We start from the raw sequence: 57,671 nt of genomic DNA on the forward strand, positions 1-57,671 counted from the left end.
ATGTCATCACCTGCCCAGCCCGACGTCCCCATCTGGACCACGGTGCAGGAGCTTCTGGTCGATGACGATCGTGTCACTCCCCAGCTGCAGGGATTTCTGAGTCTGGCCGTCCCGGCCGGCGTCATGTCCGCGACGCTCTATCTCGAGGTGCCGAACGATCTCACCGCCGCGCAGATCAACAAGCGCCTGCGGCTGCCGATCATGGAGGCGCTCTCGCACATCGGCGAGGAAGTGACCTCATATCGGGTCGTGGTCAATCACGAGCTGGCCGAGCAGCAGGCGGCGCCGATCGCGGTGGGCGATTTCGGGCGACACGAGCAGGTCCGTGTGGAGTCGCCGATGGAGCAGCCGACACAGTTGCGCCATGAATCACGGCTCAATCCGAAGTACACCTTCGACAACTTCGTGATCGGCCAGTCGAACCGCTTCGCCCACGCGGCCGCCGTCGCCGTGGCCGAAGCCCCCGCGAAGGCCTACAACCCGCTGTTCATCTACGGCGACTCCGGCCTCGGGAAGACGCACCTCCTCCATGCGATCGGTGACTACGCGCAGTCCCTCTACGCCGGGGTCAAGGTTCGCTACGTCTCGAGTGAGGAGTTCACCAACGACTTCATCAACTCGATCGCGAACAACCGTGGCGCCGCTTTCCAGGCCAGGTACCGCGACGTCGACATCCTCCTGATCGACGACATCCAGTTCCTGCAGGGGCGGGCCGAGACGCAGGAAGCCTTCTTCCACACCTTCAACACGCTGCACGATCACAACAAGCAGGTCGTCATCACCAGCGACGTCGCCCCGAAGCATCTCACCGGCTTCGAGGATCGGATGCGGAGCCGCTTCGAATGGGGTCTGATCACCGACGTGCAGGCTCCCGACCTGGAGACACGCATCGCGATCCTCCGGAAGAAGGCGCAGAGCGAGGCGCTGCACATCCCCGACGAGGTCCTCGAGTACATCGCGACCGTGGTCTCGTCGAACATCCGTGAGCTCGAAGGAGCCCTCATCCGGGTGTCCGCCTTCGCAAGCCTGAATCGATCGGCACTCGACATCTCGCTGGCCCAGACCGTGCTCCGCGACATCATCGACACGGCCGAGGACAACATCATCTCGCCGACGGACATCATCACGGCCACGGCGCAGTACTTCAAGCTCACGGTCGACGACCTCTACGGTTCCAGCAGATCGCAGCAGATCGCCACCGCCCGACAGATCGCCATGTACCTCTGTCGGGAACGCACCAGCCTGTCCCTCCCGAAGATCGGTCAGCTCTTCGGCAACCGTGACCACACGACCGTCATGTACGCGTACAAGAAGATCAGCGAGCTCATGAAGGAGCGACGTTCGATCTACAACCAGGTCACCGAGATCACCACGCAGCTCGGGCGTCGCTGACGCCGCGACACGCGGGTATGAGGGGGACTCGGCATCCGAAGGGGTGCTGGGTCCCCCTTTTCGCGTCCTGACAGGCATTCCCGGCGCCGGATAGATGCCTCTATGCACATGTGGATAACTTGTGGATGACTGTCAGTCTGATCGGGACGAATGTGGGTCAATCGATCAAACCTGTGGATAACTATGGGGGAGCCTCCCCACCCGTAGTCGGCCCCAGCCCGCGGATTCCTCAGGGATTCCACAACTGACAAGCGTGTAGTTCCTTACTCGCTCTTGCTATCCACCGAGTTATCCACAGTATCCACAGCTGTTAACACCGTTAAGGAGTTAAGTCTTTCAAGGCGCGATCCCATCACCAGACGGTGGGGAGAACCGTCGAACGAACGACAAGAACTCCGGCGTAGGGATCCGGGCGAACAGGGGGCTAGCATGGGAAGCCCTGCACCGGCAGGGCCGACGACAACGCGTCACAGTTCGACGACAAGGGAGCACCAGTGAGGTTTCAGGTCAACCGCGATGTCTTCAGCGAGGCTGTCTCGTTCGTCGTCAAGCTTCTGCCGCAGCGCAACCCGCAGCCGATCCTGGCCGGTGTGCTGATCGAGGCGGACGGTTCCGGACTCACACTTTCGGCTTTCGACTACGAGGCCTCCGCACGGACGACGATCGAAGCCACCGTCGAGACCCCGGGCACGATCCTCGTGCACGGTCGACTTCTCTCCGACATCGCCAGCCGGCTTCCGAACGCTCCGATCGAGATCGCTGTCGAAGAAGACGGTGGCATCACCGTCACCTGCGGCTCCGCCCGGTTCACCCTCGCGGCCATGCCCGTCGAGGAATACCCGTCGATCCCCGAGGTGAGCGGGTCTTCGGGTGTCGTTCCTGCCGATGACTTCGGTACGGCGATCTCGCAGGTCGGATTCGCGGCTTCCCGCGACGACGTGACCCCGGTGCTGACCGGCGTGCAGCTCGAGGTGTCGGGTCACAGCCTCAGCCTCGTCGCGACCGACCGTTACCGGGTCTCTCTCCGTGACGTTCCGTGGGACGGGGAATCCGTCGAGGCGACCGCACTGGTTCCGGCACGTACGCTGCTCGAGGTCGGAAAGACCTTCGGCCACGCCGGCACCATCCAGATCGCTTTCTCCGGAGCAGGGGACCGCGAGATCATCGCGTTCACCGCCGGCAACAAGACGGTCACATCGCTGCTGATCAAGGGCAACTTCCCGCCGGTCCGCCGCCTCTTCCCCGAGCAGACCGACCACTACGCGGTCGTGAACACCGCTGATCTCGTCGAGGCCGTCCGGCGTGTGTCGCTCGTGCTCGACCGTGCCGCGCCGCTTCGCTTCACGTTCTCGAACGACAGTGTGACGATGGATGCTTCGGGCAGCGAGCACGCCAGGGCTTCCGAGTCCGTCGACGCGATTCTCTCGGGCGGCGACGAAGTCACGCTCGGCCTGAACCCGCAGTATCTGATCGAGGCTCTCGGTGCGGTGAAGAGCGAGTTCGTCCGCGTGACCTTCACGTCGAGCGACAACGCCAACAAGCTCAGCCCGGTGCTCATCACGAGCCAGACTTCGGTCGATCAGGCCGGTCTCGATTCGTTCAAGTACCTTCTTCAGCCGAACCTCCTCCTGCGCTGATCCTGAGGTTTTCGACCGTTACCTGTCGGAAACAGCAACGCTCGGAACACGAAACACCAGGCTGCGAGAGTCAGCAGTGCCCCAGAGCACGGCTGCTCCGCATAGCCGTGCGGCCGCGCTCGTCTCTTCAGACGAAAGACGCTCCGCATGCCACCAAAAGCTCCCACCCGTTTCCGACGCCTGCGTGCTCACGGCTCGGGGGTCGCATTCGCCGCAGCGACCTTCCTGGCATTCGGTGTGGCATCGTCGGCCTCGGCCGCCACGATCCCGGTCGGATACGAGGCGGTCTCTCTGACGGCGGCACCGACTTCGGTCTCCGTCGGTGACACGGTCACGATCACCGCAGTCTTCACCGGCCTCGTCGATGCGTACGCCTATGAGCTCGACATCGCCTATGACGAGGATGCCCTCGCATTCGTCGACGACAGCGAGCAGTCGCCGTCCGGAGGATTCCACTCGGCGACGGACACGGGGAGCGAGGTCGCGATCGCCGCCACCCGCCTCGGTACCTCGCCCGGTCTGACCGGCACGCAGACTCTCGTGACGGTGAGATTTGCTGCGATCGCCGATGGGGATGCCGCCGTCGGCATCGCATCCGGTCGGATCATCGGTTCCGACGGGAATACCACCACGATCGATCCGAGTGCAGCTGGCGCGTCGACGGTCGTCGAGATCATCGCCGACGACGAAGGAACGGAGCCCGGTTCGGGCGGCGGTGGATCCCCGGGCGGGGATCCCGGTTCCGGTTCGCAACCCGGAACCGGATCGGACACCCCAGCGGACGGCTCGCTCGCCGTCACGGGAGCCGACGCCGCCCCCTGGCTCATCGTCGGCGCCGGAGCCCTGGCTCTCGTGGCAGCCGGCACCGTCCTCGCTCTCCGACGGAGGACACGATGACCCGGCGTGACGGCACGGCACAACGATCGAACAACGAGAGAGACAAGACCGTGAAGAAGACCATGCTCAGGGCCGTCGCCATCGTGTCGGTGGCAGGTACGGCGATCGTCGGCCTCGGCATGGCGAGCAGCTCGGCGACCGCAGCGGCGTTGCCGGCCGCTGTGAGCCTTCCGCCGTATTACAGCCAGCTCGATGTGACGGGTGATGCGATGGTCACCGCCGAAGACCTGGAGATCGCAGGGGATTCGCTCGGTCTGACGACAGCTTCGCCAGACTGGTCGAGCGTGTCCATCCTGGATACCGATGCCGACGGTGAGCTCACGATTCTCGATCTCGCAGATCTGTCGCAGCGCATCATCTACGACGACGGGCCCTTCGAGCTCGTCGAAGCGACGGTGATCGACATGCAGTCAGCCATGAATGCGGGAGTCGCGAGTTCGCAGAGCATCACGCAGGAGTACCTCGATCGGATCGAGGCATACGACCGTGCCGTCGTACCGGGCGGAAGTCGTCCGCTCAACTCGATCATCACGGTGAACCCGAAGGCGCTCGATGCGGCAGCGGAGGCCGATGAGATCCGTGCGTCCCAGGGTATGACGAGCATGTTGCTGGGTGTCCCGATCGCGCTGAAGGACAACTACGGCACGGTCGACATGGTGACGACCGGTGGATGCGCGTGCTGGAACGAGAACCAGACGACCACCGACGCCTCGATGGTCAGCGGTCTCCGCAGCGACGGTGCCGTGATCATGGCGAAGGCGAGCCTCGACGAGTTCGCCTACGGGTTCGTCTCCGAGTTCTCGTCGTTCCAGGAACCGGGTTCGACATCTCTCGTGGCGAGCCCGTACGACACCACGAAGACGGCCGGCGGGTCCAGCGGAGGGACGGGCGCCGCCGTCGCGGCCAATTTCGCCGCGCTCGGCTTCGGCACCGACACCGGCGGATCGATCAGGGTCCCGTCGTCGTACAACCAGCTCGTCGGAGTTCGTCCCACCGTCGGTCTGGCGAGCCGTGACGGCATCATCCCGCTGGCGCTTTCGCAGGACACGGGCGGACCGATGGCCCGATCGGTCATCGACGCGGCCATCGCACTCGACGCGGTGGTCGGAGTCGACGAAGCCGATCCTGTCACCGCACGGCAGCAGGGACTGGTCCCCGATTCGTACACCTCGTTCCTCGACCCGGATGCGCTGCAGGGTGCGCGCATCGCCTTCATCCCCTCGATGGTCGGGACCAATTCCGGCACCGTCCGCCTCTTCTCGGAGGCGACTGCGGCGCTGACCGCCCAGGGCGCGACCATCGTGCCCGTGACGCCGCCGGCAGGTTTCGCCGCCGTGCTCAACGAGGGATCCGGATCGACGAACGAGTTCCGACACGACCTCGACGAGTACATCGCCACCCATCTCGGTCCCGAGGTCGAGGCACGGACGCTCACGGACATCCTCGCGACGAACAGCTTCGTGACGTCTCGGCGATCGATCTACGAGGCACGCAACGCCGTCACCGACGCGACGTACGAGGCGTGGGCCGGCGACACCGGCTCGCACACGGTGCAGATCGCGGCGGGCAAGACCCTCGTGACCCAGATGATGGAGGATCTCGATCTCGACGCGATCGTCTATCCGAGCACGAACGCATATGGGACCCAGGGGACGAACATGAGATTGAGCCCGAACACCGGGATGCCGTCCGTGACCGTTCCGATGGGTCGGACGATCGAGGGTGAGTCTCTTCCCGGCAGCGGCGTGAACCTGGAGTTCCTCGGACGGGACTTCGACGAGGGCACCTTGCTGGGGCTCGCGTATGCGTTCGAGAAGACCACGGGCGCCCGCACCTCGCCGTCGCTCTACGGACCGCTTCCGTGATCAACGGCCGGCGGCTGCTCGACGGACTCGAGCGGCCGCCGGCTCGAATCCACCGGAGGGAGATGTCAGAGCCCGAAGGTAGGCTGACAGCGTGATCGTGGAACACCTGAGCTTGGTCGACTTCCGCAATTACGCGACCGCTGAACTCGCGCTCCACCCCGGCCCGAACGTGCTTGTCGGTCGAAACGGGCAGGGCAAGACGAATCTCGCCGAGGCGGTGGTCTTCCTCGCGACCCTCGGTTCGCACCGGGTGTCGTCGGATGCGCCCATGGTGCGCGACGGCCAGGAGTTCGCGGTCATCCGTGCGCGGCTCTCGCATGGCGAACGGCGGGTTCTCGCCGAGGTGCAGGTGAATCGGCAGGGGTCGAACAAGGCCCGCATCAACGGCTCGCCGTCGAAGCCGAACGAGCTTCCGCGCTACGCGCATGTGGTGCTCTTCGCCCCGGAAGATCTGCAGATCGTGCGTGGCGATCCTTCCGCGCGCCGCCGATTCATGGATCAGCTGCTCATTCAGCGTATCCCCCGCATCTCGGCCGTGCTCGCGGACTACGACCGCGTGCTCAAGCAGCGCAACGCCCTGCTCAAGTCGGCGCGAGCTCGCGGCATCCGCGGTGAGGGTCTGAGCACGCTCGATGTCTGGGATGACAAGCTCGTCGCACTCGGTTCCGAGATCATCACGGTGCGCCAGCGGTTGGCTGCGGATCTTCAGCAGCCGGTGGCCGACGCGTATGAGGCCATCGCCGGCGCCGATCATCGTCCGCAGTTGGAGTGGGCGCTGTCGGTCGGCGGTGGGGATCCCGAAGAGGGAGAGGACGGAGCGTCGGGCGCGGAGGAATCCCCTGCCAGCGGCAAGCTCAGTGATCCGCAGCACATCGCGGAACTCTTCCGTGCCTCGTTGGCAGCCAAGCGGTCGAGCGAGCTCGATCGCGGTCTCACACTCACAGGTCCGCATCGTGACGACCTGGTCCTGCGTGTGCGTGATCTCCCGGTGAAGGGTTACGCCTCACACGGCGAATCCTGGTCGGTCGCGCTCGCGCTCCGACTGGCGTCCGCCGAGTTGTTGCGCAGCGAGTCCCCCGCCGGAGATCCGGTGCTGATCCTCGACGATGTCTTCGCCGAACTCGATGCCGACCGACGACAGCGACTCGCGACCCTGACGGCGGGCTACGAGCAGGTGGTGGTCACGGCGGCGGTGGAGGAGGATATCCCCGAGGTGCTGCATGCCCACGTCGTGCGGATCAGTGCCGGGACGATCAGCGACGAGCGGGAGGCTACGGATGACTGACGCCGCGTCGACTCCGCCGGTCGAAGTGCCGGAGACGGTGGGCACGTACCTGCGCCTGCGCGGGCTGCAGCCGAGCTCGAAGAGCTGGAAGCGCAAGCGCCGCATCGTCACCGACGACGACAACGCGCCGTTCACCCCGGGTCGGGATCCGGGTGCACTCGGCGCGGTGCTCGACAAGCTGAGTCGGGACTCCGGCTGGCAGATCACGCTCGCCCGTGAGGACCTGGTCCGGCAGTGGGCCGATCTGGCGGGCGCCGATACCGCGAAGCACTCCGAACCGGTCTCTCTCGAGCGCGGATTGCTCACCGTGAAGTGCGACTCGACGGCCTGGGCGAAGAACCTCCAGTTCATGCGGGCGACCATCCTCACCGAGATCGGCCGTCGCTATCCCGACGCGGGTGTCGAGAACCTCCGCTTCATCGGACCGGACGTCCCCTCCTGGAAATGGGGTCCCAGAGTCGTTCCAGGGCGGGGCCCGCGCGACACCTACGGGTAGGACACCACGAATGGGGTCCACAACGCTCAGAGGGCCACACACGGCCGTTGAGCGGCATTTCCCGACGAAACCCCGCTAGAATGGGAGTTCGTGATATCGATGTGGAGAATGCCCTCTGATGACGCCTGAATCCCCTGCTGACGAGACGGAATCGAACACCGGGGGAACCTCCGACCCCATCGACGGCTCCGAGACCACGAGCAACACGATCTCTCCCAAGATCAAGCAGCCCGGCGAGTACGGAGCCGACTCGATCCAGATCCTCGAAGGCCTCGAGGCGGTGCGCAAGCGACCCGGTATGTACATCGGGTCCACGGGTCCGCGCGGTCTGCACCACCTGGTCTACGAGATCGTCGACAACTCGGTCGATGAAGCACTCGCCGGATACGCCGACACGATCTCGGTGACGATGCTCGCCGACGGCGGCGTCCGCGTGGTCGACAACGGTCGTGGCATCCCGGTCGACCCGCACTCCTCCGACCCGAACAAGTCCACGGTCGAGGTCGTGTTGACGATCCTGCACGCCGGTGGAAAGTTCGGCGGCGGCGCCTACGCCGTCTCCGGTGGTCTGCACGGTGTCGGCTCCTCGGTCGTGAACGCGCTGTCGACCCGCTTCGACGTCGAGGTCAAGCAGAAGGGCTTCGTCTGGCGCCACTCCTTCGCCGACGGCGGCATCCCGCAGCAGAAGCTCGAGAAGGGCGAGGCGACCGACGAGACCGGTACCAGCATCACGTTCTGGCCGGACGCGTCGATCTTCACCGAATCGATCGACTTCGACTACGACACACTGCGCACGCGGTTCCAGCAGATGGCGTTCCTCAACAAGGGATTGCGCATCGATCTGCGCGACGAGCGCGAGTCCTCGGCCTATGAGGTGGAGGAAGAGGGCGCGACGATCACGAAGCAGCCCGGCGATGTCTTCTTCTACGAGCGCGGACTCGTCGACTACGTCGAGTACCTCAACAAGGTGCGCCATGCCGAGGTCGTGAACGACGAGATCATCGCGTTCGAGTCGGAGGACACGCAGCGCAAGATCTCCCTCGAGGTCGCCATGCAGTGGACCACCTCGTACACCGAGAACGTCTTCACCTACGCCAACACGATCAACACCCACGAGGGCGGAACGCACGAGGAAGGCTTCCGCGCGGCGCTCACGACCCTGGTGAACAAGTACGCCCGTGCGAACAACATCCTCAAGGAGAAGGACGACAACCTCTCCGGCGACGACGTGCGCGAGGGACTCACGGCGGTCATCTCGATCAAGCTGGGCGAGCCGCAGTTCGAGGGTCAGACCAAGACCAAGCTCGGCAACACCGAGGCGAAGGCTTTCGTGCAGAAGGTCGTCGGCGATCAGCTCGGAGACTGGTTCGAACGCAACCCGGTCCAGGCCAAGAACATCATCCGCAAGGCTCTCGACGCGGCGACCGCTCGCCTCGCCGCCCGCAAGGCCCGCGAGACCGCACGTCGCAAGAGCGTCTTCGAGTCGGCGGCCATGCCGGACAAGCTCAAGGACTGCACGAGCAAGGATCCGTCGATCAGCGAGATCTTCCTCGTCGAGGGTGACTCGGCCGGTGGTTCCGCCGTGCAGGGTCGCGACCCGCACACCCAGGCGATCCTGGCGCTCCGCGGCAAGATCCTCAACGTCGAGCGCGCGCGTCTCGACAAGGCCCTGGGCAACAAGGAAGTCCAGGCGATGATCCAGGCCTTCGGCACGGGCATCGGCGAAGAGTTCGACATCGAGAAGGCGCGCTATCACAAGATCGTGTTGATGGCCGATGCCGACGTCGACGGCCAGCACATCACCACGCTGCTGCTCACGCTGCTGTTCCGCTACATGCGCGGACTCATCGAGGCCGGCTTCGTGTATCTCGCGATGCCGCCGCTGTACCGACTGAAGTGGTCGAACTCCCCGCACGAGTACGTGTTCAGCGATGCCGAGCGCGACGCCCTGCTCAAGCACGGCCTCGACAACGGCAAGCGGATCCCGAAGGACGCCGGCATCCAGCGCTACAAGGGTCTCGGTGAGATGAACCCGAAGGAGCTGTGGGAGACGACGATGGATCACACCACGCGCACCCTGCAGCAGATCACCATCGAGGATGCCGCCGCCGCCGACGAGATCTTCAGCGTGCTGATGGGTGAAGACGTCGAGTCCCGACGCAGCTTCATCCAGCGCAACGCCAAGGACGTCCGCTTCCTCGACATCTGACGCCCCGCGGGCTCAGACCAGATGTGTGACAGAGAGATTGATTGATGACTGACGAAGAACGCACCGAGCCGGAACACGACCACGGCAAGATCGACCAGGTCGACCTCCAGTTCGAGATGCAGCGCAGCTACCTCGACTACGCCATGGCGGTCATCGTCGGGCGTGCCCTCCCCGACGTGCGCGACGGCCTCAAGCCGGTTCACCGCCGTGTGATCTACGGCATGTACGACGGCGGCTTCCGCCCCGACAAGTCGTTCTCGAAGTGCGCCCGTGTGGTGGGCGAGGTCATGGGCCAGTACCACCCGCACGGCGACTCGGCGATCTACGACGCCCTCGTGCGTCTGGTGCAGCCGTGGTCTCTGCGGTATCCGCTGGCTCTCGGCCAGGGCAACTTCGGCTCTCCCGGCAACATGGGCGCCGCGGCTCCTCGATACACCGAGACCAAGATGGCCCCGCTCGCGCTCGAGATGGTGCGCGACATCGAAGAGGACACGGTCGACTTCACCGACAACTACGACGGTCAGACTCAGGAGCCGACGGTTCTGCCGGCCCGCTTCCCGAACCTGCTCGTCAACGGCTCGGTCGGTATCGCGGTCGGCATGGCCACGAACATCCCGCCGCATAACCTGCGCGAGGTATCGGCCGCGGCGCTGTGGGCACTCGACAACCCCGGCATCTCCCGCGAGGAGCTGCTCGACGGCCTGATCCAGCGCATCCCCGGTCCGGACTTCCCGACCGGCGCGCAGATCCTCGGCACCAAGGGCGTCCACGAGGCGTACCGCACGGGCCGCGGCTCCATCACGATGCGCGCCGTCGTCAACGTCGAAGAGATCCAGGGCCGCACCTGCCTCGTCATCACCGAGCTGCCCTACCAGGTCAACCCCGACAACGTCGCGGTGAAGATCGGCGACCTCGCCCGCGACGGCAAGATCACCGGCATCGCCGACATCCGCGACGAGTCTTCCGACCGTACGGGTCAGCGCCTGGTCGTCGTGCTCAAGCGCGACGCGGTCGCGAAGGTCGTGCTGAACAACCTGTACAAGCACACGCAGCTGCAGGAGAACTTCGGCGCGAACATGCTCGCGATCGTCGACGGCGTGCCGCGCACGCTCGCGATCGACGGTTTCATCACGCACTGGATCACGCACCAGATCGAGGTGATCGTCCGGCGCACGGAGTTCCGTCTGCGCGAGGCCGAGAAGCGCATGCACATCCTGCGCGGATACCTGAAGGCGCTCGACGCGCTCGACGAGGTCATCGCGCTCATCCGTCGGTCGCAGACCACGGCCGATGCGAATGAGGGACTCCAGGAGCTCCTCGACATCGACGAGATCCAGGCCGACGCGATCCTGCAGATGCAGCTGCGCCGTCTGGCTGCACTCGAGCGTCAGAAGATCATCGACCAGGCGAACGAGCTCGAAGCACAGATCACCGACTACAAGTCGATCCTCGCCGACGAGGGCCGTCAGCGCACGATCATCCGTGAAGAGCTGACCGGCATCGTCGACCGCTTCGGTGACGAGCGCCGCACGCACATCCTGCACGGCTTCGACGGCGATGTCTCGATGGAAGACCTCATCGCCGAGGAGGAGATGGTCGTCACCGTCACGCGCGAGGGCTACATCAAGCGCACGCGCAGCGACAACTACCGCTCCCAGCACCGTGGCGGCAAGGGGGTCAAGGGCGCGCAGCTTCGTGCGAACGACATCGTCGAGCACTTCTTCGTGACGACGACGCACCACTGGCTGCTCTTCTTCACCGACAAGGGTCGCGTCTACCGCGCGAAGACGTATGAGGTGCCGGAGGCCGGACGCGATGCCAAGGGCATGCACGTCGCGAACCTGCTGGCGCTGCAGCCCGACGAGAGCATCGCTCAGGTGCTCGACATCCGCGACTACGAGGTCGCCGACTACCTGGTGTTGGCCACGCGCGAGGGTCTGGTCAAGAAGACCCGCCTCGAGGCGTATGACACCAACCGCCAGGGCGGCGTCATCGCGATCCGTCTGAACGACGAGGACGAGCTCGTCAGCGCGCTCCTCGTGAACGCCGAGGACGACATCCTCCTCATCAGCCGTCGAGGCATGTCGGTGCGCTTCGAGGCGACCGATGAGGCGCTGCGTCCGATGGGTCGGGCGACGGCCGGTGTGAGGGGTATGAAGTTCAAGATCGACGAGGACTGCCTGCTGTCGGCGTCGGTCGCCGCCCCCGGGAAGTTCGTGTTCATCGTCACGGACGGCGGCTACGCGAAGCGCACCGCGGTCGAGGAATACCGGGTCCAGGGACGCGGTGGAACAGGCATCAAGGTCGCCAAGCTGAACGACGATCGGGGCACTCTCGCGGGTGGTCTGATCGTCGCCGAGGACGACGAGGTCTTGGTGGTTCTCTCCAGCGGCAAGGTGGTACGCTCTGCCGTGGCCGAGGTCCCCGCCAAGGGTCGAGACACCATGGGAGTGGTGTTCGCCCGGACGACGGAGGCCGACCGCATCCTCGCCATCGCCCGTAATGGCGAGCGTGGCCTCGCCGAAGACGAGGCCGATGCGGAGGATGCCGAGACCCAGGCACCTGAGACGACAGAGACCCCCGAGGATACAGACGCATGAGTACAGTGGCCGACAAGCTGGCGAAGAAGTCGACACGCAAGACCAGTGGCAAGCAGGTCCGCCTGCGTCTGGTCTACGTCGACTTCTGGTCGGCCGTGAAGCTCTCGTTCCTCGGAGCGGTCGCTCTCGCCGTGGTCACGATGGTGGCGTTCTTCCTGATCTTCCTGGTGCTCCAGGCGACCGGGATCATGAAGACCGCTGAGGGATTCCTGCTCGGCATCACCGGCAACGAGTTCGTGCTGTCGGAGGTCGTCGGTCTGCCGCAGGTCATGGCTTTCGCCGCGGTCGTGGCGATCCTGAACCTGATCGTCTTCACGGTGCTCGGCGCCGTCGTCGCCGGGATCTACAACCTCGCGGTGAAGGTGACGGGCGGACTGCTCGTCGGGTTCATGTCGAACTGATCCTCGAACCGGATTTCCGAAGGGCGGATGCTGCGGCATCCGCCCTTCGTCGTCCCCCGGTGTGCTCGGCGCTCAGACGACGCCGGTCGTGCCGAGGAGCGTGCCGATCAGCCAGGTCGCGGCGAGAGCGAGCGCTCCACCGATGACCAGTCGGATAGATGCCCTCAGGGGCGGGGACCCGCCGATCCGCGCCGATAGTGAACCGGTGATCGCGAGGGCGATCAGGACGGCGACGAAGGTGATCGGAACACGCCACTCGGGCGGCGGCAGCAGGATGGCGAGTAGCGGGAGCAGAGCTCCGAGCGTGAAGGCGACCGCCGAAGAGAGCGCCGCGTGCCACGGATTGACGAGATCGTCCTGGTCGATGCCGAGCTCGACCTCCAGGTGGGCGGAGAGCGCATCGTGTGCGGTGAGCTCCTCGGCGACCTGACGTGCGGTCTCCTCGGAGAGGCCCCGGTCGCGATAGAGCTCGGTGAGTTCGGCCAGCTCGGCGGCCGGCATGGTGCGCAGCTCCTCACTCTCCTTCGCGATCAGCGCGCGTTCACTGTCGCGCTGGCTGCTCACCGAGACGTACTCTCCGAGCGCCATCGAGATCGCCCCGCCGACCAGTCCGGCGATCCCCGCGGTGAGCAGGGCCGCGTTGTCGGTCGTCGCGCCCGCCACGCCCACGACCAGTGAGGCGACCGAGACGATGCCGTCGTTCGCGCCGAGCACTCCCGCGCGCAACCAGTTTAGTCGTTGGCCGAGACCTGCGCCGTGAGGTTCACCTTCGTGGGCTGCCATGCAGCCAGTGAAGCAGATGGACATCGCGCTCGATAGGGGCGGCGATATGCAGTCCATTCTGAGAGAGCTAGGAAAGCCAAAGGCACTCAACAATTTGGTTTTTCTAGCTTTGTTGATCGCCTAACTGAGCCAGTCGAGACGACAGATCGCTCGCCGGGTGCCACACGATCGGGTGCTTGGTCACTCCGCGGGTAAGGAGCCCAAACGACTCGAGGTACGACAGATCGTTTCTCGCCGTCTGGCTGGAAACGCGATAGCGGTTCGCGATCTCGATCGCAGTGATGCCGAGAGGAGATTCTCTCGTCAGCCATTCCAGGATCTGAGTCTGGCGCATATTGAAATCCCGGACAGCGCTGCGAAGCGCCGACTGCACCCGTTGTGACTCACGCTGGCGGCTCTGGATGTAGAGGTCGAGTTCATCGAGAGCCCGTGCGATCACATGGAGTTGGTGGAGGATGAAATACGTCAGGTCGTTGCCATCATCCTCTGTGTACTGATAGCTGTCGCCATATTTTCCTGGGGCGGCACGAAGGATCTTCGAGATCGCAAGGTACTCGGCGAGCCAGTAGCCGTTGTGAAGCATCGACCAGTAGAAGGCGGTTCGTGCGATTCTGCCGTTCCCGTCGGCGAAGTAATGGTCGTAGCCGAACATGAAATGGGTGATGATCGCGCGGACGATGGGCGGAATGTAGGGCGAGTCGGACGAGGATCCGTTCGCGAAAGCACTGAGTTCTCTCAGACGATCGGGAAGGTCCTCTGCCGGGGGCGGCACGTGAACTTGAATGTCCCCCGCCCATACGCTCACTCGCTCGTGTTCCGGTGTCTCGATTCGTCCGGCATCCGCTGGGTCGTCGAGGGTGTCTTCAGTCAGCACTCGATGCAGCTCCAGAATCCACCCCGGCGAGAGCGGGTCACTTGAGAGCTCGGTGACCTGGCGCATGGCGCGGTAGTTGTTGAGGATCATACGTTCTGACTTTGTCCGCGGATCTCGTCCGGTACTCAGCAGTTCCACGGCGACCCGCCGGGTGGTGGAAGCGCCTTCGAGTTGACTCGACGTGATCGCTTCTTCCACGAGAGATCGAACAATGAACTGGTCGCGGCCTCCTGGGGTCATGGCCGTTCCTCCTCCCGCAACACTGCCCCCAGCGCGCCGTCCGATTTCCTCGGTCAGTTGCAGAACCTCGTCGGTCATTGCAAAGGTGAAGGACGATCCATCCTTCGCCCGCAACGGCACCGTACGCATCTGGGCACTGCGCTGGAGCTTGAGGCGAAACCACCACTCATCGTGCGTGAGACCGTCCGGCGGAGTCCGACGAATGAGCTGCTCCCAGTGCAAGTACCGTGAGTCGTCGAGTGGGCGGCCGAACAGAAGACCGCTCACGTCGTCCGAGTCCTTGCTGAGTACGCGCGATTGAAGGTCAGCAAGGTTCGGAGACGGATGACGTAGCGGCATGAGTGGATGTCCTCCAGTTCAACAAAACAAGACAAAACAAAATGCAGAGCTAGATTTTGCTATCTCACTGTACCGCCGTGGGGTGTTCAACGGCGGAAAGCACCCGTCATCCGTTATGGAAAACCCGAAGTGGAGTGTCCGGCTGACTCGGTGTCATGCGTGTCTGCCCCGCCGTACCTTGGAACCATGACCACTCAGACTGCGACCCCGGCTCCCGCCACGGCGGTGAAGCCGCCGTTGCGCATCTTCCTCACGATCCTGCACCTCGCAGGCGTCGGCGCGCTCGGCGGCGCCATCTTCGGCATGCTCGGCGGACTCCTCGGCACCGGCCTCGGTCTGCTCTTCGCCGCCGGCATCGGCCTCGTGCTCCTCGTCGGGCTCGTGTACGCCCTGTACGGACTCGGGTGGTTCGAGGTCGCCCGTGTCGGTGCCCTCTACCGCACCCCGATCACCCCGTTGAGACTGCAGCAGCGCGACCGCCCCGGGTTCGTCGGCTGGCTGCGCTCCCTCGGACGACAGGCGATCGACCCCCGCATGTGGCGAGCGGTCGCGAACTTCGCCATCTCGGCCGTGCTCGGTTTCATCGTGCTGCGGCTCGCCTGGAGCCTGGTGTGGTCGATCATCATCTCCTTCGCCCCGCTCACCGCGGCGGACGCGGTCATGGGACCGTTCGGCGGCGGAGGCATCCCCGTCGCCTGGGCACCGCTGGTCGGTATCCTCGGCATCGCGGCCTCCGTGGTCGGGATGATCGGCCTGGCGCTGCTGCACCGCACGCTGTCACTGGCGATCGTCGTCCGCAGCAAGGAGACCGAGCTCACCGAACGCGTCCGCACCTCGACCGCCCAGCGGGAAGGAGCGGTCCGCGCCGCCGATCTGGAGCGCACGCGCATCGAGCGCGACCTGCACGACGGCGTCCAGCCGCGGCTCGTCTCCGTCGGCATGACGCTCGGCCTCGCTCAGCAGAAGATCGACAGCGATCCGGACACTGCCAAGGAACTCATCAACGAAGCACACACATCGACCAAGGCAGCCATCACGGAGCTGCGGCAGCTCGCCCGCGGCATCCACGCGTCCGTGCTCGACGACCGCGGCCTCGACGCCGCGCTGTCGGCCCTCGCCAGCCGATCGCACATCCCCGTGCACCTCGATGTGCGCATGGACGGACGATGCAGTCGCGAGGCCGAGGCCGCCGTGTACTTCTCGATCGCGGAATCACTGACCAACGCCGCGAAGCACTCGCGGGCCAGTGAAGCCCGAGTCATCGTGCGGCTCCGCGAGGGGAACACGCTCTGGGCGCGGGTCGAGGACAACGGCATCGGCGGCGCGCAGGTGCAGCCGGGTGGCGGCCTCGACGGCATCGCGAACCGTATCCTCGCCGCCGGCGGGACGTTCCGCCTCGACAGTCCGCAGGGCGGACCGACCAGCCTGGAGGTGAACGTACCGTGCGCATCCTGATCTGCGAGGACTCCGTCCTCCTCCGCGAAGGACTGGTCCGTCTGCTCGAGGACGCCGGCCACGAGGTTGTCGCCGCTCTCCCCGACATCGAGGGCCTCGACGAGGCCGTCGCCACCACGGCACCCGACCTGTGCATCCTGGACGTCCGGCTTCCCCCGACGTTCACCGACGAGGGGATCCGTGCGGCGCTCGGACTCCGGTCGACGCACTCGTCGCTCGCCATCCTCGTGCTCTCGCAGTACGTGGAGGAGCGCTACGCGTCCGACCTGATCGCGGCGCAGGGTGGTCCGCTCGGATACCTGCTCAAGGATCGCGTCGCCGACGTCTCGGAGTTCCTCGCCTCGGTGCAGCGCATCTCCGAGGGTGCCACGGTGCTCGACCCCGAAGTGGTGGCGCAGCTGCTCACGCGGCGCAACCGTGACGACAGGATGATGCGTCTCACGGAACGGGAGCGCACCGTGCTCGCGCTGATCGCGGAGGGGAAGTCGAACCAGGCGATCGCCGGTCTCCTCTTCCTCTCCGAGGCGAGTGTCGAGAAGCACATCACCGCCATCTTCCAGAAGCTGGGCTTCGAGCAGGACGAGTCGGGCAACCGCCGCGTGCTCGCCGCCCTCGCCCACATCGAGAACACCGGTGGCCCGACGCCGCCGACCGGCCAGACAGGAGTGGCACGATGACCACCGACAACAACGGCGCCCCGGGCGAGCACACCCCGCTCACCCCGCCGCCCGCTTCTCCCCCGCCCGCCTCCGCACCGCAGACGCAGGCACCCTCGACGCCCGCCCCGCAGGCGGCTCCGACGCCTCCCCCGCCCGGTGCTCCGGGCGGTCGCTCCTCGGGAACGACGGCGGTCATGGTCATCACGGCCGTGGTCGGCGGCATCGCCCTGCTCGGTGCCGGAGGAACGGCCGCTGCGGCTGCGGCCGGGAACATCGTGTCCTCGAGCCGTCCGGACTCGGTGCAGACCGTGGGCGTGGACGGCATCGAGGGGATCGACGTCGATGCGGATGCGAGCACCATGCGAGTCGAGTTCGGCGATGTCGATGAGGCACAGCTCTCCATCACCAACGGCCGCGGCACCGCGTGGACATTCGACCGCGACGGTGACGAACTGATCGTCCGGAGCCCCGACGGGGTGTTCGGCTGGTGGTTCGGCAACTGGTTCGGTGATGAGGAGATCGCCGTCCTCACGCTGCCGGAGAGCCTGCGCGGCGATGCGCTGGATGCCGATCTCAATCTGGACGCGGGCAGCCTGGACGTCGTGGGTGACTTCGGAGTGCTCGACGTGCGCGTCAACGCCGGTGCCCTCGACGTGGAAGGGTCGGCCAGAGAGCTCGACGCGGAGATGAACGCCGGTCGCGCCGACATCCTCCTCGACGGCGTCATCCGCGCCGACCTCGGCGTCTCTGCGGGCGATCTCACGGTCGAGCTGACCGGCACGGCACCCTCGGAGACGACGATCGAGGTCAATGCCGGAACGCTCGATCTGACCGTGCCGGACGTCGAGTACGCGATCACCCAGGACGTCAGTGCCGGCACATTGAACGCCAAGGTCGACGAGGGCTCCAGCGCGCGAAGGACCATCGACGTATCGCTCTCCGCGGGCACCGCGACCATCCGTCCCGGCCGCTGAACACCGTCGAGGGTGGGGACTCTCCGGGGTCCTCCCCCTCGATTCGGATTTTCCGTGTTTCTCCGGTAAAGTCTTGGAGGTTGACGGGGCTATAGCTCAGGCGGTTAGAGCGCTTCACTGATAATGAAGAGGTCCCAGGTTCAAGTCCTGGTAGCCCCACCCTTTAACTCAAGAAATTCCCTCACGGGGCCTTAGCTCAGTTGGTAGAGCGCCTGCTTTGCAAGCAGGATGTCAGGAGTTCGAATCTCCTAGGCTCCACAGGATCGAGAAGCCCCCGGCAGTTGCCGGGGGCTTCTCCGGTTTCCGGGTCGGAAAGGGAAGGCCACCGCAGCAGATCTCCGATGGTTATCGAGGCTAGTAGCGTCGAGACTGACGACATGAGAGGTGCCGGATGCCCGACACGCACAGAACCCTGCCAGGGCTCAGCTATGACGCATACGTTGAACTGCGCGAGCACGACATAACCAATGACAAGCTCGATCCGAATGAATGGCGTCTGGGGCAAGCTTCATCGTGGGCACACTGGGGACCCTGCGGTGCTGCCCCACGCATCACCGCAGAGAACCGGCATCTCTCCTCAGCAACGAGTGCCGCGGGGTTGAAAGCCACTATCGCCGACCTCACGCGAATCGCTCACACGGACCGGGCCGGTTTCGAGGCCTCACCTTATCCGCTCACTCCGAGCGTGGCGCTTCTGGGTCTCAACTTCGCCGGTAGCAGTCTGGATCCCACGTCCGCTGACTTCGCCCCTTTCCATCATCCAGGGCCGACGTCTACCGACCATTTCCTCCGAGCGAGCGTCGAGCTCGCGGCCTTCGACGCAGGGCTTCCAGCGGAGTACCCCGCGCCGTACATCACGGACGTGTTCAAGCTGGCGCCCACGCCCTATGGACCGGACCTCGCAAGAGCGTTCGACGGACGATCCCACCCTGCGATCGAAAACGGTCTGGCGGTGCTCAGCTTCGAGCTCGAAGTCCTGACGCGTGCGAACCATGGCCGTCCGCCATTGCTCATCGCTCTGGGGGATCATGCCCACAATTGGCTTTCCGGTACGGCCAAGCATCCAGATGCCGTCCGGTTTCGGGATCTGGTGGAGCAGACGGGGTCCCCTCTGCATAAGGCCGTTCACTATGCGAACGTCGGGCGCGTTTCCTTACGGGCATCACAGATCGAAGCTGTGCTTCGCAAAGCGATCCTCACGGGCTGAATGCTGGAGACGTAGCACGCACAGTGCTCGGCCCCCAGGAGCTTCTCCCGTCTTCGGGACGGACCCGACGATTGCGCGGGACGAGACCTCAGCGCTCACGCGCTTCGGCCTCACTCGACCGGACGCAGATCGCGCAGGATCGTCGCCTGCCGGACGAGGAACGTGCGCTCGTCGAGCTTCTTCCGGCGAAGCCAGCCGGTCACCTCGTCGTTGTGCTTGCTGGCGTTGCAGGATGCGCAGGCAGGGACGACATTCTCGAGCGTGTAGCGGCCGCCGCGCGAGATGGGCTGGATGCAGTCGCGCTGCAACGCGGCCCCCTCGCCGCCGCAGTAGGCGCATCCGCCCCAGGCATCCATGAGGTCGTGCCACTGGGCGTCGGTGAGATCGTTGTCGACCTTGGCGAGTCGGTTCGTCCGACGCTTGGCGTACCGCGCACGTGTCGCCGGCGACGCGTTGGCGGAGGAGACCTTGCGGGGGCGGCGCATGCGCTGATGCTACCGCGGTGGATGCGGGCTCAACGCCCGCCGCCGCCGAACTTCGAGAAGAAGCGGTCAGCCGCCGTGCGCTGCTCTGCGACGGAAGCGACGGTCGTCGGATCCACGGGGCTGAACGTGAACACGAGGTCCTGCGGACCAGCGGCGCCGAGCCGGTACGCGCTCAGACCACCACCCTGATCGCGCGCCATGCCACTGGGCCAGACGTCGGCCCGTGCACCGGCGACCCCCAACCGCCACCCGCGCGGGTCGAGGTCTTCCCGCAACAGGCACAGCGCCTCGAAAGCATCGTTCGCCTGCCGCTCGACAGCGCCGAGCTCCGGGGAGTTCACGACCACCACCCACTGCCAGTCATCGGTCTGCCACCAGCTGATCCTCACCTCGTGGATGAGACCGCCGTGGGTGGCGGAGATCTTCTGGGGACTCTGCGGCCGCGCCGGTACGTCGTCCATCAGGAGCCGATCGCGTGCGCACCCACCGACACGAGCTCGTGCGGCGCGACGTTCAGCCGCTCGCCGCCGTCGGCCGTGACGATCACGATGTCCTCGATGCGCGCGCCCCACGCGCCGGCGAAGTAGATGCCCGGCTCGATGCTGAACGCCATCCCTTCCCGCAGCACCAGGTCGTTGCCCGGCGCGATGTAGGGCTCCTCGTGCACCGAGACGCCGATGCCGTGGCCGGTGCGGTGCAGGAACGCCTCGCCGAGACCCGCTGCGGCGAGCACGTCCCGCGCGGCCGCGTCGACCTGTGCGGCCGTCGCGCCCGGACGGACGGCGTCCACTGCCGCCTGCTGCGCGCGCACGAGAACCGCGATGCGCTCGGCCGCTTCGGGGTCAGGGCTGCCGACGACGTAGGTCCTCGTGCTGTCGGAGTTGTAGCCGCTCGGCACCGCACCACCGATGTCGACCACGACGGTGTCGCCCTCTTCGATCATCCGGTCCGAGACCTCGTGGTGCGGGTCGGCACCGTTCGGGCCCGAGCCGACGATCACGAACTCGACCGTGCGGTGGCCCTCCGCCACGATGGCCTCGGCGATCTCGGCCGCGACCTCGCGTTCGGTGCGTCCGGCCCGAAGCCACTCCGGCACCCGGCGGTGCACCGCGTCGATCGCGTCCCCCGCTCGGCGCAGTTCGGCGATTTCCTCGGCATCCTTGATCATGCGTCCTTCGCGGAGCACGGGCGTCGCCAACTCGAGACGCACTCCGAGACGCTCGCCGATCGGCACGACGTGCAGCGCGGGCAACGCATCCGAGACGCCGACGCGGGAGACGGTATCCACGGCCTCGGTCACGAGCGCGTACGGGTCTTCGCCGTCGACCCAGTCGGCGACCGCGAGTCCGAGCTCACCGACAGCGGTGGTGCGAACCTTCGCGAGCTCCATCCGCGGCACGACGACCGTCGGAGCGATGTCGGGGCCGATCACCAGGGCCGTCAGCCGCTCGATCGTGTCGCCCTCGACACCCAGCAGATACTGCAGGTCGGGGCCCGGCCCGACGATGATCGCATCCAGCCCGGACTCGGCGGCGAGGGATGAGGCGCGGGCGAGGCGTGCGGCGTACACGGAGGCGGGGAAGGGCAGTGTGCTCACGGGTTCCACGCTACTGCGCGGGTGCTCGCAGCGGCATCCGGTTCCGTGAACGCGGGGTCAGCCGCCACGCACCGCGCGGGGCGGGACTCCGTACTGGGCGCGGAACACACGGCTGAAATGCGCCGCATCGACGAAGCCCGCACTCATCGCGATCTCGGCGATGGAGCGGTGCGCCTGATACGGGTCGGTCAGCGCGTCGTAGCAGCGCTGCAGTCGGCGTCGCCGGATGACCGTGGAGACCGAGGCCCCCTGCTCACTGAACATCGAGTGCAGATGCCGCACCGAGATGTAGTGCGCCGCCGCGATCTGGGACGGAGACAGCTCGCTGTCGGCGAGGTGCACGTCGATGTAAGTGAGGATGTGCGTCAGCGTCGTGGAGTGCGCGCTCACCGGCCCGTCGGTCGCGACGAGGTTCGCCTCCAGCACCGTGCTCAGCATGTCGACCGCGGTCCGCAGCATCCGTCGGGCGATGCGGCTGTCGAGGTGGTGTGCACCTTCCGCGAGCGAGCCGAGGTAGGGACCGACCATCGCACCCAGCGCTCCACCGGCATTGAGGCGCGTGGCGGTGATGCGGCTGGTGTCCTCCGCGGGGATGTCGAGGAGGACCTTCGGGAACATCACCACCGACATCTGCACGGCGTCATCGAAGAGCAGGGAGTACGGACGGTCGGTGTCGTAGAGCGCCATGTCGCCGCTGCCGAGTGCGGTCTCGCGTCCGTCCTGCACGATCATGCCGCTCCCGCGCTCGATGCGGGAGAACTTGAAGTACTGCTGCGGGGCACGGGAGATGAGGGAGGGAGTGCGATGCACGCCGTGCCCGTCGGCGTCGATCGCGAAGACGTGGATGTCGCCGGCAGCGGTGGCATCGATCGCCCCCCGGAAGCGATCCTGCTCCGGCGCTGTCACGTCGAGCGCGACGACGGCGCGGGAGACCGCATGGCGGTAGTCGAGGAACGACAGGCTCTGCATCAGGGCTCACCTCACTGTGGCCGATCATATACGATGCTGCATTTTAGCATTCGTGCGCTGTGCCCGCGTAGACAAGTGTTCTGCTCTCGCCGTCAATCGGCGACGGCTCCCCCTGGCGAGTATGAGGACTTACCCGAGCATCGAAGGAGCTGTGCCATGGTGACGTCCACTCCCACAACGTCGACGACGAGAACGGCCGAGCATCGGCGCCTCGGCGTCTTCGCGGTCGCATTCATGATCATCGCCGCCTCCGCGCCGCTCACCGTGCTCGCCGGCGGAGTGACCAGCGCCTACGCGGTCACGCACGTCGACGGCATCCCCTTCGGCTACATCGTGCTCGCGGTGGCACTCGGCATCTTCGCGATCGGCTACGCCGCCATGAGCCGGTTCGTCACGAATGCCGGCGCATTCTACGCGTACGTCGCGCAGGGGATCGGTCGCCCGACCGGCGTCGGGGCCTCGGTGCTCGCGTTCCTCTCCTACAACGCCATGCAGATCGGCATCTACGGGATGCTCGGGTTCCAGATCAGCTCGTTCATCGAGTCGAAGACCGGTTGGGCGAGCCCCTGGTGGGTCTGGGTCCTCCTCACGATCGTGCTCGTCGGCGTGCTCGGAGTCCACCGGGTGGATCTCTCGGCGAAGGTGCTGGGCGTGCTCGTCGCGCTGGAGTTCGTGGCGGTGATCGTGTTCGACCTGTTCGCCTTCGGGAACCCGGCCGAGGGATTCACGGCGGCACCCATCACCCCCTCGGCGCTGTTCGTCCCGGGAGTCGGGGCCGTCCTCGCGTTCGGCATCGCCGCGTTCATGGGCTTCGAGTCGGCCGCGATCTACGGCGAGGAGTCCAAGGACCCGAAGCGCACCATCCCGCGTGCGACGTTCCTCGCGGTCTGCGTCTCCGGCATCTTCTACGCCATCTCCTCGTGGGCGCTCGCGCTCGCCGTCGGCCCGAGCAAGATCACCGACCCCGCGGGCATCTCGCCGGAAGAGGCCGGCCCTCCGCTGTTCTTCAACTTCGTCGCCGAGGACCTGGGCGTGATCTGGGTCGATGTGATGTCGATCCTCTTCATCACGAGCCTGTTCGCCGCCCTCGTCAGCTTCCACAACGCGGTCGCCCGCTATGCCTTCTCGCTCGGCCGCGAGGGCGTGCTGCCCGGGTTCTGGGTACCGTCCGTATCAAGAGCGGTGCGCCGTGGGCCGGGTCGCTCCTGCAGTCCGCGATCGCGGTCATCGTGATCGTCGGTTTCGCGATCGGCGAGCAGGGCTGGAACCCCGAGAACGGACCGTACCCGGTGATCACGCTCTTCACCTGGCTCACCAACCTCGGCGCCTTCGGACTCGTGCTGCTCCTGGTGCTCGTCTCGGTCGCGGTGATCGGCTTCTTCCGCCGCGACAGCCGAGAGGTGGGCGCCGGCAGCCGGCTGGTCGCGCCGATCATCGCGTTCGTGGCGCTCGCGATCGTCTGGGTGCTGATCCTCCTGAACTGGGATGTGCTGCTCGGTCAGGCCGAGTCCACGCCGACGACCTTCATCCTTCCCGCTGTGCTGCTCGTGCCCTCGGCCCTGGCCGTCGTGTGGGCGCTGTGGCTGCGCAGGGCGCGGCCGGAGGTCTATCGCCAGATCGGCCACGGCACCGAGCTGCCGGAGGCTCCGCTCCTGGGCGAGCCCGAGCCGGTGGTCGACGCGACGAAAGGAAACCTGTGAGCACCACTGACACCAGACTGACCTTCCGGTATCTGTCCGAGCCGGACACGATCGCGGCGGGCGTCACTGACATGGAGCTGTGCGTCGACGTGATGGAGGAGACCCTGCGTCTCGTCGACGACGGCGATTATCGGATGGGCGGACCGGACGGGAACTCGCACGGTTCGATGGTCACCTTCCCCACCGAGGCCGCGCACGACGGTATGCCACTCGACGGACCCCATCGCCGGATGATGGCGATGCCGGCGTACCTCGGCGGCACCTTCCAGACGGCCGGCTGCAAGTGGTACGGGTCGAACATGGCCAACCGCGAGAGCGGTCTGCCGCGGTCGATCCTGATGCTCACGCTGAGCGACAAGGACACCGGCGCACCCCTCGCGCACATGTCGGCGAACCTGCTGAGTGCGTATCGCACGGGCGCCGTGCCGGGAGTCGGTGCCCGCCACCTCGCGAACCCCGATGCGCGGAGCGTGGGCATCGTGGCACCCGGCGTGATGAACCGCACGACGCTCGAAGCCTTCGTGGCCGTGCGCCCCGAGCTCGACACCCTGAAGGTCGCCGGACGCAGCCGATCGAGCATCGACTCCTTCGTGGAGTGGGTGCGGCGCGAGTACCCGCAGTTCACGACGGTCACGGTCGTCGACAGCGTGGAGGACGCCGTGCGCGACAGCGACCTGGTCACGATCGCCCCCACGACGCCGGCCGGTTCGGCGAACTACGTGCGGATCGAGAAGCGGTGGCTGAAGCCGGGTGCGCTGGTGAGCCTGCCCGCCGACATCATGATCGACGACGAACTGCTCCACGGAGCGCGACACGTCGCCGACTTCCGTGGGCTGTACGAGGCGTGGAGCGAAGAGGTGCCGCACCCGGCGCACGAGCACATCGGCCTCCACGGTATGTACCTGCTGGATCGCATCCGTTCGGGGGACGTGCGCGACGAGGCTCTCGAGAACCTCCCCGCGATCATGAGCGGGCAGGCAGAGGGGCGCCGAACGGAGGACGACATCTTCCTCTACTCCGTCGGCGGGATGCCGGTGGAAGACGTCGCGTGGGGGACCGTCGTCTACCGGCGTGCGATGGCCGAGGGCATCGGCACGGAACTGCTGCTCTGGGACACTCCGGCTCTCGCATGACCGGCGTCCGTCCCGCATCGATCATTCGTCAGGAGTTCACATGAGTGCCCAGGTCAGGAAGCGGATCGTCATCGTCGGGCTGGGGGCGGTGGGTGCGCTCGCCGCGTGGCGACTGTCGCAGCGTGACGACGTCGAGGTCGTCGGCATCGAGCAGTACGGCAAGGTGCACGACCGCGGCTCCTACGCCGGAGAGTCTCGGGTCTTCCGCACGGCCTATCACGAGGGCGGGCGCTACGTGCCGATGCTGCAGGAGTCACGGCGGCTGTGGCGTGAACTCGAGCAGCACTCGGGCCGGGAGCTCTACCTCGAGGTGGGCGCCCTGTCGATCGCCCAGCCCGACCGGATCGAGATGCGCACGACCCTCGACACCGTGCGCGAGTTCGACCTGCCGCACACCCTCTACGACACCGAGGAGCTGCGTCGCGCCCACCCGAAGCACAACGTGCACGACGGCGACGTCGGGGTTCTCGACCACCACGGCGGCGGCATCCGTACCGAGGTCTCGCTGATGGCTGCGCTCGATCTCGCCGAGGCGGCCGGTGCGCAGCTGCGCTTCCACACCCCGGTGCTCGCGATCGAGGAAGAACCGGGCGGCGTGGTGGTGCGCACCCCGACCGAGGCGATCCGCGCTGACACCGTGATCCTCGCCTCCGGCTCCTGGTCCACACGGCTGGACCCCCGGCTGCACGACCTGTTGCGGTTGCAGGTGCTCGGGCTCACCTGGTTCATGCCCACGGACATCGCCGACTTCCTCCCCGAGCGCTTCCCCGCGTTCCTGCGCGACGTGGGCCCCGTGCACTTCTTCGGAGCGCCGAGCCTCGACGGATACTCGATCAAGGCGAGCAGCAACCCGACCTGGCCGGTCGCCCGCGACGTCGACGAGGTTCCGCGGGAGTACACGCGACACGAACTCGCGAAGATCGGGCAGCAGGCGAAGGAGTTCTTCCCGTCGTTGAACCCCGAGCCCGTGCGCTCCAGCGTGCACCACTGTGCCTACACGCCCGATCGCACCCCGATCGTCGACGTGAGCGAGAGCGAGCGGGTCGTGACGGTGACCGGTCTCTCGGGCCACGGCTTCAAGTTCGCGCCCGTGCTCGGGGAATGGGCCGCTCGGCTCGCCACGCAGCCGGGCGGCGCCGGCATCGACCCGCACTTCTCGCTGGCCGCCCACCTCGACCGGTTGGCGACCGTCGGTCCGTACCGCGGCGGCGGTCACTGAGCCGCGTTCCGGGCTCCGCTGTTCGGTCACGGACCGACAAGCGCGCCGCACGGGCAGTCAAACCCCGCTCGGCCCCCGAGCACAGACTCGAACTGCGCGATGAACCTGTCGCGCACCCCATCGTGAGGAGACAGTGATGTCGGAGAACGCCCCGGTTCTGGACGAGGCCGCCCTGTTGGAGCGCGTCGGCGCCCCCGAAGGTCAGGGCCGCGAAGTGGTCGACGCGGCGACGCGCGAACCGATCGGCCGGGCGCCCGTGCATACGGTCGAGGAGCTCGACGCCGCGGTCGCGCGGGCGAAGGCGGCGCAGCCCGGGTGGGATGCACTTGGCCATGCGGAGCGCAGTGCGCTCCTGAACCGGGTGGCCGATGCGATCGACGCGAACGCCGAGCCGCTCGCCCGGCTGCTCTCGCGCGAGCAGGGCAAGCCGCTCAACGGGCCGAATGCCCGCTTCGAGGTGGGCGCGTGCTCCGCGTGGCTGCGCACCGCCGCCGCGACGCCCCTCGAGCCGGAGACCGTGGTGGACGACGGCGAGACCCATGCCGAGCTCCACTACCGCGCGATCGGCGTGGTCGGTGCGATCGGACCGTGGAACTGGCCCCTCATGATCGGCATCTGGCAGATCGCTCCGGCGTTGCGCATGGGCAACACGGTCGTCGTGAAGCCGAGCGGATACACGACGCTGAGTGTGCTGGCGCTGATCGAGGTCATGAACCGGGTGCTCCCCCGCGATGTGCTCATCGGTGTCGCCGGAGACCGCGAGGTGGGGGCGAGGATCGCCTCCCACCCCGACATCGGCAAGGTCATGTTCACGGGTTCGACGGCGACCGGGCGCAGCATCGTCGAGAGCTCGGCGCAGAACCTCGCCCGCCTCACGCTCGAGCTCGGTGGCAATGACGCGGGGATCGTGCTGCCGGGCGTCGACGCGACGGCGATCGCGCAGGACCTCTTCTGGGGCGCGTTCATCAATACGGGACAGACGTGTGCGGCGCTCAAGCGCCTCTACGTGCACGACTCCGTCTACGACGAGGTCGTCGACGCGCTGGCCGATGTCGCTCGGCAGACCCCGATGGGCAACGGCCTGGATGAGCAGAACGTGCTCGGTCCGCTGCAGAACCGCGCCCAGTTCGAGATCGTGCGCGACCTGGTCGACGACGCGGCGCGCAACGGCGGCCGGATCGTCACGGGTGGTGCACCGGCGACGGAGCTCGGGGCGCTCTTCTACCCGATCACGCTCGTCGCCGACGTGACCGACGGGGTGGCCCTCGTCGACGAGGAGCAGTTCGGTCCCGCGCTGCCGATCATCCGGTACACCGATGTGGACGAGGCGATCGCCAGCGCCAACGGCCTCGATGTCGGCCTCGGGGCGTCGGTCTGGGGTGAGCGCGAGGAGGCGCGGAAGGTCGCCGCGCGCATCCAGGCCGGAACCGTGTGGATCAACTCGCACGGCGGTGTGCATCCGATGATCCCGTTCGGCGGTCACAAGTCGTCGGGCTACGGCCTCGAGTTCGGGGTCGAGGGTCTCAAGTCGGTCGCCGTGCCGCAGGTCATCAACGGCTGAGTGACAGGGTGCGCGGCCCGTGGCCGCGCACCCTTCTCGGCAGGGGCGTCAGCTGATCGCGACGCGGATGCGGTCCGCGAGGAACTCCAGGTCGGCCTTCGTGAGATCCGTGACCGCGTAGGCGGTCGGCCAGACGGTGCCGTCGTCGAGGTTCGAGATGGGCTCGAAACCGAACGTGCCGTAGCGCACCTTGAACTTGCTCGCGGGCTGGAAGAAGCAGAGCACCTTGCCGTCGCGACCCCACGCCGGCATCCCGTAGTAGGTGCGGGGCACGAGCTCAGGGGCGACCTCGGAGACGAGGGCGTGCAGCTTGTTCGAGAGAGCCTGGTCTTCGGGCGTCAGCCTCTCGATCGCCTCCTTGATGTCGGCCTCACCCGCGGCGCGCAGCTCTTCGGGCGACTTCTTCGCCCGGGAACGACGGGTGCGGGCCTCCTTCGCGGCGGCCTGCATGGCTTCGCGTTCCTCGGCGCTGAAGTTCTTCTCTTTCTCGGCCATGGTCGGTCCTCTCGATGTGCTGCTGGTGTGGGATTCAGACTACGTACGCTCGGCCGCGGTGTGCTTCTCGATTCGTGATCGATCCTCGACGGCACCTCGACTGCCAGACTGACGCCATGACGACAGTCTTCACCGGCCGTATCCGTCCGCTCGTCCCGAGCGCCGACGCCGAAGTGGAGGCGATGGTCGTCCACGACGGCACGATCGTCGCCGTCGGGACGACGGACGACCTCCTCCGCCGCTTCCCGGATGCCGAGACCACAGCCCTCGACGGCTGGGTCATGCCCGGTCTGATCGAGCCGCACGGGCATCCGGGCTTCTCCGCGATCCTGCTCTCCGATCTCGTGGTCGACCTCCGTCCCGTCGTGATCCCCGAGGCGGAAGGCGTCCTCGCGGCGCTCCGAGCGGCGGTGGCGGATGCCGGCGGCGAAGCCGTCTTCGCGAACGGGTGGGATGCTCTGCTGCAGCGTGGACTGCCCGACCCCGACATCCGTTTCCTCGACGAGCTCGCGGGCAACGTGCCCCTCGTCGTCATCCACAACTCCGGTCATTCCGTGTACTTCAACACCGCGGCCGCGCTCGCCGCAGGCATCGATCGGGAAACCCCCGATCCGGTCGGCGCCTCGTTCGGCCGTGATGCCGCGGGGGAGCTCACGGGCGTCGCCCTCGAGGCCGCGGCGGTCGAGCAGGTCGTGGCGCCGATGCTCGCGAAGGCGCAGGAGCATCTCCCCCGGATCCTCCCCGCGCACCTGCACGACCTGGCATCCCGGGGCATCACGACGGTGTCGGACCTGTCGTGGAACCCCGACCTCAACCCGCTCATCGATGCTCTCCGGGCGCAGGGTGCGATGCCGGTGCGGCTGCGGTGGTACGAGATGTCCCGCCCCGGCGGAGTCGTGGCTCCGCCGAGTGACGGCGATCCCGTGTTCCGTCAGACAGGGGTGAAGACCTGGTCCGACGGCTCTCCGTGGGTGGGCAACATCGCCACCTCCTTCCCCTACCTCGACACCCCGGCGACCCGCTCCCTCGGGCTCGAACCGCATCACATCGGACACGCGAACTACACGGCCGAACAGCTGCGCGCGATCGCCGAACCCTATGCCGCCGCGGGCTGGCAGCTCGCCTGCCATGTGCACGGTGACCTCGCGATCGACGCGACGCTCGACGTGTATGAGCAGCTCATCCGGCAGCACGGGCTCACCGACCACCGCTTCCGCCTCGAGCACTGCGGGGCCATGACACCCGTGCAGTTCGAGCGCGCGGCGGCCCTCGGCGTCACCGTCAGTCTCTTCGTCGACCACATCACCTACTGGGGAGAGGTGCTGGTCGACGACCTCTTCGGCCCGGAGCACGGTGGTGCCTGGGCCGATGCCGGTGCCGCCTTCGCCGCCGGTCACCGGGCGACCTTCCACAACGACGGCTGGGTCACCCCCAACGAGCCCTTCCGCAACATGGCCGTCGCCGAGACCCGCACCACGCGCAACGGATATCGGATGCCCGGCGGCACGGCGGCCACCCGCGAGCAGGCCCTCCTCGCCCACACCACGAACGCGGCGTGGCAGCTCCTCAGCGAGCATGAGGTGGGTGCGCTGGCACCCGGACTCCTCGGCGACTTCATCGTGGTCGACCGCGATCCCCTCACGGTCTCGGCCGAAGACCTCGCCGCGACGCGGGTGATGGCGACCTACGTGGGCGGCGTCCGGGTCGTCTGACACGCGGTCATCCGGGGTCCCCGCTGCCGGATAGTGTGTGATCCATGGACCTGCGTGTCGCGGCGTACGCGGTCGTCACCGATGACGACGGGCGTCTGCTGTTGGCGCGGTGGACCGAGGGCCGTCGCGTCGCGTGGACCATGCCGGGCGGCGGACTCGAACCCGGTGAGTCGCCGGAGGATGCGGTGCGCCGCGAGCTCCGGGAGGAGACCGGCTACACCGTGAAGGTCGGCGAGCTCCTCGGCATCCACTCCCGGGTCATCCCCGCCGGACGCCGCGTGCAGAAGGCCGCGGATCCGCTGCACACGCTGCGCATCGTCTATCGCGCGCAGGTCACGGGCGGCAAGCTGCGCTTCGAGACCGACGGCTCGACCGACATGGCCGAGTGGTTTCCCCTGAAGTCCGTGGCCGAGCTGCAGCGCGTCAAGCTCGTCGACATCGCGATGCGCATGGCCGGAATCCTCTGAGCTCAGCGCTCCTCGGGAACCGAGATGTCGGCGACCGTCGCCCCGTACGCGGCGATGAGGTCGTCCGCCTCGACGAAGAGGCTGTACCCGTGAGCGCCGGCACCCATGGCGATGCGCTGACCCACGATGGACTCGTCGGCATAGATCGGCCAATCCGTGGTGCTGCCGATGGGAACGATGGTGCCCCGCTCGTAGCCGGTCGCCTGGAGCGCGAGCTCGGGCTCGGGCAGGCGCAGCTTGTTCACGCCGACCAGGGCGCGCAGCTTCGGCCACGAGATCGAGCGTCCGCCGGGCACGAGGGCGAACAGGAAGGTGTCGTCCGAGCGCTTGACGACGAGAGTCTTGACGATGCCGGACGGCGGGATGCCGAGCAGCTCGGCCGCCTCGAACAGGCTGCCGGCAGCGGGGCGTTCGCGGATCTCGATGTCGAGCCCGCGAGCAGCGGCCGCATCCCGCACCCGCGCATGCCGATCGCCTCCGTCACCAGAGGCGACGGAGGCGAGATCAGACGGGGTCACGCGTCGGGCGCGGCGAGCGGGTCGTCCGCGACCCAGAGCTCGTCATCGGCACGCAGCGCCTGCCAGGCGGCGTAGAGCACACCGACGGCGGCAGCAGCACCGAGGATGATCGCGATGACCGAGCCGAGACCCGGGCCCGACTTCTGCTTCTTGCCGAAATCGCCCCGACGAGCCGGTGCGGCCACACCGTGGCGCTTGGCGTTCGCGACGTCCCACGCGGTGAGAGCCGAACCGACGACTCCGCCCACGATCGGGACGAACTTGTCGTCGACGACGTGCTTGCCGAGCTTCACGCCACGGTCGACGACCGGGGCGACACGGCGGTTGTACGTGTCCTGGATGACCGGCACGACCTGCTCACGATTGATGTTTCCGAGCTGACGTCCGGCCTCGCGGGCGACATCGGCGGCGTGACCGACGAGCACCTGCTGGTTCTCCCAGAGCTGGTTCGCGTCGTTCTGAAGACGACGCAGTTCCTTCTTCCGCTTGCGGCTGAGGCTCACGATGCTCTCCTGTCCATTGGAGTACGGGTTCCCCATCTTGCCACGGGAGGCTGGATACCGGGCGGGAATCGCCCGGCCCTTGCGCTGTCGGCGGATCCGGGGTACGCCGGGCGAACTCACCGAAAGCTCTGCGAGAATGAAGGCATGGCTCACGCTTCCCACGTCGCAACCCTGCACACCAACCACGGTGACATCGTCATCAACCTCTTCGGCGATCACGCACCGAAGACGGTCAAGAACTTCGTCGGCCTCGCCGACGGCACCCAGGAGTGGACCGATCCCGCCACCGGCAAGCCGGGCGAGGGTCCTCTCTACAAGGACGTCATCTTCCACCGCATCATCCCGAACTTCATGATCCAGGGCGGCGACCCGCTCGGACAGGGCGTCGGCGGCCCCGGCTACAACTTCGACGACGAGATCAACATGGAGCTCGACTTCAACAAGCCGTACATCCTCGCGATGGCGAACGCCGGCCTCCGCCGCAACGCCATCACCGGCAAGCCCGAGGGCACCAACGGCTCGCAGTTCTTCATCACGACCGACCCGACCCCGTGGCTCCAGGGCAAGCACACCATCTTCGGCGAGGTCGCCGACGACGCCTCGCGCGCTGTCGTCGACAAGATCGGCGCCGTTCCGACCAGCGGCGGAGACCGTCCGGTCGAGCCCGTCGTGCTGCAGTCGATCGACATCGTCGCGGCCTGACGACAGCTGCGGCCGATCCGGATGACCACGCCTGAGTTCACGAGCAATCGCGACAACTTCTGCTACCGGCATCCGGATCGGCAGAGCTTCGTGCTCTGCCAGCGGTGCATGCGCACCATCTGCCCCGAGTGCCAGACTCAGGCACCCGTCGGCGTCATCTGCCCGGAGTGCATGAACGCCGAGCGCAAGAACCGCACCCCCGCGCAGAAGAAAGCCCAGCGTCGGTGGGGTGCTCGCAGCGGCGGGACCATGGCGATCGCCCGCAGCGGCAAGCCGATCGTCACCTACGTACTGCTCGCCGTCACGTCGTTCATCGGCCTGGTGCAGCTGATCCCCGGGATGAACGGGCCGATCACGCAGGCACTCGCCTTCTACGCGCCGTATCTCTACCCGAACGTCTTCGGTGCGGGCTTCGAGCCCTGGCGCCTCCTCTCCGTGCTGTTCGTGCACGGCAGCTTCATCCATCTCGCGCTGAACATGCTCGCCCTGTGGATGCTGGGGCAGAGCCTCGAGCCCATGCTCGGCCGCGCCCGCTTCCTAGCCCTGTATCTGATCAGCGGCCTCGGCGGATCGGTGGCGGTCGCCCTCCTCGCCCCCCTGGACCCGACGGTCGGCGCATCCGGCGCGATCTTCGGAATGCTGGCCTCGCTGTTGATCATCGGCCGCCACATCGGCGCGAACGTGACCGGGATCCTCGTGATCCTCGGCATCAACTTCGCCTTCGGCTTCTTCGCCGGCGGCATCTCCTGGCAGGCGCACCTCGGCGGTGCGATCGTCGGCGCCCTGGTCGCCCTCATCTATACCCGGACGAGGCGTCGAGACCAGCGCACCTGGCAGATCGTTCTCCTCTCGGCGCTCGTCGTCCTGTTGATCGTCGTCGTCGCCTTCATCCCGCCGCTGCTGATTTTGTCCTGATCCCAAGTTGTTAACAGGGTTGTTAACCCCTGTGAATAACACCGGTGTAATTCTCCCCAGGCTGTGGAGAAGGTTGTGGATAACTTCCGCTCGGTTCAGCTTGTGGGTCGGGCGCGGGGTCGTTCCCTTCGCTCGCAGAGCGGGTCCCTCCCGCTTCGCGGGGCCCTCCCGATGCTCGCTCCGGGAACAACCCCGCGCCCTGGCCTGAGCCGTCCCTCACTCGGAGTATGAAGAAAGGCCCCTCGCTGTGCGAGGGGCCTTTCGGGAAGAAGGAGTGGCGTCAGCGCCAACGAGTGGTCATCAGGAAGCCGATCAGAGCGATGCCGAGACCGATGGCCAGGTTCCAGTTGTCGAGACCCGGGATCGGGAACTGCATGCCCGAGATGTAGAAGACCAGGATCCACGCGAGACCGAGCAGCATGAAGCCGATCATCACCGGCTTGAACCACACCGCGTTGGGAGCGGCCTCGCCTTCGGCGCGCTCGACGACGGGTTCTTCACTCTTACGGTCACGTGCCATGCCGTCATTGTACCCATCAGACCCATGAGCCGCCGAGTCCGCAGCGTGCGAGAGACGGCGGGCTCACCGACATCCGTTCAGCGTCCCGGGATATGATCGCGCCATGACTGCATCCGTCGTGCCTGGGGGGCGACGCCCGCGGCGAGAGCGACCACGCTCTCGCGCCACCTTCGCGAGCGTGCTCGGCGAGCTCCTCCTCACCGCCGGAGTGCTCGTCCTGCTCTTCGTCGCCTGGCAGATGTGGATCGGCGACATCATCATCAGCGCCCAGAAGAACGACGAGGGCGCAGCCATCTCGCAGGAGCTCGCACAGGGCGAGGCGCCGGAGCTGCCGCCGGTCGTAGAAGAGGACGACGGCACCACCACCTACGTGCCCCCGGTGCCCGCAGCACCGGCAGACGCCACATGGTTCGGGCAGATGCACATCCCCCGTTTCGGAGCCGACTACAACTTCGGCATCTACGGCGGAACGAGCCGTGCGCGAACCCTGGATCAGAAGGGGATCGGCGTCTACAAGGACTCCAAGATGCCCGGCGAGGTCGGCAACTTCTCGATGGCGGGACACCGCACCACCTGGGGCAAGCCTTTCAACCAGCTCGACAAGCTGCAGCTGAACGACGCGATCGTCGTCGAGACTCCCGACGGCTGGTACACCTACCGCTTCCGCACGCTCGAGTACGTCAAGCCGACACAGACCGATGTGCTCGCCGACGTGCCGCAGATGCCGGAGCAGCAGACCGGAGAGCAGTACATCACGCTCACCGCCTGCTCTCCGCTCTACTCCCTCGCCGAGCGCATCGTCGCCTACGGGGTGTTCGAGAGCTTCCAGCCCCGCGCCGAGGGGCTCCCCACCGCGCTGACCGACCCGCCGCCGCCTCCGGCCGCACCATCGGTGTGACCGTGGACGCTCACGAGGGAGAAGACTGATGTACGCCGCACTCTGGCGCCTGCTGCCCGGCCCGTGGTGGCTGCGCGTCCTCATCCTGGTCGTCGTCATCGCCGCCGTGTTGTACGGGCTGTTCTGGTACGTGTTCCCCTGGATCAGCCCGATCATCGCCCCCGGCGAGGTCGACGTCGAATGACCCGAGTTCTCGTGGTGGACAACCACGACAGCTTCGTGCACACGCTCGTCGGCTACCTCCACGAGCTCGGCGCCGAGACCACCATGGTCGAATCCGACGCGCTGGACGCCGCCGAGTTCGAGCGGATGCTCACCGGCCACGACGCCCTGTTGCTCTCCCCCGGCCCCGGACGTCCCGCGGACGCGGGAGTGTCGCTCGACGCGGTGCGGATCGCCGTTCGACGGCGGATGCCGACGCTCGGCGTCTGCCTCGGACACCAGACCATCGGCGAAGCGCTCGGCACCGCGGTGAGCGAGGCGCCCGAGTTGATGCACGGCATGGTCTCCGCGGTCACGCACGACGGATCAGCGCTGTTCGCGGGGATCCCGTCGCCGTTCGACGTCGGCCGATATCACTCCCTGGCGCTCGCGGCAGCGGACCTCCCGCCCGAGATCGTCGTCACTGCCTGGACGGAGAGCGGAACGGTCATGGCGCTGTCGCACCGAGAGCTGCCGCTGCACGGCGTGCAGTTCCACCCGGAGAGCGTGCTCACCGAAGGCGGGTACCGGCTTCTCGCGAACTGGCTGGAACTCTGCGGCGACGCGGATGCCGTGGCGCGATCCGAGAGCCTGCATCCGCTCTCGCGCTGACATCGCGACGCGCGAGTCGCGTCACGAGAGACTCAGGGCGCGGCGCAGTAGCGAAGCTCGACCGGTGATCCGATCGGCACGTCACCCGGTGCGACCGACATCGAGTGCACGGTCGGGGGTTCCGTGGGAGCGCAATCCGCCTCTTCCACCGGCTCCGGGGTCAGACCGAGGTCGGTGAGGTTCGTCGTCGCGGCCTCGACGGTCCACCCGACGAGGTCGGTCAGCGTCACCTTGCCGCTGGCGACGACGAGATTGACGACGGTGTCGGGGGCGACCTCGGTCTCTGCCGCTTCGCTGGCGGAGATCACGGTGCCGGCGGCCAGACCCTTGTCGTTGCGCTGGATGACGGTCCCGAGTTCGAGGCCGGCGGCCTTCAGTGCCTTGGTGGCATCCTCGAGGCCCATGCCTTCGATCTTCGGCACCACCACGGTCTCCACGCCCGAGGAGACGTGAACGGTGACCGTCGAGCCCTCCTCCACCGAGACCCCTGCCTCGGGGTCGGTGCGGATGACGTTGCCCTCGGTGATCTCGGAACTCGACTCGATCACGATCTTCGCGGTCAGATCGAGCTTGGCGAGGTCGTCCTGCGCGCGCTCGGATGACACGTTCACGAGATTGGGGATGATGCGCGAGGTGCTCGGCACCTCGGGCGGACGCATGCTGATCGTGACCACCCAGAACAGCACGGACGCCAACAGCACCGCGAGCAGCGCGACACCGGCCCAGATCCAGGCGACCGGAGGGCCGGACTGGGTGCGGGTCATGGTGGTGTCGGAGCTGAGCTGGCGCAGCGAACGTGCCGTCTCCTGCGCCTGACGCGGGCTCGGACCGTACAGCTCGCTCGTCAGCGCACCGAGCTGCTTGCGGGTCGGCGCGCTCCCGGTGACGGCGGCATCGAGGGCGGCGCGGAAGTGCGCGGCATCCGGGTACCGCTGATAGGGGTCTTTCGCGAGGGCCCGCAGGACGATCGGGTCGAGCGCGCCCGGCGCGTCCTCGTTCACCTCGGTCGGCGGGATCGGGGTTTCGCTGACGTGCTGGTAGGCGACGGCCACCGGCGACTCGCCACGGAACGGCTGGCGGCCGGTGAGCAGCTCGTACAGCACGACACCGGTCGAGTACAGGTCGGCGCGGGCATCCACGGGCTCGCCCTTGGCCTGCTCCGGTGAGAAGTAGGCGGCCGTGCCGATGATCTGGGTGGTCTCCGCCACGGTCGACGAGGAGTCGGAGACGGCTCGGGCGATGCCGAAGTCCATCACCTTGACCTGGCCCTTGTCGGTCACCATGACGTTGCCGGGCTTGATGTCGCGGTGGACGACACCCGCGCGGTGCGAGTAGTCGAGCGCCTCGAGGATGCCGTCGACGTAGCGCACCGCGTCTTCGACAGGCACCGGGCCGTCGGCGATGATCTTCTTCAGCAGCGTGCCCTTGACGAGCTCCATCACGATGTACGGCGGCTCGTCGGACGACGGGTCGTTCGACGACGGGTCGCCGGCGTCGAACACGCGGACGATCGAGGGGTGCGACATGCGGGACGCCGCCTGCGCCTCCAGCCGGAACCGGGTGCGGAAGGCGGTGTCGCGAGCGAGGTCGGGATCGAGGATCTTGATCGCGACCTCACGGCCGAGCGTCAGGTCGAATCCGCGATAGACCTTGGCCATTCCGCCATGCCCGATGAGCTCGTCGACGCGGTATCGACCCGCGATGACTCGTGGCTCTGTGGACACGTACTACCCCCTGGAAAACGACTGCGGCTGAGCTGGATTAAAGGCTACCCTTCGGTGCCGCCGCCTCCGTCACCCTCGCCGGGGTCGGTCGCGGCGACGATCGGAACCGAGAGCGGCGGCGACGCGGACGACGTGCGCTGGTCGCCACCCGAGCACATGCCCTGGTACGTGACGATGAGCTGCTGGCCCGCGGCATCAGCCACCTGAATCTGCGTGTTCCGCTGCGTCGGCTGGAAGTTCGGCCCGCCCGACACGAACGTGCCGTTCTGGAGCGAGACGACGTATCCGGAGAGCGTCGTGCCGCTCGGGCACGTGAACCCGGTGCCCCAGGAGATGGTGACCGTGCTGCCGGCGATCGGGTCACCCGTGATGGTCGGGGTGTCGGTCGGGGTCGGCAGGGCTGCGCGCGCGGCGTAGATCGTGAGGGTCATCGGCTGCGTCGTCTCGACGTTGCCCGAGGGGACGACACGGTACACCTTGCCGACGTCGCCGTCGGTCGGGGCCGGGTCGCCCTCGGGGCAGGTGATCTCGCCCGTGAAACCGGCCTCCTTGAGCGTGGATGTGGCCGTGCCGCAGTCCATGTTCACCAGGCCCAACGCGGTCACGTCGACGCGGACCACCTCGGGCGGCGGGGTGGTCGCCGGCGGCGGTGTCTGCGACTGTGACTGCGACGGAGAGGGCGAATCCGACGGCTTGGCGTCAGGGTCGCCCTGGTTCATCAGCATCGCCCACACGGCTCCGCCGAGCACGATCACCAGCAGGGCGATCAGCGCGATCAGCGGCCAGGTCCACGGGCTCTTCTTCTTCTTCTTCTCGTCCGCCGCCGCGTCCTCCGTCGGGAGCTGAGCGGTGGTGGGAAGGATGCGGGTGGTGCCGTCGTCTCCGGACGCCGTGAGCATGCGCGTCGCATCGTCATCGCCGGCGATACCCCCGGTCGCGATCGCGGGAACGGCGATGGCCGCGGAGTTCAGGTCGCCGCGACGAAGAGCCTGCGCTGCGCGGGCCACCGTCGCGGACGACGAGGGGCGGTCGCTGGGCTTCTTGGCGATCATCGCCATGACGAGGTTCTGCACCGGGATCGGCACGGTCGGCGGCAGCGGCGGCGGCTGCTCGTTGATCTGTGCCATCGCGATCGCCACCTGCGACTCGCCCGTGAACGGACGCTTGCCTGCCAGGCACTCGTACGCGACGATGCCGAGCGAATAGGTGTCGGTGGCGGGAGACGCCGGGTGACCCGATGCCTGCTCGGGAGACAGGTACTGCACGGTGCCCATGACCTGGCCGGTCGCCGTCAGCGGAACCTGATCGGCGATGCGGGCGATGCCGAAGTCGGTGATCTTGACGCGGCCGTCGGGCGTGATCAGCAGGTTTCCCGGCTTGATGTCGCGGTGCACGAGACCGGCCGCGTGTGCGGCCTGCAGAGCGGATGCCGTCTGGGCCACGATGTCGAGCGTCTTGTCGGCGCTGAGTGCACCGTCGCGCTCGAGCACGGTCGAGAGAGCCTCGCCGGGCACGAGTTCCATGACGAGGTAGGCGCTGCCGTTCTCCTCGCCGTAGTCGAAGACGCTGGCGATGCCCTCATGGTTCACGAGAGCAGCGTGCCGCGCTTCTGCACGGAACCGCTCGAGGAACCCGGGGTCCCCCATGTACTCGTCCTTGAGGATCTTGATCGCGACGGTACGTCCGATGACGTGATCCGTCGCTTCCCACACCTCGCCCATGCCACCGATCGCGATACGCGACTGCAGCTCGTAACGACCACCGAACGACACACCCTGCGTCGGCCTCATCTGCCCAGCACCGCCTCTATGACCTTCTTCGCAATCGGAGCGGCGATAGTGTCGCCACTGCCTGATTGTCCCTGTCCGCCGCCGTCTTCGACGACGACCGCTACTGCGACCGCGGGGTCGTCCGCCGGCGCGAAGCCGGTGAACCACAACGTGTGCGGCCTGTTTCCGTTCTCTGCGGTGCCCGTCTTACCGGCCACGTCGATCCCGTCTATTCTTGCACCCTGGGCCGCGCCCGTAGCGACGCTGGCCACCATCGACGCGGTCACGTCGTCGGCGACATCGGCTTCCATCGCACGGCCGAACTCGCTGTCCTGGAAGGCCTCGATCACCGACAGGTCGTTCCCGATCACGGCATCCACCATCCGGGGATTCATCACGACGCCGTCGTTCGCGAGACCGGCCGACACCATCGCCATCTGCAGGGGGGTCGCGGTGACCTTGCCCTGGCCGAATCCGGTGAGTGCGGTCTGCGCGTCGTCGAGGGCGCGGGGGTAGCTGGAGGGGGTCGATTCCAGCGGAGTCTCGAAGGACTTGTTGAAACCGAGCTTCTCGGCCATCTCGCGGATCGTGTCGTCGCCGAGTTCGACGGCGAGCTCCGCCATCGGGATGTTGCAGCTGAGCCGGATGGCCTCGGCGATCGTGACCGTGGCGCCCGGCCCGCACTTGCCGCCCCAGGCGTTCGACACCCGATTGGAGGAGCCGGGGAGCGTGTACGAGATGGGGTTGGGCAGCGTCGACTGCGGGGTCCAGTTCCCGCTGGCGTACGCCGCCGCCGCGACGACGACCTTGAACGTCGATCCCGGCGGGTTGAGGTCGCCGGCGATCGCGCGGTTGGACAGCGGCTTGCCGGGGTCGGCGGCGAGCTGGTCGTAGGTGGCGTTCGCGGCGTCCGCGTCGTGCGTCGCCATCTGGTTCGTGTCGAAACCCGGGGTGGAGACCATGGCGAGGATGCGTCCGGTCTTCGGTTCCATCGCGACGACGGCACCCTGCAGCCCGCCGAGTGCTTCATAGGCGGCGCGCTGAGCCGCCGTGTTCAGCGACAGCTCCACGCTGTACCCGCGCTGGGGCTGGCCGGAGATGATGCGCTCGACCTCGGCGAGCAGGGCGTTGGCGCCCGTGCCGGAGAGTTCGGCGTTCATGGCGCGTTCGATACCCGTGCGCGAATCGAGTGCCGCGTTGAAGTAGCCGGTCACCGGTTCCCACATCGCGGCATCCGTGTAGACGCGCTGGAACTGGTACCTGTCGTCGCTGGGCACCGAGTTGGCGATGGTGGCGCCGTCGACGATGATCGCGCCGCGCTGGATCTCGTAGCTGTCGAGGCGGGTGCGCTTGTTGTTGCTGTTCTGGGCGAGGGCATCGGCCTCGACCACCTGGATCCAGCTGGTCGCGGCGAAGAGCGCGATGAACATGAACAGCATCACGATGCTGAGGCGGCGGAGCTCTCTGGTCATCCGATCACGACCCTCGGTTGGCGGCGGACGCCGTCGGAGATGCGCAGCAGCAGCGCCACGATGAGCCAGTTGGCCACGAGCGACGATCCGCCGGCGGCGAGGAACGGGGTGGTCAGGCCGGTCAGCGGGATCAGCCGGGTGACGCCGCCGACCATGATGAACACCTGCAGCGCGATGGTGAACGAGAGGCCGGTGGCGAGCAGCTTGCCGAAGTCGTCCTGACCCGCGAGACCGATGCGCATGCCGCGGCTGACGAAGACCATGTAGAGGCACAGGATCGCGAACAGCCCGATCAGGCCGAGCTCTTCGCCGAGGCTGGTGATGATGTAGTCGCTGTGCGCGAGCGGCGTGACCTCCGGGCGTCCCTGACCCCAGCCGGTGCCGATGAGTCCGCCGCGGGCGAGCCCGAACAGGCCCTGCATGGGCTGATACCCCGCGCCGTCGGGATCGACCTGGTTCGCGTCGAACAGGAACAGCCAGTTGATGAAGCGACCCTGCACGTAGCTGAGGATCTGCGTCGCGAGTGCCACGCCGGCGACGACGAGTCCGAGGCCGATGAGGACCCAGCTGGTCTTCCCGGTGGCGACGTAGAGCATCGCGACGAACATGCCGAAGATCAGGGTTCCGGTACCGAGATCGCGCTGGAAGACGATGATCCCGAGCGAGATGAGCCAGACCACGAGGACAGGTCCCAGTTCCCGCATGCGGGGCCAAGTGATGCCGAGAACCCTCTTGCCGACCGACGTGAGGCTTTCGCGGGTGCGTACGAGGTAGCCGGCGAAGAAGATCGCGAGACAGATCTTCGCGAGCTCGCCCGGCTGGAAGGCGAAGACGCCACCCAGCGACACCCAGACGGCCGCGTTCGCGTCGTCGATGCGCAGACCGGGGACGAACGGCAGCAGCAGGAGCAGGATTCCGGCGAGACCGAAGATGTAGGTGTACCGGAACAGGATCCGATAGTTGCGCAGCAGAATCACGACCGCGATGGCGCCGGCGAGGGAGATCGCGGTCCAGGCCAGCTGCTTCGTGGAGTAGGCGTCCCAGCCGGTGTTCTTGAAGGCGATGTCGATGCGGTAGATCATCGCGATGCCGAGGCCGGTCAACAGCGTCGCGATGGGCACGACGAACGGATCCGCATCGGCGGCGACGAAACGCAGCACGATGTGCAGCGCGAAGGCGAGGGCCGCGAGACCGCCGCCGATCGCGAGGATCATCGGGTCGATCACGCCGAGTGCGCCCAGCTGGACGAGAGTGAGCGCGGCGCCGCTCATCGCACAAGCGAACAGCAGCAACCAGAACTCGCGGTTGCGCTGCGTCTGCGGCATCCGGAGTCGCTTGAGGGCCTTGATGACGGTGGTGTCCGCCTGCACGTCGGTGCTCATCCCTCACCCCCCGCGGGGGTCGCGCTCGGCGTCGGCAGCGGGGTGGGAAGCGGTGTCTGCTCGATCACGTTCGCGTCGGCGCCCGCCCGCAGACGGTCGACGATGGCCATCGCGTCGGCCAGCGAGCGTGCATTGATCGTGCGCTCGACGGATGCCCGCTGATACTGCGGCAGGTTCGCGAGGAGGATGTCGGTGTCCTCGATCGGGGTGGACAGCGTGATCGGGCCGATGTTCTGCTGCACGCCCTGGAAGATCACCACGCTGTCGTCATCGGCGCCGATGAAGTAGCGGGTCTGGGTCCAGCTGTAGGCGGCGAAGGCAGCCACGACGAGCATCGCGACGACCAGGAGCGCCCCGGCGATCCAGCCCGCCCGGCGGCGCTTCGCTCGACGCCGATCCTCTTCGATGAGCTCCTCGAGGTACTCGGGGGCGGGCTCGAAGTGGCTGGGCTCGTTCGCGGCCTGCCGCACCGGGTGCAGCCAGTTTCCGCGCGGCGGGCGCACCGGCGGGACGTAGACGCCGTCGGGGTTCGACGCCGAGCCCACGATCGTGGGGGTGCCGGAGTGGATCGGATGCTGTCCGCCGACGTCGACCAGCACGATCGTGACGTTGTCGGGAGCGCCGCCGTCGAGCGCCTGCTTGAGGAGGTAGTCCGCGGTGCGGCCGGGTGCGACACCGAGCTGCATCGCCTTGAGGATGCGCGTCTCGTCGACCACGCCGGAGAGCCCGTCGGAGCAGAGCAGCCACCGGTCGCCGGGCTGCGTGTGCATGACGAACATGTCGAGCTCGGGGTCGGCGTCCATGTCGCTGAGGACGCGCATGAGCACGGAGCGGCGCGGGTGGTAGCGCGCCTCCTCCGGGGTGATCCGACCGGAGTCGACCAGGCGCTGCACGAAGGTGTGGTCGGCCGTGATCTGGGTCAGCGCGTCGTCGCGGTACAGGTAGATGCGCGAGTCGCCGATGTGGCCGATGACCGCATACTCGTCGACCATGATGATCGCGCTGACCGTCGTGCCGAGACCGGCGAGTTCGGGACGCTCCTTCGCGGCGCGGATGAGGTCGCCCGCGGCGGTCGTCGCGGCGGCCTGCAGCGAGGCCTGCGCGTCTTCGACCGAGGAGTAGCCCTGGTCGAGGGGCTGCAGCCGCTGGATCGCGATGCTCGAGGCGACGTCTCCACCGGCGTGGCCGCCCATGCCGTCGGCGACGGCGAACAGGTTCGCTCCGGAATAGCCGGAGTCCTGGTTGTTGGAGCGGATCTTCCCGGTGTGGGAGATCGCGACGCTCGAGCCTTCGAAGACCATGCCGGGGTCAGGCTCGCAGCTCGAAGGTCGTGGCGCCCACCTTGATGGGGGTGCCGAGCGAGAGGGCGACCGGTGAGGCCGACACGCGCTGGCCGGCGACGAAGGTCCCGTTGGTCGAGTCGAGGTCCTGGATCGCCCAGCTGTCGCCGCGCAGCATCAGGCGGGCGTGGTGGCTGGACGTGTAGTCGTCACGGATCACGAGAGCCGACTCGCTGGAGCGGCCGATCGTGAGCGAATCGGCACTGAGCGGCAGCTCGAGGCCGGCCTTGGGCCCCGACGTGATGACCAGGCGCTTGGCGGTGGCGACGGTCGCCGGTCTGGTCGAGGAGCGTGCGGATGACGGCTTCGCCGCGGGGGCCGCTGCCGGTGCTGCTGCGGGAGCGGGTGCGCCGGCGGTCGCCTCGGCGGGGAGCTTGCGCACACGGACGCCGAACAGGTCGGCGCGGAGCGAATACACGACGCCGAACACGAAGAACCACATCAGGACGAGGAACCCGATGCGGAGCAGGAGGAGGATCAGTTCACTCAACCGAGGGCTCCGAACGCTCGGGTGGCGTCGTCGCCGCGGGGCGCAGGGCGCGACGGGCTGGCCACGGGGACGATCCGGAACACCAGGTCGGTACGTCCGATGGTGATGGTCGTGTCGGTGGGGAGGGCGGCCTCGCGGAGCTTCTGGCCGTTGACCTTGGTGCCGTTCGTGGAGCCCAGGTCGCGCATCATGGCGCGCTCGCCGTCCCACAGGATCTCGGCGTGCTTGCGGCTGGATCCGGCGTCCGCGATCGTGATGTCGGCATCCGTCCCCCGGCCGATGACCGTACGGGCGCGGTTGATCGCGTGACGACGGCCGTCGACGTCGACCACGGCCTGCCAGCTCACGCGGCCCTCGACCGTGCCCGAGTTCACGCGCACGGTTCCCGTGGCGACCTTTTCGTCGGCCTCGAGGTTGATCGACAGGGGGCCGGAGAAGCTGTACCCCTGCGCCTTGGCGTGCTTGGTCAGCAGCGCGAGCAGCTCATCGGTGAGGGCGCCGCCGAGTCCCCGCATCCGCTCCGCGTCGTCCGGGCTGAGGCGCACGACGAAACTGTTCGGCGCGATGATGCGGTCGCGGCTCACGACCGCCGCCTTCGTGTCGGCCTCGCGGCGGAGCGCAGAAGCGATCTCCACCGGCTGAATGCCGCTGCGGAAGGTCTTCGCGAACGCGCTGTTGACTGCGCGCTCGAGACCCTTCTCAAAGCTGTCAAGTAGTCCCACTGGGCTCCTCTGGCATGCCGACCGGTAGACACATCGTAGCCAGGTGACCTGGGGGAACGCCGCCGATCGGGGTCTGAGGCGTGCATCAGGGGGTGAAATCGCGTGATATCTTTGGGAAGTTGAGTTCTTCGGAACGAGACACTCGCGCGAGTGGCGGAATGGTAGACGCGCTGGCTTCAGGTGCCAGTGTCCGTAAGGACGTGGGGGTTCAAGTCCCCCCTCGCGCACAGCGAATGACACAAGGCCGGGCCCACAGGGCTCGGCCTTCTGTCATTCTGAAGAAGGCCCGGTTCCGTTGAGGACACCGGGCCTTCTCCTTCTCCGGGCGCCGCTCAGGCCACAGGAAGATACCGGCTCAGGTGTTCGAACGGGGGCTGGGACGACAGGTGCGACACCGCCGCGGATCCCACCGCACAGGCGGCGGCCAGCGCATCGGCCGGCGCGTGCCCGGCACGCAGCGCGAGTACGAGCGCCGCGCAGAAGGCGTCGCCCGCCCCGACGGTGTTGACGGCCTCGGCGGGGACGCCGTCGGCTCGGGCGATCTCCTCGCCACGGCGATACAGCGCAGCGCCGGCCGCGCCGTAGGTGACCGCGACGAGTTCTGCCTCTGCCAGCTCGGGCATGAGCTCGCGCTCGGTCTCGTTCACGATGAACAGGTCGACCCGGCGCAGCAGAGCCTCGGGCAACGGCTGGGCGGGAGCGGCATTGAGCGCGATGAAGCCCTCCGCCGAGGCGACGACATCCTCGACCACCGCGAGCGCGATCTCCAGCTGCATGAGCACGGCCTCGTCCGCGCCGAAGGTCACACCGTCCAGGGAGACGTGGTCGTTGGCGCCGGGGCAGACCGCGATCTGGTTCTCGGCATCCGCGTCGACGACGATGAGCGCGGTGCCGGTGGCGTCATCCACGGTGCGCAGATCGGCGACATCGACGCCGGCGCGCTTCATCTCCTCGCGGGTCCAGGAACCGTCGGCATCGTCACCGACGGCACCGACCATCCGGACCTTTCCGCCCAACTTCGCGGCGGCGACGGCCTGATTCGCGCCCTTCCCGCCCAGGTCACGGGAGAGTCGCCCGCCGGCCACGGTCTCCCCGGCAGTGGGGAGTCGTTCGACGAACGCGGTGACGTCGACGTTCGCGCTGCCGACGACGACGAGGGATGGAAGAGCAGGAGAGGTCATGGCAGCAGCTTTCGGATCGAGCGGAGGCATCGGAACGCGGAAATCGCGGCCGGCTTGACGTTCATGATAGAAAGTGTAAACGTTTACGCACGCACATCTGCAAAGGAGCACCATGACAATTCCCGTCCTTCTCGACTGCGATCCCGGCCACGACGACGTCTTCGCCATCTGGCTCGCGGCCGGAAACGACGCCATCGACCTCCGCGGTGTGACGACGGTGGGCGGCAACGGCTACCTCGAGCACACCACCCGGAACGCGCGGATCGCACTCACCGTCGCCGGCGTGACGGACGTGCCGGTCGCCGCCGGTGCCGACAAGCCCCTCGTCCGTGAACTCACCCCCGGCGCATGGATCCACGGCGAGAACGCGCTCGGCGGACCGGTGCTCCCCGAGCCGACCGTGCCACTCGACCCGCGCCACGCCGTGCAGTTCCTCGCCGACACCCTCGCCGCCTCGCCGGAGCCGATCACCGTGATCCCCACCGGCCCGCTCACCAACATCGCGCTCCTCCTGCAGCAGCATCCGGAGGTCGTGCCCCAGATCAAGGAGATCATCTGGATGGGCGGCTCGACCGGCCGCGGCAATGTCGGCGCGTATCCGGAGTTCAACGCCTGGGCAGATCCCGAGGCCGCGGCCGTGGTGTTCGCATCCGGCGTTCCGCTCACCATGGTCGGGCTCAACATCTCCCACCAGGCACTGATCACCGAAGAGGTGATTCAGCGGATCGGTGCGGTCGGCAACGCAACCTCGGCATTCGGAGTGGAGCTGCTGCGCTTCTTCTGCAGCACCTACGAGAAGGCCGAGGGCATGCCGGAGGGACCTCTGCACGATCCCATCACCGTCGCCATCGCGATCGATCGGGCCGTCGCCACGGTCCAGCGCTGCCACGTCGACATCGAGACGACCGGCGAGTTCACGGCCGGTGCGACCTGCGTCGACCTGCACGACATGCTGGGCAAGGAGCCGAACACCGACGTCGCGATCACCCTCGACGCGCCGAAGTTCTGGGACCTGGTGACGGATGCTGTCGGCGCATTGGCCTGATGCTCAGCGCGGCGCGGCGGGCGTCGTGGACTCGGCCACGCGCAGACTCGGCGCGAGACGGCTGAGCACGTACGGGGCTTCGGGATCTTCCATCCGCCGCACGAGTGCCTCCGTCGCCTCACGCGCCAGCTCGTCGAACGGCTGCACCACGGTCGTCAACCGAGGCTCGCAGACATCCGCGAGCATCGTGCCGTCGAACCCGGTGACCTGCACGTCAGAGGGGACGCTCCGCCCCGCATGCTTCAGTGCGGCGATGGCACCGGCCGCGACGAGGTCGTCTCCGGCGATGATCGCATCGGGAAGCGGGCCGCGGGCCAGCAGCGCCTCCGCGGCGCTCTCGCCGAACGACAGCAGGTACTCGCCGAAGATGCTCTCCTCGTGCGGCAACCCGCGGGTGCGCACCGTCGCCTCGAAGGCGGCCCGCCGCTCGCGACCCACCGAGGTCACGTCGTTGCCGGAGACGAGGACGACACGCTTCGCGCCGCGGGAGGTGACGTGCTCGACGGCGAGGTCGATGCCGGCGTCGTTGTCGACCCCGACGAAGTCCGCCGGAAGATCGAGCACTCGCCGGTCGAGCTGCACCAGCGGAACCCTGCGCGCGGTGTCGGCGACCGCCTCGAACGAGAGCTCGGCATCGGAGGGCACCACGAAGATGCCCTCCACGCGCCGTTCGACCAGCATGCGCAGACGATCGCGTTCCCGGTCGACGTCTCCGTGCGAATCCGCGATGACGAGGTCGAACCCGCGGCGCTGCAGATGGTCCTCGAGGCGGTGTATGAGCTCACCGTAGAAGGGGTTGCTGATGACGGGGACGACCACGCCGATGGTGGCGCCCGTGCCTGCGCGCAGACCGCGGCCGATGAGGTTGACCCGGTAGCCCAGCTGCTCGGCCACCTGCGCGACATGCTCGGCCGTGCGTCCCGATACGCGGTCCTTGCCGTTGAGGGCCCGGGAGACCGTCGCGATGGACACACCGGCGGCGGCTGCGACCTCATGCAGCGTGACGGACGCCTTCTTCATCACGACTCTCATCCCCGGTGCCGGTGGCACCACGACTCAAAGATATGACGTGCGTAAAGGATTACGCACGCGAACAGCCAACGATCGACACGAAGAAGTGAGCAATGACCAACCAGACAGATGCGGTTCGTACCCGTTCCAGCGTGGTTTCGCTGATGATCGCGCTCCTCGCGGCGTGCCTCGCGTTCCAACTCAACGCCAGCATGCTGAGCCCGGCTCTGGTGACGATGGAGCGTGAGCTCGACGCGACCGCCTCCGAGATCGCGTCGACCCAGACCGTCTTCTTCACGGCTGCCGCGCTGTTCACCCTCTTTCTCCCCCGCCTCGGCGACCTGATCGGTCGCCGACGGGTTCTCGTCGGGATGCTCGTCGTGATGGCGGTCGGCTGCGTCGTCGCGGCGCTCGCCACCAACGTCCCGATGCTCTTCATCGGTCGCCTCATCCAGGGAGTGTCGGGACCGGTGGTTCCGCTGTGCCTGATCATGCTGCGCGCGGCCGTCGTGGATCCGAAGGTCTACGGCACGCTGCTCGGTGTCGTCACCGCGGTCAACGGAGGGATCGCCGGGGGCGACGCTCTGCTCGGCGGGTATCTGGCGACCAACCACGGCTTCGCCTCGATCTTCTGGACCATGGGCGGTGTCGCCGTCGGTGCGGCTCTCGTCGTGCGCTTCCTCGCCCCCGAGACGATGGCCGAAGACCGTCCGCGGATGGACTGGTGGGGCTCGCTGCTGCTGGTCATCTCCGTCGGCTCGATGCTCGTCGCCCTGAACGAGCTCGGGAAGCTCGCCGATGCGGACCTGATCCTCGTGATCGTCCTCGCCGTGGTCGCCGTCGTCTCTTTCGTCTCCTTCTGGAAGCTCGAGGGCAGGCTCGATCATCCGCTCGTCTCGATTCCCCAGCTGAAGCAGCGCGCCACCTGGGCGTTGAGCGCCACCTCACTCCTGACACTCTCCGGGATCTTCGCGATCATGAACGGCGTGGTGCCGGCCCTCGCGCAGGACTCCTCGATGAACCTCGGGATGAGCGCCGAAGAGGTGTCGCTGTGGATCCTCATGCCCTACGCCCTCGCCGGTCTGCTGATGGGTCCGCTCAGTGGCAGGCTCGCCGCCACGGTCGGGTACCGGACGATGCTGCGGATCGGCCTCGGCGGCACCATCGTGGTGCTCGGCCTCATGGTCGCCAACGTCGAGACCGCCTCACGCCTCGTTCTGCTGCTGCTCTCCGTCGCCGTCGGCATCACCTACGCCGGCATCGGGAACATCATGCTCAACGGTCTGGGGGTCGTGCTCTCACCGAAGGAGCGCCCCGGGTCGCTTCCCGGGCTGAACACCGGTGCCATCAACCTCGGCGCCGGGCTGAGCTTCGTCGTCATCTACGCCGCCCAGACCTCGTTCGCGTCGGAGTCGGCGGGAGCGGGGGCCGGATACGTCGCCGCCTTGGTCACCGGAGCCGTCGTGCTGGTCGGTGCGCTGATCTTCTCGATGTTCATCCCGAAGCCGGTGCATGCCGAACTGAGGTGACGCGTCGCCCGGGGTGATTTTTCCCGGATCAGGTGCGGAAAAAGCGGAGGCGTGGTTGAATATGCGCAGCCTCTCGGGGGAGGGAGCGGGTCCATAGGGGCGCGCCCCGCGAGTCCGCACGGACCTCGCCCGACACGAAGAGGTTCTGATGACCGACAAGTCCCGCAGCAGGCGCGCCCGGCAGAACCCGCACTCTCTGAGGAGCCGCTTCGCCGCCGCGGCCGTCGCCCTCACCGTCGGTGTGCTGGGAGCGCTGGCGCCGCTCGGTGCCACACCAGCGCAGGCCGAGTCGAATGCACCGAACACGGTGCTCATCGGAGAGAACACCTTCTACGTCTACGCCGCCGCTGGCGAGACCGTGACGGGGGAGTTCATCCTCAACCTCTTCGACGCCGCGCGAGGCCAGACGTTCAGTCTCACGGACCCCTCCGGCGCCGTGCGCTGGACGTGTGACCTTGCTCCGGCTGCTCCGACCGGAACGACCTGCACCGTTCCGGCCGGGATGACCGGACCGACGGGGGTGTGGCTCCTCGAGACGGAGGGTCTCGGCGCCGTGACCGCCAACTGGCCTCCGGGCTCGGGAAACGAATCGCGGTGGGACATCACCGTGCTCTCCAGCGGCGGCGCGCCGATTGAAGGTCGGGTGTGGTCCAAGCAGTACCGCGCGTACAGCTCCCTCACACCGGGGTCGGGCACCGTCTTCGCCAATTCCGACCTCGGCTTCTGGGTCGTGTCGGAGAACGGCACGCAGTACACGGTGGAGATGCCCGTCTTCAACGGTGGTGGATGGAGCTTCAACAGCGATGCCTTCGGGAACGTGCTCGATCCCGCGCTCTGCACGCCCGCCTACCGATCGCTCGCGCAGACGAGCAACTCGCCGGAACATCAGGGTCCTGGGCCGGAGTGCGGCCCCGGTTACAACCTCTTCTTCGAGCCGCCGGCAGCCGATCTTCCCGGATTCGCCACGTCGGCCGACGGCGAAGAGTTCGTCAATCCCGACTACTCCCCTCCGAGCTTCGGAGGCACCGCCTACTCGCGGACCAACGCCCTCTCGCACGCCGGAGCGCTCGAGTACGAGCTGAACAACTTCACGGGCAACTATGTCGTCCGGGTCGATGTCGACGGCAACGGGTCGTACACGGATCCTTTGGACATCGCTCTCCCCCAGTCGGGAACGGACGGCACCGTGAGCGCTCCGTGGGATGGCCGTGATTCCGCCGGCACGCTCGTCGACGTCTGCACGACGGTGAACTTCGAGGTCGCCATCGAGAAGACGGACGAGATCCACTTCGTGCTCGGTGACGTCGAGGTTCTGCCCGGCGGCATCCGCATCACGCAGATCGTCGGTTCGAGTGTCGGAAACGACACCATCTATTGGGATGACACGGAGGTGCCCCTGTCGGGTACCGGCCCCAAGTCGAGCACGAGCCCTCCCCTCGTCAATCTCGCCGGTCTGAGCAGCGCCGGCTTCGTCCATGGGTGGGCGTCCACCGGCGCGAACCAGTGGGGAAACTTCGCAGCCATCGACAACTGGACCTACAGCGACATCGACGTGAGCGCGCAGGCGTCTTCCCTCGGCAACTGCCTGACGCTGACGAAGACCTCCGACGCGACCGTCGACACCCGCCCGGGCGACGATGTGGAATACACCATCACCGCGACCAACACCGGCGAGGAACCGTACACCGCGGCGAACCCGGCCGTCGTCACCGATGATCTGACCGCTGTCCTCGACGACGCCGCCTACAACGACGACGCCACCGCGACGATGCCGGGGACCATCGCCTACGCGGCTCCCGATCTGACCTGGACCGGCCCGCTCGCGGTGGGTCAGAGCGTGGAGCTCACCTACACGGCGACGGTCGCAGCCGGAGGCGACGGCCTCGCGCGGAACGTGGTGTTCAGCGGTACGCCTGACACTCCGACCCCGGCGTGCAACCCTCCGAACGGCGATGGCGTCGACCCGGCCACGGGGATCGCCTGCGCCGAGGCGGAGTTCCTGCTGCCGAAGCTGGCGGTCACCAAGGCTACCGACACCACCGAACTGCCGGCGGACGGCGGGGTGGTCGAATACACGATCACGGCCACGAACACGGGACCCGGCGCCTACACGGCCGCCGAGCCGGCCCGCGTGACCGACGATCTCAGTGCCGTTCTCGACGACGCGACGTTCGGCGGGATCACCTCGCCGACCGACGGCTCCGCGGAGCTGGTCGGAGACGAACTCACCTGGGTCGGCCCCCTCGCCGCCGGCGAGAGTGTCACCATCACGTACACGGCGACGTACGACTCCGCCGCGGGCGACAACGTCCTCTACAACCTCGTCTGCATCCCGACGGACGAGACGGCAGCAGGACAGGACGACTGCGCGAGCGTGCGCATCCCGGCGGCAGAACTCGTGATCGACAAGACGGTGGACCCGGAGTCGGGCACCGCGGTCGACGCGGGGCAGGTGGTGACCTACACGCTGTCGTTCGAGAGCGTCGGCGAGGCCGCGGCGGCGGTGGACAAGGTCGACGACCTGTCCGACGTGCTCGACGACGCGGAGCTGGTGGCGGGGTCGATCACAACGTCGAACCCCGGGCTGACGGCGGAACTCCAGGGCACCGACCTGATCGTCACGGGCTCCGTCGCGGTCGGGGAGACGTACACCGTGTCGTATTCGGTGACGGTGGATGCGTTCGCGGATCAGGAGAACCACCTTCTTGCGAACATCGTGCAGAATCCGGATGGCTCCTGCGATGTCGAAGGCTGTCCGGAGACGTCGAACCCGATCCGTCATTTCGTCGTCGAGAAGGACGCGGATGCGACCACGGCTGTGCAGACCGATGATGTCGTGACGTACACGGTCACGGTCACGAACGACGGTGAGGGTGACTACACGGCGACCGAACCGGCGGGTTTCACGGATGACCTGACCGATGTGCTCGACGACGCGTCCTACAACGGCGATGCGGTCGCGGTGGCGTCGGACGGTTCGACGGTGCCGACTCCCACGGTGACCGGTGCGGTTCTCGCGTGGTCGGGGCCGATCGTGGCGGGCGAATCCGTATCGGTCACGTACTCGGTGACCGTGACGAACGCCGGCGACGCCGACCTGGTCAATGCGGCGACGCCCGTGTGCGCACCGGGCGTGATCTGCGACCCGGTGACGCCGCCGGTGGACATCGACCTGCCGCGGATCACCCCCGAGAAGTCATCCGATCCCGTTTCGGGCTCGGGTGTGGTCGCCGGTGACGTGATCACGTACTCGCTGACGTTCACCAACAGCGGCCAGGCCGCGGGTGACGTCGCCTCGACCGATGATGTGTCGGAGGTGCTCGACGACGCGGAGGTCACGACCGGCCCGACGGCCGATCTCGCGGGCATTACGGCCACGTTCGACGCGGGCACGGGCGAGATCCGCATCGAGGGGTCGCTCCCGCCGCGGCGACGGTGACCGTGACGTATCAGGTGACCGTGCTGGCGGACGGTGAGCGCGGCGACAACATCCTCACCAACGTCGTCACCCCGGATGTGCCGCCGTACGTATGCGATGACAGCGACCCGGACTGCGACCCGTTCGTACCGCCGAGTACGGAGCACCCCGTCGGTCAGCTCTCGGTGGACAAGACGGTAGACCCGGAGTCGGGCACTTCGGTCGACGCGGGACAGGTGGTGACCTACACCCTGTCGTTCGCGAGTGTCGGTGCCGCGGCATCGGCGGTCGACAAGATCGACGACCTGTCCGACGTGCTGGACGACGCGGAGTTGCTCGCCGGTTCGATCACGACGTCGAATGCGGCGCTGACCGCAGAGCTCCAGGGCACGGATCTGGTGGTCACCGGGTCGGTGCCCGCCGGCGCGACGTACACGGTCACCTATTCCGTGACCGTGAGCGCGTTCGAGGACCAGGAGAACCACCTCCTTGCGAATATCGTGCAGAATCCGGATGGATCGTGTGGCGTCGAGGACTGCCCGGAGACGTCGAACCCGATCCGTCATTTCGTCGTCGAGAAGGACGCGGATGCGACCACGGGCGTGCAGACCGGTGATGTGGTGACGTACACGGTCACCGTGACGAACGACGGTGAGGGTGCCTACACGGCAACGGAGCCGGCCGGGTTCACGGACGATCTCACCGATGTGCTCGACGACGCGTCCTACAACGGCGATGCGGTCGCGGTGGCGTCGGACGGTTCGACGGTGCCGACTCCCACGGTGACCGGTGCGGTTCTCGCGTGGTCGGGGCCGATCGTGGCGGGCGAATCCGTATCGGTCACGTACTCGGTGACCGTGACGAACGCCGGTGACGCCGACCTGGTCAATGCGGCGACGCCCGTGTGCGCACCGGGCGTCATCTGCGACCCGGTGACGCCGCCGGTGGACATCGACCTGCCGCGCATCACCCCGGAGAAGTCTTCCGATCCGGTCTCGGGCTCGGGTGTGGTCGCCGGTGACGTGATCACGTACTCGCTGACGTTCACCAACAGCGGCCAGGCCGCGGGTGACGTCGCCTCGACCGATGATGTGTCGGAGGTGCTCGACGACGCGGAGGTCACGACGGACCCGATCGCGGACGTCGCCGGCATCACGGCGACGCTCGACGCGGGTGCCGAGCAGATCCGCATCGGGGGGTCGCTCCCTGCGGGCGCGGTCGTCACGGTGACGTACCAGGTGACGGTGCTGCCCGACGGGGAACGGGGGGACAACGTCCTCACCAATGTGTTGACCCCGGATGTGCCGCCCTACGTGTGCGGCGACACCGACCCGGACTGCGACCCGTTCGTGCCGCCGAGCACGGAGCACCCGGTCGGCCAGCTCGCGGTGGACAAGACCGTGGACCCGGAGTCCGGCACAGCTGTGGATGTCGGGCAGGTCGTGACCTACACCCTGACGTTCGAGAGTGTGGGGGCTGCGGCATCGACGGTGGACAAGGTCGACGACCTGTCCGACGTGCTGGACGACGCGGCGCTGGTCGCGGGCTCGATCACGCCATCGAACGCGGCGCTGACCGCAGAACTGCAGGGAACCGATCTGGTGGTCACCGGATCGATCCCCGCCGGCGCGACGTACACGGTCACCTATTCCGTGACCGTGAGCACGTTCGCCGATCAAGAGAACCATGTCCTCGCGAACGTCCTGCAGAACCCGGACGGTTCGTGCGGCGCGGAAGAATGCCCGGACACATCGAATCCGATCCGCCACTTCTCGGTAGAGAAGGATGCGGATGCGACGGCGGGCGTGCGGACCGGTGATGTCGTGACGTACACGGTCACCGTGACCAACGACGGGGAGAGCGCGTACACGTCGTTCGTCCCCGCGGGCTTCACGGACGATCTGATCGATGTGATCGACGACGCCTCGTACAACGGCGACGCCGCAGCGGTGGCGTCAGATGGGTCGCTGGTGCCGGCTCCGACCCTGGAGGGTTCGGTGCTCGCCTGGTCGGGTCCGGTCGCCGTCGGCGAATCGGTGTCGATCTCCTACTCCGTGACCGTGACGAACGCGGGAGATACGGATCTGGTCAACACGGCCACGCCGGTGTGCGCGCCGGATGTGGCCTGCGACCCGGTGACCCCGCCGGTGGACATCGATCTGCCACGGATCACTCCCGAGAAGTCATCGGACCCGGTCGCCGGGACGACCGTGGAGGCGGGCCAGGTCGTCACCTACACGCTGACGTTCACCAACAGCGGCCAGGGCGCCGGTGACGTGGCATCGTCGGATGACATGTCGCAGGTGCTCGACGATGCCGAGCTCACAGCAGGCCCGACCGCGGATGTCGCCGGCATCACGCCGATATTCGATGCGGACGCGGAGCAGATCCGCATCGAGGGCTCGCTTCCCGCCGGCACCGTCGTCACGGTGACCTACCAGGTGGCGGTGCTGCCGGACGGCGACCGCGGCGACAACATCCTCGCCAATGTCCTCACCCCGGACGCCCCGCCGTACGTGTGCGCCGACGGCGACCCCGACTGCGACCCGTTCGTGCCGCCCGGCACCGACCACTTCATCGGCGAGCTGCGCGATTGGAAGACGGTCGACCCGGCCTCCGGAGGCACGGTCGTGCCCGGGCAGGTCGTGACCTACACGCTGCACTTCGAGAGCGTGGGCACCGGGCCCGTCACGGTCGACCGCGAGGACGATCTCACGACCGTCCTCGATGATGCGACCGTCACGTCGGATCCGGTGAGCTCGGATGCCGCGCTCGCCGTCTCCGGGATCGTCGACGGGCGTTTCGGGATCACCGGCTCGCTCGAACCCGGAGATGCCGTGACCGTCACCTACCAGGCGACGGTCAACCCGGACGGTGAGCGCGGCGACGACCGCCTGTCGAACTACCTCCTCGACCCCGACGCGGCCCCACCGGCCGAGTGCGTCGTCGCCGAGGGCGAGGAGTTCCCCGACTGCACCGTGGATCACGTCAGCAGCGTGGTGGTCGTGAAGTCGGCCGACCCCGCGTCGGGGACCGAGGTGGAGGAAGGGCAGCAGGTGGAGTACACCGTGACGTTCCGCAACGTCTCGACCGACCCGGATGCGGCGGGTGCAGACGTGGACTACACCGATCACCTGACCGATGTCCTCGACGATGCGACACTGACCCGCGGACCCCAGGCGTCGACGGAGGCGCTGGCCACGGCGGTCGAGGGGCGGACCATCCGCATCACGGGCTCGGTCGCATCCGGAAGCACGGCCACCGTGACATACGTGGTCACGGTGCAGCCGTGGGCCGATCAGGGGAACCACAGCCTCGGCAACGTGATCGCGGTGACCGGCGAGGAACCGATCTGCGTCGAGGGGAACGGCCTGTGCACCACGCATCCGCTGGGTGAGCCGGATCCACTCGCGGTGACCGGTGGCCAGGTGGCCGTCGGTGCGCTGGCTGCCGGTGTCGTTCTGCTCCTCGCGGGCGGGCTCCTGGTGGCGATCCGCCGCCGACGTCAGGCGATCGAGTAGGTCAGCGCCGCGAACCCGGGTGCCCGCCTTCCGGCCGACACCCGGGTTTGCGTGTGCCCGGGGGGGTGCCCCCGTGTCCGCGGCCCGGCCGACGACCCACCGTTGCGCTCCCCCGACACCGAGCTATACTGAACAATAGATCACCAGCCCGCACTATTGTTCGGAGTTCAGTGTGCAGAGCCGCACTCGCATCATCCTCGGCGTCGACGCCGGCACCACATCGGTGAAGACCGTCGCCTTCGACCTCGACGGTCGCATCGCGAGCGTCTCCCGCTCGAGCGTGCGCGTGCAGCGGGCCGAAGACGGGCGCGCCGAAGCCGACATGAACCACATCTGGGATGCCGCAGCGTCCACGATCGCTGCCGTGGTCGATGACATCGGCGACGCGGAGATCGTCGCGATCGGTGTGACCGGCCAGGGCGACGGCGCCTGGCTGGTGGATGCCGACGGTCGGCCCGTCGGTCCCGCAGCCCTCTGGCTCGACGGGCGGGCTCACGAACGCCTCGATGACTGGCTGGATGACGGACGCGCGGCGGCCGTGCACCAGGCCACCGGCTCTCCTCTCTTCTCCGGTGCGCTGCCGATCCTCGTCGACGAGCTGATGGCGGCGGATCCGACCCTGCGGGAGCGCGTCACGACGCAGCTGAACTGCAAGGACTGGCTGCGCTTCAAGCTCACCGGTCGCCGTGCGACCGATCCCAGCGAGGCCTCGCGCACCTACCTCGACACCGCGACGGGGGCGTACGCCGAAGAGCTGTTCCCCGCACTCGGACAGGAGCACGTGCGCGAATACCTGCCGGAGGTGCTCGATCCGCAGCAGATCGCCGGCCGGCTCGAGCCGCGAGTGGCAGCGGCGCTGGGGCTCCCCGAGGGGCTGCCCGTCGTCGTCGGAGTCGTCGACACCGCGGCTGCCGGCATCGGACTCGGCGTGCTCGACGACGGCCGTGGCTACGCCATCCTCGGCACGACGAGCCTCGTCGGCATCAACCACGCCTCGCGTGCCGACGTGCGCAGCGAATCGAGCATCGTGCTCGCCACCGGTCGAGGGACCCAGGTTCTGGAGTCCATGGCCCCGATGACCGGCACCCCCAACCTCGACTGGGTGCGCGCCACGCTCGGCCTCGCGGACGAGGACTGGGTCGTCGTCGAGAAGCAGGCCGTTGCGGTCGCGCCGGGCAGCGGGGGCGTGATCTACCTCCCCTACGGCGCCCCGAGTGGCGAGCGAGCTCCGTTCTTCGCCCCCGACGCCTCGGCATCCTGGCTCGGGATGAGCGTCACCACGACACCGGGTCAGCTGCTGCGGAGCGTCTACGAGGGCCTGGCCTTCAGCCTGCGCGAGTCCACCGACGCGCTGGGGCTGGAAGGCCCCCTGCTCGTCTGCGGAGGAGGCTCCGATTCCGACCTCCTGTGCACGATCCTGGCCGACGTCCTGGCTCGCGACATCGTGCGTCAAGACCAACCGGAGGTGGGCGCCCGCGGCGTCGCCATGCTCGCGATGGCCGCGGTCGGCCTGGCTGACGACCTGCACGACGCGTCGCGCCGACTGA

General features: G+C 67.4%; 49 protein-coding genes and 3 tRNA genes (1 of these 52 running past the window's edge). 33 read left to right on the forward strand and 19 right to left on the reverse strand.

What is annotated here, in order from left to right:
* The first annotated feature begins 123 nt into the window (after positions 1–123).
* The 9 genes from dnaA to ACCO44_RS00045 all read left to right on the forward strand — a co-directional run bounded on the left by dnaA (position 124) and on the right by ACCO44_RS00045 (position 12,782).
* Positions 124–1,392 carry a chromosomal replication initiator protein DnaA gene (gene dnaA / locus ACCO44_RS00005; RefSeq protein WP_372469430.1) on the forward strand — a complete coding sequence of 423 codons (1,269 nt, stop codon included), beginning with the start codon at positions 124–126 and terminating at the stop codon, positions 1,390–1,392.
* A 494-nt stretch (positions 1,393–1,886) separates the two neighbouring features.
* Complete coding sequence (dnaN, locus tag ACCO44_RS00010; RefSeq protein WP_029264206.1) at positions 1,887–3,029, forward strand: DNA polymerase III subunit beta; 1,143 nt, start codon at positions 1,887–1,889, stop codon at positions 3,027–3,029.
* A 147-nt stretch (positions 3,030–3,176) separates the two neighbouring features.
* Positions 3,177–3,926: a cohesin domain-containing protein gene (locus tag ACCO44_RS00015; protein ID WP_262002417.1), complete on the forward strand. Its 750-nt coding sequence runs from the start codon at positions 3,177–3,179 to the stop codon at positions 3,924–3,926.
* Entirely contained in the window at positions 3,923–5,791 is a 1,869-nt protein-coding gene (locus ACCO44_RS00020) for an amidase family protein (RefSeq protein WP_262002418.1), read from the forward strand. Before ACCO44_RS00015 ends, ACCO44_RS00020 begins: the two co-directional genes overlap by 4 nt.
* Before the next feature lie 91 nt (positions 5,792–5,882).
* Positions 5,883–7,076, forward strand: a complete 1,194-nt coding sequence (gene recF, locus ACCO44_RS00025; protein WP_262002419.1) for a DNA replication/repair protein RecF — start codon at positions 5,883–5,885, stop codon at positions 7,074–7,076.
* Positions 7,069–7,572: a DUF721 domain-containing protein gene (locus ACCO44_RS00030; RefSeq protein WP_029264204.1), complete on the forward strand. Its 504-nt coding sequence runs from the start codon at positions 7,069–7,071 to the stop codon at positions 7,570–7,572. Before recF ends, ACCO44_RS00030 begins: the two co-directional genes overlap by 8 nt.
* 118 nt (positions 7,573–7,690) lie before the next feature.
* On the forward strand, positions 7,691–9,781 hold the full coding sequence (gyrB, locus tag ACCO44_RS00035) for a DNA topoisomerase (ATP-hydrolyzing) subunit B (RefSeq protein WP_308737271.1): 2,091 nt from the start codon (positions 7,691–7,693) through the stop codon (positions 9,779–9,781).
* Between the two features lie 44 nt (positions 9,782–9,825).
* A complete protein-coding gene (gene gyrA / locus ACCO44_RS00040; RefSeq protein ID WP_029264202.1) occupies positions 9,826–12,381 on the forward strand; it encodes a DNA gyrase subunit A in 2,556 nt (851 codons plus the stop codon).
* Positions 12,378–12,782, forward strand: coding sequence for a DUF3566 domain-containing protein (locus ACCO44_RS00045; protein WP_029264201.1), 405 nt, complete (start codon positions 12,378–12,380; stop codon positions 12,780–12,782). The genes gyrA and ACCO44_RS00045 overlap by 4 nt, the downstream gene beginning before the upstream one ends.
* 72 nt (positions 12,783–12,854) lie before the next feature.
* Here ACCO44_RS00045 and ACCO44_RS00050 read toward each other — a convergent pair whose 3' ends face one another.
* Both ACCO44_RS00050 and ACCO44_RS00055 read right to left on the reverse strand, forming a co-directional pair.
* Positions 12,855–13,565 (reverse strand): VIT family protein, encoded by a 711-nt coding sequence (locus ACCO44_RS00050; protein WP_036304393.1) that lies wholly within the window; start codon positions 13,563–13,565, stop codon positions 12,855–12,857.
* Positions 13,566–13,668: 103 nt separating this feature from the next.
* The gene (locus ACCO44_RS00055; RefSeq protein WP_372467767.1) at positions 13,669–14,946 is read right to left on the reverse strand and encodes a Fic family protein; all 1,278 of its coding nucleotides are present in this window, start codon (positions 14,944–14,946) and stop codon (positions 13,669–13,671) included.
* A gap of 258 nt (positions 14,947–15,204) precedes the next feature.
* Between ACCO44_RS00055 and ACCO44_RS00060 the strand changes: the two genes are divergently transcribed.
* The 6 genes from ACCO44_RS00060 (at position 15,205) to ACCO44_RS00085 (ending at position 19,313) form a co-directional block, all read left to right on the forward strand.
* Positions 15,205–16,473 (forward strand): histidine kinase, encoded by a 1,269-nt coding sequence (locus ACCO44_RS00060; protein WP_029264199.1) that lies wholly within the window; start codon positions 15,205–15,207, stop codon positions 16,471–16,473.
* Complete coding sequence (locus tag ACCO44_RS00065) at positions 16,461–17,150, forward strand: response regulator transcription factor (protein ID WP_262002422.1); 690 nt, start codon at positions 16,461–16,463, stop codon at positions 17,148–17,150. The genes ACCO44_RS00060 and ACCO44_RS00065 overlap by 13 nt, the downstream gene beginning before the upstream one ends.
* Entirely contained in the window at positions 17,147–18,106 is a 960-nt protein-coding gene (locus ACCO44_RS00070) for a hypothetical protein (protein WP_372467768.1), read from the forward strand. The genes ACCO44_RS00065 and ACCO44_RS00070 overlap by 4 nt, the downstream gene beginning before the upstream one ends.
* Positions 18,107–18,191: 85 nt before the next feature.
* Positions 18,192–18,265 (forward strand) — tRNA-Ile (locus ACCO44_RS00075).
* 26 nt (positions 18,266–18,291) lie between these two features.
* Positions 18,292–18,364 (forward strand) — tRNA-Ala (locus ACCO44_RS00080).
* A gap of 133 nt (positions 18,365–18,497) precedes the next feature.
* Entirely contained in the window at positions 18,498–19,313 is an 816-nt protein-coding gene (locus ACCO44_RS00085) for a hypothetical protein (RefSeq protein WP_146114850.1), read from the forward strand.
* 110 nt (positions 19,314–19,423) lie between these two features.
* Here ACCO44_RS00085 and ACCO44_RS00090 read toward each other — a convergent pair whose 3' ends face one another.
* The 4 genes from ACCO44_RS00090 to ACCO44_RS00105 are packed head-to-tail and all read right to left on the reverse strand — an operon-like array spanning position 19,424 to position 22,364.
* Positions 19,424–19,798: an HNH endonuclease gene (locus ACCO44_RS00090; RefSeq protein ID WP_029264195.1), complete on the reverse strand. Its 375-nt coding sequence runs from the start codon at positions 19,796–19,798 to the stop codon at positions 19,424–19,426.
* A 29-nt stretch (positions 19,799–19,827) separates the two neighbouring features.
* Complete coding sequence (locus ACCO44_RS00095; RefSeq protein ID WP_051662644.1) at positions 19,828–20,259, reverse strand: hypothetical protein; 432 nt, start codon at positions 20,257–20,259, stop codon at positions 19,828–19,830.
* Positions 20,259–21,395 (reverse strand): M24 family metallopeptidase, encoded by a 1,137-nt coding sequence (locus ACCO44_RS00100; RefSeq protein WP_372467769.1) that lies wholly within the window; start codon positions 21,393–21,395, stop codon positions 20,259–20,261. Before ACCO44_RS00100 ends, ACCO44_RS00095 begins: the two co-directional genes overlap by 1 nt.
* Before the next feature lie 57 nt (positions 21,396–21,452).
* Positions 21,453–22,364, reverse strand: coding sequence for a helix-turn-helix domain-containing protein (locus ACCO44_RS00105; RefSeq protein ID WP_372467770.1), 912 nt, complete (start codon positions 22,362–22,364; stop codon positions 21,453–21,455).
* 156 nt (positions 22,365–22,520) lie between these two features.
* Between ACCO44_RS00105 and ACCO44_RS00110 the strand changes: the two genes are divergently transcribed.
* The 5 genes from ACCO44_RS00110 to ACCO44_RS00130 all read left to right on the forward strand — a co-directional run bounded on the left by ACCO44_RS00110 (position 22,521) and on the right by ACCO44_RS00130 (position 27,977).
* On the forward strand, positions 22,521–23,597 hold the full coding sequence (locus ACCO44_RS00110; protein WP_372467771.1) for an APC family permease: 1,077 nt from the start codon (positions 22,521–22,523) through the stop codon (positions 23,595–23,597).
* On the forward strand, positions 23,594–24,064 hold the full coding sequence (locus ACCO44_RS00115; RefSeq protein WP_372467772.1) for a hypothetical protein: 471 nt from the start codon (positions 23,594–23,596) through the stop codon (positions 24,062–24,064). The genes ACCO44_RS00110 and ACCO44_RS00115 overlap by 4 nt, the downstream gene beginning before the upstream one ends.
* Entirely contained in the window at positions 24,061–25,197 is a 1,137-nt protein-coding gene (locus tag ACCO44_RS00120; RefSeq protein WP_372467773.1) for a tyramine oxidase subunit B, read from the forward strand. Before ACCO44_RS00115 ends, ACCO44_RS00120 begins: the two co-directional genes overlap by 4 nt.
* Before the next feature lie 40 nt (positions 25,198–25,237).
* On the forward strand, positions 25,238–26,416 hold the full coding sequence (gene solA / locus ACCO44_RS00125) for an N-methyl-L-tryptophan oxidase (protein WP_372467774.1): 1,179 nt from the start codon (positions 25,238–25,240) through the stop codon (positions 26,414–26,416).
* Between the two features lie 136 nt (positions 26,417–26,552).
* Complete coding sequence (locus ACCO44_RS00130) at positions 26,553–27,977, forward strand: aldehyde dehydrogenase family protein (RefSeq protein WP_372467775.1); 1,425 nt, start codon at positions 26,553–26,555, stop codon at positions 27,975–27,977.
* A gap of 48 nt (positions 27,978–28,025) precedes the next feature.
* Here ACCO44_RS00130 and ACCO44_RS00135 read toward each other — a convergent pair whose 3' ends face one another.
* A complete protein-coding gene (locus ACCO44_RS00135; protein ID WP_372467776.1) occupies positions 28,026–28,472 on the reverse strand; it encodes a hypothetical protein in 447 nt (148 codons plus the stop codon).
* A 116-nt stretch (positions 28,473–28,588) separates the two neighbouring features.
* Here ACCO44_RS00135 and ACCO44_RS00140 point away from each other — a divergent pair, with 116 nt between their 5' ends.
* Both ACCO44_RS00140 and ACCO44_RS00145 read left to right on the forward strand, forming a co-directional pair.
* Complete coding sequence (locus tag ACCO44_RS00140) at positions 28,589–30,184, forward strand: amidohydrolase (protein ID WP_372467777.1); 1,596 nt, start codon at positions 28,589–28,591, stop codon at positions 30,182–30,184.
* A 44-nt stretch (positions 30,185–30,228) separates the two neighbouring features.
* Complete coding sequence (locus ACCO44_RS00145) at positions 30,229–30,651, forward strand: NUDIX hydrolase (RefSeq protein ID WP_029264185.1); 423 nt, start codon at positions 30,229–30,231, stop codon at positions 30,649–30,651.
* Between the two features lie 2 nt (positions 30,652–30,653).
* On the opposite strand, the gene ACCO44_RS00150 is transcribed toward ACCO44_RS00145, so the two are convergent.
* A complete protein-coding gene (locus ACCO44_RS00150) occupies positions 30,654–31,109 on the reverse strand; it encodes an aminoacyl-tRNA deacylase (RefSeq protein WP_181156323.1) in 456 nt (151 codons plus the stop codon).
* 56 nt (positions 31,110–31,165) lie between these two features.
* Positions 31,166–31,672 (reverse strand): DNA helicase, encoded by a 507-nt coding sequence (locus ACCO44_RS00155; protein ID WP_105711491.1) that lies wholly within the window; start codon positions 31,670–31,672, stop codon positions 31,166–31,168.
* Positions 31,673–31,816: 144 nt separating this feature from the next.
* Between ACCO44_RS00155 and ACCO44_RS00160 the strand changes: the two genes are divergently transcribed.
* Positions 31,817–32,374, forward strand: coding sequence for a peptidylprolyl isomerase (locus ACCO44_RS00160; protein ID WP_029264182.1), 558 nt, complete (start codon positions 31,817–31,819; stop codon positions 32,372–32,374).
* 21 nt (positions 32,375–32,395) lie between these two features.
* Positions 32,396–33,289 (forward strand): rhomboid family intramembrane serine protease, encoded by an 894-nt coding sequence (locus tag ACCO44_RS00165; protein WP_372467778.1) that lies wholly within the window; start codon positions 32,396–32,398, stop codon positions 33,287–33,289.
* A gap of 280 nt (positions 33,290–33,569) precedes the next feature.
* On the opposite strand, the gene ACCO44_RS00170 is transcribed toward ACCO44_RS00165, so the two are convergent.
* Positions 33,570–33,809 carry a cell division protein CrgA gene (locus ACCO44_RS00170; RefSeq protein WP_091028134.1) on the reverse strand — a complete coding sequence of 80 codons (240 nt, stop codon included), beginning with the start codon at positions 33,807–33,809 and terminating at the stop codon, positions 33,570–33,572.
* A gap of 103 nt (positions 33,810–33,912) precedes the next feature.
* Here ACCO44_RS00170 and ACCO44_RS00175 point away from each other — a divergent pair, with 103 nt between their 5' ends.
* Genes ACCO44_RS00175 through ACCO44_RS00185 form a run of 3 tightly spaced genes read left to right on the forward strand, consistent with a single transcriptional unit; the run spans position 33,913 to position 35,520 of the window.
* Positions 33,913–34,707 carry a class E sortase gene (locus tag ACCO44_RS00175; protein ID WP_105711474.1) on the forward strand — a complete coding sequence of 265 codons (795 nt, stop codon included), beginning with the start codon at positions 33,913–33,915 and terminating at the stop codon, positions 34,705–34,707.
* A 28-nt stretch (positions 34,708–34,735) separates the two neighbouring features.
* Positions 34,736–34,891, forward strand: a complete 156-nt coding sequence (locus tag ACCO44_RS00180; RefSeq protein ID WP_140403281.1) for a DUF4175 domain-containing protein — start codon at positions 34,736–34,738, stop codon at positions 34,889–34,891.
* Complete coding sequence (locus ACCO44_RS00185; protein ID WP_372467779.1) at positions 34,888–35,520, forward strand: aminodeoxychorismate/anthranilate synthase component II; 633 nt, start codon at positions 34,888–34,890, stop codon at positions 35,518–35,520. Before ACCO44_RS00180 ends, ACCO44_RS00185 begins: the two co-directional genes overlap by 4 nt.
* A 32-nt stretch (positions 35,521–35,552) precedes the next feature.
* Here ACCO44_RS00185 and pknB read toward each other — a convergent pair whose 3' ends face one another.
* The 7 genes from pknB to ACCO44_RS00220 are packed head-to-tail and all read right to left on the reverse strand — an operon-like array spanning position 35,553 to position 44,419.
* Positions 35,553–37,244: a Stk1 family PASTA domain-containing Ser/Thr kinase gene (pknB, locus tag ACCO44_RS00190; protein WP_105711472.1), complete on the reverse strand. Its 1,692-nt coding sequence runs from the start codon at positions 37,242–37,244 to the stop codon at positions 35,553–35,555.
* Positions 37,245–37,288: 44 nt separating this feature from the next.
* Positions 37,289–39,034, reverse strand: a complete 1,746-nt coding sequence (locus tag ACCO44_RS00195) for a protein kinase (protein ID WP_372467780.1) — start codon at positions 39,032–39,034, stop codon at positions 37,289–37,291.
* The gene (locus tag ACCO44_RS00200) at positions 39,031–40,485 is read right to left on the reverse strand and encodes a penicillin-binding transpeptidase domain-containing protein (protein ID WP_029264175.1); all 1,455 of its coding nucleotides are present in this window, start codon (positions 40,483–40,485) and stop codon (positions 39,031–39,033) included. Before ACCO44_RS00200 ends, ACCO44_RS00195 begins: the two co-directional genes overlap by 4 nt.
* On the reverse strand, positions 40,482–41,867 hold the full coding sequence (locus ACCO44_RS00205; RefSeq protein WP_029264174.1) for an FtsW/RodA/SpoVE family cell cycle protein: 1,386 nt from the start codon (positions 41,865–41,867) through the stop codon (positions 40,482–40,484). Before ACCO44_RS00205 ends, ACCO44_RS00200 begins: the two co-directional genes overlap by 4 nt.
* Positions 41,864–43,168 carry a PP2C family serine/threonine-protein phosphatase gene (locus tag ACCO44_RS00210; RefSeq protein ID WP_029264173.1) on the reverse strand — a complete coding sequence of 435 codons (1,305 nt, stop codon included), beginning with the start codon at positions 43,166–43,168 and terminating at the stop codon, positions 41,864–41,866. Before ACCO44_RS00210 ends, ACCO44_RS00205 begins: the two co-directional genes overlap by 4 nt.
* A 7-nt stretch (positions 43,169–43,175) precedes the next feature.
* On the reverse strand, positions 43,176–43,697 hold the full coding sequence (locus ACCO44_RS00215) for an FHA domain-containing protein (RefSeq protein ID WP_372467781.1): 522 nt from the start codon (positions 43,695–43,697) through the stop codon (positions 43,176–43,178).
* Entirely contained in the window at positions 43,694–44,419 is a 726-nt protein-coding gene (locus ACCO44_RS00220; protein ID WP_105711469.1) for a DUF3662 and FHA domain-containing protein, read from the reverse strand. The genes ACCO44_RS00215 and ACCO44_RS00220 overlap by 4 nt, the downstream gene beginning before the upstream one ends.
* Before the next feature lie 144 nt (positions 44,420–44,563).
* On the opposite strand from ACCO44_RS00220, the gene ACCO44_RS00225 reads away from it, so the two are divergent.
* Positions 44,564–44,646 (forward strand) — tRNA-Leu (locus tag ACCO44_RS00225).
* 105 nt (positions 44,647–44,751) lie between these two features.
* Here the strand turns inward: ACCO44_RS00225 and ACCO44_RS00230 are convergent.
* The gene (locus ACCO44_RS00230; RefSeq protein WP_372467782.1) at positions 44,752–45,600 is read right to left on the reverse strand and encodes a ribokinase; all 849 of its coding nucleotides are present in this window, start codon (positions 45,598–45,600) and stop codon (positions 44,752–44,754) included.
* Between the two features lie 112 nt (positions 45,601–45,712).
* Here ACCO44_RS00230 and ACCO44_RS00235 point away from each other — a divergent pair, with 112 nt between their 5' ends.
* Positions 45,713–46,645, forward strand: coding sequence for a nucleoside hydrolase (locus ACCO44_RS00235; protein WP_372467783.1), 933 nt, complete (start codon positions 45,713–45,715; stop codon positions 46,643–46,645).
* Positions 46,646–46,648: 3 nt separating this feature from the next.
* On the opposite strand, the gene ACCO44_RS00240 is transcribed toward ACCO44_RS00235, so the two are convergent.
* Complete coding sequence (locus ACCO44_RS00240) at positions 46,649–47,665, reverse strand: LacI family DNA-binding transcriptional regulator (RefSeq protein WP_262002441.1); 1,017 nt, start codon at positions 47,663–47,665, stop codon at positions 46,649–46,651.
* Positions 47,666–47,769: 104 nt separating this feature from the next.
* On the opposite strand from ACCO44_RS00240, the gene ACCO44_RS00245 reads away from it, so the two are divergent.
* The 4 genes from ACCO44_RS00245 to ACCO44_RS00260 form a co-directional block, all read left to right on the forward strand.
* Positions 47,770–49,185 (forward strand): MFS transporter, encoded by a 1,416-nt coding sequence (locus ACCO44_RS00245; protein ID WP_372467784.1) that lies wholly within the window; start codon positions 47,770–47,772, stop codon positions 49,183–49,185.
* A gap of 148 nt (positions 49,186–49,333) precedes the next feature.
* Complete coding sequence (locus ACCO44_RS00250) at positions 49,334–52,624, forward strand: hypothetical protein (protein WP_372467785.1); 3,291 nt, start codon at positions 49,334–49,336, stop codon at positions 52,622–52,624.
* 2 nt (positions 52,625–52,626) lie between these two features.
* Positions 52,627–56,124, forward strand: a complete 3,498-nt coding sequence (locus tag ACCO44_RS00255) for an LPXTG cell wall anchor domain-containing protein (RefSeq protein ID WP_372467786.1) — start codon at positions 52,627–52,629, stop codon at positions 56,122–56,124.
* Between the two features lie 172 nt (positions 56,125–56,296).
* Positions 56,297–57,671, forward strand: the 5' portion of a protein-coding gene (locus tag ACCO44_RS00260) for an FGGY family carbohydrate kinase (RefSeq protein ID WP_372467787.1). Its footprint extends 170 nt past the window's final position; only the first 1,375 of its 1,545 coding nucleotides appear in the window; the start codon lies at positions 56,297–56,299; its stop codon lies off the right edge, out of view.

The sequence above is a fragment of the Microbacterium maritypicum genome (assembly GCF_041529975.1).
Lineage (GTDB): Bacteria > Actinomycetota > Actinomycetes > Actinomycetales > Microbacteriaceae > Microbacterium.

Bases quoted from the DNA above. Each gene is read 5' to 3' on its own strand.
- ACCO44_RS00170 (WP_091028134.1), bottom strand. From the start codon at position 33,809: ATGGCACGTGACCGTAAGAGTGAAGAACCCGTCGTCGAGCGCGCCGAA.
- ACCO44_RS00095 (WP_051662644.1), bottom strand. From the start codon at position 20,259: ATGGACGACGTACCGGCGCGGCCGCAGAGTCCCCAGAAGATCTCCGCC.
- ACCO44_RS00240 (WP_262002441.1), bottom strand. From the start codon at position 47,665: ATGAAGAAGGCGTCCGTCACGCTGCATGAGGTCGCAGCCGCCGCCGGT.
- ACCO44_RS00135 (WP_372467776.1), bottom strand. From the start codon at position 28,472: ATGGCCGAGAAAGAGAAGAACTTCAGCGCCGAGGAACGCGAAGCCATG.
- ACCO44_RS00230 (WP_372467782.1), bottom strand. From the start codon at position 45,600: ATGACCTCTCCTGCTCTTCCATCCCTCGTCGTCGTCGGCAGCGCGAAC.
- ACCO44_RS00210 (WP_029264173.1), bottom strand. From the start codon at position 43,168: ATGGTCTTCGAAGGCTCGAGCGTCGCGATCTCCCACACCGGGAAGATC.
- ACCO44_RS00205 (WP_029264174.1), bottom strand. From the start codon at position 41,867: ATGAGCACCGACGTGCAGGCGGACACCACCGTCATCAAGGCCCTCAAG.
- ACCO44_RS00195 (WP_372467780.1), bottom strand. From the start codon at position 39,034: ATGAGGCCGACGCAGGGTGTGTCGTTCGGTGGTCGTTACGAGCTGCAG.
- ACCO44_RS00130 (WP_372467775.1), top strand. From the start codon at position 26,553: ATGTCGGAGAACGCCCCGGTTCTGGACGAGGCCGCCCTGTTGGAGCGC.
- ACCO44_RS00110 (WP_372467771.1), top strand. From the start codon at position 22,521: ATGGTGACGTCCACTCCCACAACGTCGACGACGAGAACGGCCGAGCAT.
- ACCO44_RS00085 (WP_146114850.1), top strand. From the start codon at position 18,498: ATGCCCGACACGCACAGAACCCTGCCAGGGCTCAGCTATGACGCATAC.
- ACCO44_RS00090 (WP_029264195.1), bottom strand. From the start codon at position 19,798: ATGCGCCGCCCCCGCAAGGTCTCCTCCGCCAACGCGTCGCCGGCGACA.
- ACCO44_RS00180 (WP_140403281.1), top strand. From the start codon at position 34,736: ATGTACGCCGCACTCTGGCGCCTGCTGCCCGGCCCGTGGTGGCTGCGC.
- ACCO44_RS00160 (WP_029264182.1), top strand. From the start codon at position 31,817: ATGGCTCACGCTTCCCACGTCGCAACCCTGCACACCAACCACGGTGAC.
- ACCO44_RS00185 (WP_372467779.1), top strand. From the start codon at position 34,888: ATGACCCGAGTTCTCGTGGTGGACAACCACGACAGCTTCGTGCACACG.
- ACCO44_RS00045 (WP_029264201.1), top strand. From the start codon at position 12,378: ATGAGTACAGTGGCCGACAAGCTGGCGAAGAAGTCGACACGCAAGACC.
- ACCO44_RS00200 (WP_029264175.1), bottom strand. From the start codon at position 40,485: ATGACCAGAGAGCTCCGCCGCCTCAGCATCGTGATGCTGTTCATGTTC.
- ACCO44_RS00145 (WP_029264185.1), top strand. From the start codon at position 30,229: ATGGACCTGCGTGTCGCGGCGTACGCGGTCGTCACCGATGACGACGGG.
- ACCO44_RS00020 (WP_262002418.1), top strand. From the start codon at position 3,923: ATGACCCGGCGTGACGGCACGGCACAACGATCGAACAACGAGAGAGAC.
- ACCO44_RS00235 (WP_372467783.1), top strand. From the start codon at position 45,713: ATGACAATTCCCGTCCTTCTCGACTGCGATCCCGGCCACGACGACGTC.
- dnaA (WP_372469430.1), top strand. From the start codon at position 124: ATGTCCGCGACGCTCTATCTCGAGGTGCCGAACGATCTCACCGCCGCG.
- ACCO44_RS00140 (WP_372467777.1), top strand. From the start codon at position 28,589: ATGACGACAGTCTTCACCGGCCGTATCCGTCCGCTCGTCCCGAGCGCC.
- gyrA (WP_029264202.1), top strand. From the start codon at position 9,826: ATGACTGACGAAGAACGCACCGAGCCGGAACACGACCACGGCAAGATC.
- ACCO44_RS00060 (WP_029264199.1), top strand. From the start codon at position 15,205: ATGACCACTCAGACTGCGACCCCGGCTCCCGCCACGGCGGTGAAGCCG.
- ACCO44_RS00105 (WP_372467770.1), bottom strand. From the start codon at position 22,364: ATGCAGAGCCTGTCGTTCCTCGACTACCGCCATGCGGTCTCCCGCGCC.
- ACCO44_RS00250 (WP_372467785.1), top strand. From the start codon at position 49,334: ATGACCGACAAGTCCCGCAGCAGGCGCGCCCGGCAGAACCCGCACTCT.
- ACCO44_RS00070 (WP_372467768.1), top strand. From the start codon at position 17,147: ATGACCACCGACAACAACGGCGCCCCGGGCGAGCACACCCCGCTCACC.
- ACCO44_RS00050 (WP_036304393.1), bottom strand. From the start codon at position 13,565: ATGGCAGCCCACGAAGGTGAACCTCACGGCGCAGGTCTCGGCCAACGA.
- gyrB (WP_308737271.1), top strand. From the start codon at position 7,691: ATGACGCCTGAATCCCCTGCTGACGAGACGGAATCGAACACCGGGGGA.
- ACCO44_RS00175 (WP_105711474.1), top strand. From the start codon at position 33,913: ATGACTGCATCCGTCGTGCCTGGGGGGCGACGCCCGCGGCGAGAGCGA.
- ACCO44_RS00030 (WP_029264204.1), top strand. From the start codon at position 7,069: ATGACTGACGCCGCGTCGACTCCGCCGGTCGAAGTGCCGGAGACGGTG.
- solA (WP_372467774.1), top strand. From the start codon at position 25,238: ATGAGTGCCCAGGTCAGGAAGCGGATCGTCATCGTCGGGCTGGGGGCG.
- ACCO44_RS00015 (WP_262002417.1), top strand. From the start codon at position 3,177: ATGCCACCAAAAGCTCCCACCCGTTTCCGACGCCTGCGTGCTCACGGC.
- ACCO44_RS00245 (WP_372467784.1), top strand. From the start codon at position 47,770: ATGACCAACCAGACAGATGCGGTTCGTACCCGTTCCAGCGTGGTTTCG.
- ACCO44_RS00165 (WP_372467778.1), top strand. From the start codon at position 32,396: ATGACCACGCCTGAGTTCACGAGCAATCGCGACAACTTCTGCTACCGG.